Origin of the sequence: Acetobacter sp. (assembly GCF_047723915.1) — a bacterium.
Lineage (GTDB): Bacteria > Pseudomonadota > Alphaproteobacteria > Acetobacterales > Acetobacteraceae > Acetobacter.
The window spans coordinates 1-57,671 of sequence record NZ_JBDOBQ010000001.1; the positions used below are offsets into that span (position 1 = coordinate 1).

At 60.5% G+C, this 57,671-nt stretch carries 48 protein-coding genes and 1 pseudogene (1 of these 49 running past the window's edge); 27 read left to right on the forward strand and 22 right to left on the reverse strand.

Going from position 1 to position 57,671, the window contains the following annotated elements; all coding sequences use genetic code 11:
* The 4 genes and pseudogenes from ABF990_RS00005 to ABF990_RS00020 form a co-directional block, all read left to right on the forward strand.
* Positions 1-383: pseudogene (locus ABF990_RS00005) on the forward strand (hypothetical protein); the annotation flags it as partial.
* Positions 384-447: 64 nt separating this feature from the next.
* Positions 448-2,232, forward strand: coding sequence for an ABC transporter ATP-binding protein (locus ABF990_RS00010; RefSeq protein WP_415491288.1), 1,785 nt, complete (start codon positions 448-450; stop codon positions 2,230-2,232).
* Positions 2,233-2,412: 180 nt separating this feature from the next.
* Positions 2,413-3,588: an HlyD family secretion protein gene (locus ABF990_RS00015; protein WP_415491287.1), complete on the forward strand. Its 1,176-nt coding sequence runs from the start codon at positions 2,413-2,415 to the stop codon at positions 3,586-3,588.
* Complete coding sequence (locus ABF990_RS00020; protein WP_415491286.1) at positions 3,588-5,165, forward strand: DHA2 family efflux MFS transporter permease subunit; 1,578 nt, start codon at positions 3,588-3,590, stop codon at positions 5,163-5,165. The genes ABF990_RS00015 and ABF990_RS00020 overlap by 1 nt, the downstream gene beginning before the upstream one ends.
* 103 nt (positions 5,166-5,268) lie before the next feature.
* Here the strand turns inward: ABF990_RS00020 and ABF990_RS00025 are convergent, their stop codons facing one another.
* The 5 genes from ABF990_RS00025 to gpmI form a co-directional block, all read right to left on the reverse strand.
* Positions 5,269-5,763 (reverse strand): RNA pyrophosphohydrolase, encoded by a 495-nt coding sequence (locus ABF990_RS00025; RefSeq protein WP_415500109.1) that lies wholly within the window; start codon positions 5,761-5,763, stop codon positions 5,269-5,271.
* Positions 5,764-6,014: 251 nt separating this feature from the next.
* Positions 6,015-7,136 (reverse strand): divergent polysaccharide deacetylase family protein, encoded by a 1,122-nt coding sequence (locus tag ABF990_RS00030; RefSeq protein WP_415491285.1) that lies wholly within the window; start codon positions 7,134-7,136, stop codon positions 6,015-6,017.
* 36 nt (positions 7,137-7,172) lie between these two features.
* Entirely contained in the window at positions 7,173-8,660 is a 1,488-nt protein-coding gene (locus ABF990_RS00035; RefSeq protein ID WP_415491284.1) for a S41 family peptidase, read from the reverse strand.
* Between the two features lie 181 nt (positions 8,661-8,841).
* On the reverse strand, positions 8,842-10,407 hold the full coding sequence (locus ABF990_RS00040; protein ID WP_415491283.1) for a murein hydrolase activator EnvC family protein: 1,566 nt from the start codon (positions 10,405-10,407) through the stop codon (positions 8,842-8,844).
* Positions 10,408-10,479: 72 nt separating this feature from the next.
* A complete protein-coding gene (gene gpmI, locus ABF990_RS00045; protein WP_415491281.1) occupies positions 10,480-12,018 on the reverse strand; it encodes a 2,3-bisphosphoglycerate-independent phosphoglycerate mutase in 1,539 nt (512 codons plus the stop codon).
* A gap of 268 nt (positions 12,019-12,286) precedes the next feature.
* Between gpmI and ABF990_RS00050 the strand changes: the two genes are divergently transcribed.
* The gene (locus ABF990_RS00050) at positions 12,287-13,483 is read left to right on the forward strand and encodes an MFS transporter (protein WP_415491280.1); all 1,197 of its coding nucleotides are present in this window, start codon (positions 12,287-12,289) and stop codon (positions 13,481-13,483) included.
* A gap of 359 nt (positions 13,484-13,842) precedes the next feature.
* Here the strand turns inward: ABF990_RS00050 and ABF990_RS00055 are convergent, their stop codons facing one another.
* From ABF990_RS00055 to carA, 5 genes are all read right to left on the reverse strand, one after another.
* The gene (locus ABF990_RS00055; RefSeq protein WP_415491279.1) at positions 13,843-14,742 is read right to left on the reverse strand and encodes a hypothetical protein; all 900 of its coding nucleotides are present in this window, start codon (positions 14,740-14,742) and stop codon (positions 13,843-13,845) included.
* 162 nt (positions 14,743-14,904) lie between these two features.
* A complete protein-coding gene (locus tag ABF990_RS00060; protein ID WP_415491278.1) occupies positions 14,905-16,101 on the reverse strand; it encodes a threonine ammonia-lyase in 1,197 nt (398 codons plus the stop codon).
* Between the two features lies 1 nt (position 16,102).
* Positions 16,103-16,576, reverse strand: a complete 474-nt coding sequence (gene greA / locus ABF990_RS00065) for a transcription elongation factor GreA (RefSeq protein WP_415491277.1) — start codon at positions 16,574-16,576, stop codon at positions 16,103-16,105.
* 142 nt (positions 16,577-16,718) lie between these two features.
* Positions 16,719-19,973: a carbamoyl-phosphate synthase large subunit gene (gene carB, locus ABF990_RS00070; RefSeq protein WP_415500091.1), complete on the reverse strand. Its 3,255-nt coding sequence runs from the start codon at positions 19,971-19,973 to the stop codon at positions 16,719-16,721.
* A gap of 16 nt (positions 19,974-19,989) precedes the next feature.
* Positions 19,990-21,396, reverse strand: coding sequence for a glutamine-hydrolyzing carbamoyl-phosphate synthase small subunit (carA, locus tag ABF990_RS00075; RefSeq protein ID WP_415491275.1), 1,407 nt, complete (start codon positions 21,394-21,396; stop codon positions 19,990-19,992).
* Between the two features lie 214 nt (positions 21,397-21,610).
* Here carA and ABF990_RS00080 point away from each other — a divergent pair, with 214 nt between their 5' ends.
* From ABF990_RS00080 to ABF990_RS00115, 8 genes are all read left to right on the forward strand, one after another.
* Positions 21,611-22,066 (forward strand): GatB/YqeY domain-containing protein, encoded by a 456-nt coding sequence (locus ABF990_RS00080; RefSeq protein WP_415491274.1) that lies wholly within the window; start codon positions 21,611-21,613, stop codon positions 22,064-22,066.
* 163 nt (positions 22,067-22,229) lie between these two features.
* Positions 22,230-24,110, forward strand: coding sequence for a DNA primase (gene dnaG / locus ABF990_RS00085; RefSeq protein WP_415500093.1), 1,881 nt, complete (start codon positions 22,230-22,232; stop codon positions 24,108-24,110).
* A 148-nt stretch (positions 24,111-24,258) separates the two neighbouring features.
* Positions 24,259-26,235 (forward strand): RNA polymerase sigma factor RpoD, encoded by a 1,977-nt coding sequence (gene rpoD, locus ABF990_RS00090; protein ID WP_415500095.1) that lies wholly within the window; start codon positions 24,259-24,261, stop codon positions 26,233-26,235.
* Positions 26,225-26,803, forward strand: a complete 579-nt coding sequence (locus tag ABF990_RS00095; RefSeq protein WP_415500096.1) for a GNAT family N-acetyltransferase — start codon at positions 26,225-26,227, stop codon at positions 26,801-26,803. Before rpoD ends, ABF990_RS00095 begins: the two co-directional genes overlap by 11 nt.
* Positions 26,804-26,975: 172 nt before the next feature.
* Positions 26,976-27,422, forward strand: a complete 447-nt coding sequence (gene rpsF / locus ABF990_RS00100) for a 30S ribosomal protein S6 (RefSeq protein ID WP_415490921.1) — start codon at positions 26,976-26,978, stop codon at positions 27,420-27,422.
* Between the two features lie 5 nt (positions 27,423-27,427).
* Positions 27,428-27,703, forward strand: coding sequence for a 30S ribosomal protein S18 (rpsR, locus tag ABF990_RS00105; RefSeq protein ID WP_025827191.1), 276 nt, complete (start codon positions 27,428-27,430; stop codon positions 27,701-27,703).
* An 11-nt stretch (positions 27,704-27,714) separates the two neighbouring features.
* Entirely contained in the window at positions 27,715-28,308 is a 594-nt protein-coding gene (gene rplI / locus ABF990_RS00110) for a 50S ribosomal protein L9 (RefSeq protein WP_415490922.1), read from the forward strand.
* Between the two features lie 107 nt (positions 28,309-28,415).
* Positions 28,416-29,633: a class I SAM-dependent methyltransferase gene (locus ABF990_RS00115; protein ID WP_415500097.1), complete on the forward strand. Its 1,218-nt coding sequence runs from the start codon at positions 28,416-28,418 to the stop codon at positions 29,631-29,633.
* 374 nt (positions 29,634-30,007) lie between these two features.
* Here the strand turns inward: ABF990_RS00115 and ABF990_RS00120 are convergent, their stop codons facing one another.
* On the reverse strand, positions 30,008-30,817 hold the full coding sequence (locus tag ABF990_RS00120) for an FkbM family methyltransferase (protein ID WP_415506447.1): 810 nt from the start codon (positions 30,815-30,817) through the stop codon (positions 30,008-30,010).
* Positions 30,818-31,471: 654 nt separating this feature from the next.
* Here ABF990_RS00120 and ABF990_RS00125 point away from each other — a divergent pair.
* From ABF990_RS00125 to ABF990_RS00175, 11 genes are all read left to right on the forward strand, one after another.
* Positions 31,472-32,677: a DegT/DnrJ/EryC1/StrS family aminotransferase gene (locus ABF990_RS00125; RefSeq protein WP_415490925.1), complete on the forward strand. Its 1,206-nt coding sequence runs from the start codon at positions 31,472-31,474 to the stop codon at positions 32,675-32,677.
* 49 nt (positions 32,678-32,726) lie between these two features.
* On the forward strand, positions 32,727-33,938 hold the full coding sequence (locus ABF990_RS00130) for a hypothetical protein (protein WP_415490926.1): 1,212 nt from the start codon (positions 32,727-32,729) through the stop codon (positions 33,936-33,938).
* Positions 33,939-34,115: 177 nt separating this feature from the next.
* Positions 34,116-35,006 (forward strand): transketolase, encoded by an 891-nt coding sequence (locus tag ABF990_RS00135; protein WP_415490927.1) that lies wholly within the window; start codon positions 34,116-34,118, stop codon positions 35,004-35,006.
* Positions 35,007-35,016: 10 nt separating this feature from the next.
* Complete coding sequence (locus ABF990_RS00140; protein ID WP_415490967.1) at positions 35,017-35,994, forward strand: transketolase family protein; 978 nt, start codon at positions 35,017-35,019, stop codon at positions 35,992-35,994.
* A complete protein-coding gene (locus tag ABF990_RS00145) occupies positions 35,984-36,637 on the forward strand; it encodes an acyl-ACP--UDP-N- acetylglucosamine O-acyltransferase (RefSeq protein ID WP_415490928.1) in 654 nt (217 codons plus the stop codon). The genes ABF990_RS00140 and ABF990_RS00145 overlap by 11 nt, the downstream gene beginning before the upstream one ends.
* A gap of 9 nt (positions 36,638-36,646) precedes the next feature.
* The gene (locus tag ABF990_RS00150) at positions 36,647-36,886 is read left to right on the forward strand and encodes an acyl carrier protein (protein WP_415490929.1); all 240 of its coding nucleotides are present in this window, start codon (positions 36,647-36,649) and stop codon (positions 36,884-36,886) included.
* Position 36,887: 1 nt separating this feature from the next.
* Positions 36,888-38,279, forward strand: coding sequence for an AMP-binding protein (locus ABF990_RS00155; RefSeq protein ID WP_415490931.1), 1,392 nt, complete (start codon positions 36,888-36,890; stop codon positions 38,277-38,279).
* Positions 38,280-38,432: 153 nt separating this feature from the next.
* On the forward strand, positions 38,433-38,891 hold the full coding sequence (gene fabZ, locus ABF990_RS00160) for a 3-hydroxyacyl-ACP dehydratase FabZ (RefSeq protein ID WP_415490932.1): 459 nt from the start codon (positions 38,433-38,435) through the stop codon (positions 38,889-38,891).
* Entirely contained in the window at positions 38,888-40,480 is a 1,593-nt protein-coding gene (locus tag ABF990_RS00165) for a GMC family oxidoreductase (RefSeq protein WP_415500100.1), read from the forward strand. The genes fabZ and ABF990_RS00165 overlap by 4 nt, the downstream gene beginning before the upstream one ends.
* Positions 40,458-40,853, forward strand: coding sequence for a hypothetical protein (locus tag ABF990_RS00170; RefSeq protein WP_415500101.1), 396 nt, complete (start codon positions 40,458-40,460; stop codon positions 40,851-40,853). The genes ABF990_RS00165 and ABF990_RS00170 overlap by 23 nt, the downstream gene beginning before the upstream one ends.
* The gene (locus ABF990_RS00175) at positions 40,846-41,577 is read left to right on the forward strand and encodes an SDR family NAD(P)-dependent oxidoreductase (protein WP_415500102.1); all 732 of its coding nucleotides are present in this window, start codon (positions 40,846-40,848) and stop codon (positions 41,575-41,577) included. Before ABF990_RS00170 ends, ABF990_RS00175 begins: the two co-directional genes overlap by 8 nt.
* A 39-nt stretch (positions 41,578-41,616) precedes the next feature.
* Here the strand turns inward: ABF990_RS00175 and ABF990_RS00180 are convergent, their stop codons facing one another.
* The 3 genes from ABF990_RS00180 to rsmA form a co-directional block, all read right to left on the reverse strand.
* Complete coding sequence (locus ABF990_RS00180) at positions 41,617-42,855, reverse strand: acyl-CoA reductase (RefSeq protein ID WP_415500103.1); 1,239 nt, start codon at positions 42,853-42,855, stop codon at positions 41,617-41,619.
* Positions 42,836-43,876, reverse strand: coding sequence for a long-chain fatty acid--CoA ligase (locus ABF990_RS00185; protein WP_415500104.1), 1,041 nt, complete (start codon positions 43,874-43,876; stop codon positions 42,836-42,838). The genes ABF990_RS00180 and ABF990_RS00185 overlap by 20 nt, the downstream gene beginning before the upstream one ends.
* Before the next feature lie 141 nt (positions 43,877-44,017).
* On the reverse strand, positions 44,018-44,776 hold the full coding sequence (gene rsmA / locus ABF990_RS00190) for a 16S rRNA (adenine(1518)-N(6)/adenine(1519)-N(6))-dimethyltransferase RsmA (RefSeq protein WP_415490968.1): 759 nt from the start codon (positions 44,774-44,776) through the stop codon (positions 44,018-44,020).
* Between rsmA and ABF990_RS00195 the strand changes: the two genes are divergently transcribed.
* On the forward strand, positions 44,714-44,875 hold the full coding sequence (locus ABF990_RS00195) for a hypothetical protein (protein ID WP_415490938.1): 162 nt from the start codon (positions 44,714-44,716) through the stop codon (positions 44,873-44,875). The two genes, rsmA and ABF990_RS00195, sit on opposite strands and share 63 nt — an antisense overlap.
* Here the strand turns inward: ABF990_RS00195 and ABF990_RS00200 are convergent.
* From ABF990_RS00200 to ABF990_RS00220, 5 genes are all read right to left on the reverse strand, one after another.
* Positions 44,862-46,223: a peptidylprolyl isomerase gene (locus ABF990_RS00200; protein WP_415490939.1), complete on the reverse strand. Its 1,362-nt coding sequence runs from the start codon at positions 46,221-46,223 to the stop codon at positions 44,862-44,864. The genes ABF990_RS00195 and ABF990_RS00200 overlap by 14 nt on opposite strands.
* Positions 46,224-46,304: 81 nt before the next feature.
* Positions 46,305-48,632 (reverse strand): LPS-assembly protein LptD, encoded by a 2,328-nt coding sequence (locus ABF990_RS00205; RefSeq protein WP_415490969.1) that lies wholly within the window; start codon positions 48,630-48,632, stop codon positions 46,305-46,307.
* Between the two features lie 6 nt (positions 48,633-48,638).
* Positions 48,639-49,751: an LPS export ABC transporter permease LptG gene (lptG, locus tag ABF990_RS00210; RefSeq protein ID WP_415490940.1), complete on the reverse strand. Its 1,113-nt coding sequence runs from the start codon at positions 49,749-49,751 to the stop codon at positions 48,639-48,641.
* Positions 49,752-49,767: 16 nt separating this feature from the next.
* Positions 49,768-50,916: an LPS export ABC transporter permease LptF gene (gene lptF / locus ABF990_RS00215; RefSeq protein ID WP_415490941.1), complete on the reverse strand. Its 1,149-nt coding sequence runs from the start codon at positions 50,914-50,916 to the stop codon at positions 49,768-49,770.
* Between the two features lie 84 nt (positions 50,917-51,000).
* Entirely contained in the window at positions 51,001-52,665 is a 1,665-nt protein-coding gene (locus tag ABF990_RS00220; protein ID WP_415490942.1) for a porin, read from the reverse strand.
* Between the two features lie 712 nt (positions 52,666-53,377).
* Between ABF990_RS00220 and ABF990_RS00225 the strand changes: the two genes are divergently transcribed.
* The gene (locus ABF990_RS00225) at positions 53,378-55,144 is read left to right on the forward strand and encodes an ABC transporter ATP-binding protein (protein ID WP_415500110.1); all 1,767 of its coding nucleotides are present in this window, start codon (positions 53,378-53,380) and stop codon (positions 55,142-55,144) included.
* A complete protein-coding gene (locus ABF990_RS00230) occupies positions 55,144-55,833 on the forward strand; it encodes a GntR family transcriptional regulator (RefSeq protein ID WP_415490943.1) in 690 nt (229 codons plus the stop codon). Before ABF990_RS00225 ends, ABF990_RS00230 begins: the two co-directional genes overlap by 1 nt.
* A gap of 276 nt (positions 55,834-56,109) precedes the next feature.
* Here the strand turns inward: ABF990_RS00230 and minE are convergent, their stop codons facing one another.
* From minE to minC, 3 genes are all read right to left on the reverse strand, one after another.
* Positions 56,110-56,394 carry a cell division topological specificity factor MinE gene (gene minE / locus ABF990_RS00235; RefSeq protein ID WP_415490944.1) on the reverse strand — a complete coding sequence of 95 codons (285 nt, stop codon included), beginning with the start codon at positions 56,392-56,394 and terminating at the stop codon, positions 56,110-56,112.
* On the reverse strand, positions 56,391-57,206 hold the full coding sequence (gene minD, locus ABF990_RS00240; RefSeq protein WP_415490945.1) for a septum site-determining protein MinD: 816 nt from the start codon (positions 57,204-57,206) through the stop codon (positions 56,391-56,393). Before minD ends, minE begins: the two co-directional genes overlap by 4 nt.
* A gap of 142 nt (positions 57,207-57,348) precedes the next feature.
* A protein-coding gene (gene minC / locus ABF990_RS00245; RefSeq protein ID WP_415500106.1) for a septum site-determining protein MinC crosses the window boundary here: on the reverse strand, positions 57,349-57,671 show its final stretch. Its footprint extends 385 nt past the window's final position; the window shows 323 of its 708 coding nt (coding positions 386-708); its start codon lies beyond the right edge, outside the window; its stop codon occupies positions 57,349-57,351.

Sequence of the window (57,671 nt, forward strand, 5' to 3'; positions counted from 1 at the left end):
GGGGGGCTCTTCCGGGCAGTGCAGGGGGCATATTTGCGCCGGCGGATCTTTCCGCCGTGACGGATGACAGCCTGCGAGTGCTGCTGGCCGAAGCCCCTGCGGATCATGTGCAGGGCAGGCTCTGGCTGGCTGAGGCCGCCATGCCCGCGGAACCCGGCATGGCGGCGGATTTTGCAGCCCTGCACGCACGTTTTGGCCGTATCGAGGCTCCGGTCTTTCCGCTGGCCGGGCGCGATGCGCTGGCACTGGGGGCTGCGCCCGGTCCCATGGTGGGCCGCGCTCTTGAACAGGTAAAAAACTGGTGGAAAGCCACAGGGTGCAGGGCCACGGCGGAGGAATGCCGCATACGACTGGCGGGGGTCCTGCGCGGTAAGGACGACTGAGGGCGTGGAATAAACCTGCCGGGGCCTCTTACGCGCCGGGGGGGGAGGCTGTTACAAACGGGGCATGACAGTTCTGACGTCGGCCGCCGTGCCGTCCACCGTTCACAAGCTTCTGCCCGATGACACGCGCGTTCTGCTGGGGCGCCTGTGGCGCAGCCAGGTGCGGCACCATCCCGCACGTATGGCCACCGTTCTTGGCCTGACCATACTGACGGCCGCGCTCACGGCCCTGTACCCGCTGGTGATCCAGCGCGCGCTGGACATGTTCGGCGCGCATGATCCGCGCATTCTGTACCAGGTGCCGCTTTTGGTGGTGGTGATCACCGTTGCCAAGGCCGTGTCGCAATATGCCCAGACGCTGGCTGCCCAGGGGCTGGTGCTGAACGTGATTCGCGGTCTCCAGGGCGAGATGTTCGATCATCTGGTGCAGGCCGATATTACCCAGCTTGAACGGGAAGCCCCGGCCAAGATGGCGGCGCGTTTTACGACAGATGCCGTCTCCATCCGGGAAGCGATGATCCGGGCCGTGAATTCCCTGGGCGATGTGGTGACCGTGGTGGGGCTGATCGGTTCCATGGTCTATATGGACTGGGAACTCAGCCTGATCGCCGCCTTGCTGTACCCGATCGCCGCCGTGCCGATCCAGAAACTGGGGCGGCGCGTGCGCCGGGCATCGGGCGGCATGCAGGAACGTATAGGGGAGACCGCGGCTTTTCTGACCGAGAGCTTCGCCCAGGCCCGTACGGTACGTGTCTACCGGCTTGAAGAAAGCGAACGCAGCCGGGCGGATCAGTCTTTCGATCATCTGCACCAGGCCATGCTGCGCATAACACGCGGGCGGGCCCGGGTGGACCCCCTGCTGGAAGCGCTGGGTGGCACGGCGGTAGCCGCTGTTCTGGGGTTTGCGGGGTGGCGCGCGTCTGTCGGCGGGGCCACGCTGGGTGATTTTTCGGGCTTTGTCGCGGCGCTTCTGCTGGCGGCCCGTCCGTTGCGGGCACTTGGCGCACTGAACGCCGCCCTGCAGGAAGGACTGGCCGGGCTGGTCCGTATTTTCGATATTATCGACGAAAAGCCTGCCGTGACCGAACGCGCGAATGCTGTGCCGCTGCCTGCCGGGCATGGGCATCTGGTGTTCGATAATGTGGGATTTGTCTATTCTGACGGGCGCACGGGCCTTGCGGGGTTGAGTTTCGATGCCCGGCCCGGATTTACCGTGGCCCTTGTCGGTCCGTCGGGTGCCGGCAAGTCGACCGCCCTGTCGCTGGTGCCGCGCCTGCACGATGTCAGCACCGGCCGTATCTTGCTGGATGGGGAAGACCTGCGCGACCTGCAACTGGCCGCCCTGCGGGATTCCATGGCCTATGTCAGCCAGGACCCGCTGCTGTTCGACCTGTCCATTCGCGACAATATTCTTATCGGCCGCCCTGGCGCCTCGCGGGTCGAGATGGAGGCCGCGGCACGGGCCGCGGCGGCTGAAACCTTCATTCTCGGCCTGCCCGAAGGCTACGACACGCAGGTGGGCCCCGGTGGACAGCGGCTGTCGGGCGGTCAGCGCCAGCGTGTCGCGCTGGCGCGCGCGTTGCTGCGCAACCCCCGCCTGCTTCTGCTCGATGAAGCCACAAGCGCTCTGGATACCGAGAACGAGGCCGCCGTGCAGGAGGCCCTGGCTACGCTGCGGCAGGGGCGTACCACGCTCATTGTCGCACACAGGCTTTCCACCATCCGCTCGGCCGATCTTGTCGTGGTTCTGGCCGATGGCAGGGCGGCGGAATGTGGCACGCATGACGCGCTGATGGCGCGTGACGGGCTGTATGCCCGGCTGGTCCGCACGCAGGGCCTGGAACGCTGATAAACGGCAGCCGCGCCCCATGACGGCGTGGCTGAGATGTGGCTGCTGCGGGGATGATGCAACTCACGCTTGATGAGCGCGCGGGAACGTGTCACATACTGACCGAACCGGTCGGTCAGCGCTCTGCTGGCGGACCCGTATGACGACTGACGACATGTTTTGAGCAGGGCAGGGAACAGAATGGCCGACGACCATAACGAACAGTCTTCCGCGACGCCTGATCCGCAGGCAGCGCCACAGAAAAAAAACAGTGGGCGCAGGAAGGCGATTCTGACAGGCGTTATTGCCATTCTGGTCATCGGCGCAGGGGTTTACTGGTTTTTGACCCGTAACGAGGTCGAAACCGATGACGCCTTTACCGCTGGCCGCGCGGTGGGCATTGCCCCGCATGTCGACGGGTATGTGACCCAGTTGCTGGTGAACGACAACCAGTTCGTTCACAAAGGGCAGATTCTGGCCCGGATCGACCCGCGTGACTGGCAGGACACACGTGACCGGGCTGCGGCCAGCCTTGCCTCGGCGCAGGCGATGTTGCAGGCCAGCCAGATGCTGCATGCCGTGGCCAGCCTGGAATATCCGGGCAGGCTGTTACAGGCCCAGGGGCAACTGGCCGACGCCAAGGCGCGCGAATTCAAGGCCCAGACCGATTACCGCCGCCAGCATGCGGTGGAACGGGCGGCCACCTCCCAGCAGGATATCGATTACGCGCAGGCGGCACTGGATGCGGCCCGCGCGCAGGTCATGGCGGCACAGGGTGCCGTGCAGATGGCCATGCCCGTGCAACCCAATATCGAGAACACCAGTGTCCGTGTCTCGCAGGAGGAAGCGCAGGTCAAATCGGCCCAGGCCGATCTGGCGAAGGCAGACCTCAATGTGGAATGGACAGCGATCCGCGCCCCGTGTGACGGCTGGATCAGCCAGCGCAATGTCGAACAGGGCAGCTTTGTTCACACGGGACAGAACATTTTTTCCATTGTCGAGCCTGAGGTCTGGGTGACCGCCAACTACAAGGAAACCCAGATTGGCAGAATGAAGCCCGGCCAGAAGGTGGATATCTCGGTCGATGCGTATTCGTCCCTTACGCTGCATGGACATGTCGATTCCATCCAGAAAGGGACCGGGGCCACGTTCAGCACCTTCCCGCCTGAAAACGCCACGGGCAATTACGTCAAGATCGTGCAGCGCGTGCCGGTGAAAATCGTGATCGACAGCGGCCTGAACCCTGACCAGCCTCTGGCTCTCGGGCTGTCGGTCATTCCTACCGTGCATGTGGATACCCAGGGCCGTTCCGATGCCCCCCCCAAGGGTACGCCGGTCGGGGATAATGCGGCAGCTCCCGGACAGGCCGCACAGTAATGAGCGGCTCCGCCGGGCAGGCCGCCGCCGCATGGAAGCCCAAGCATAATCCGTGGACCGTGGCCCTTGTCGTGACAATGGCCGCGTTCATGGAAATTCTGGACACCACCATCGTCAACGTGTCGCTGCCGCATATCGCGGGCAGCCTGTCGAGCACCTACGAGGACGCCACCTGGACCCTGACCGCCTATCTGGTGGCCAACGGCATTGTGCTGACCATTTCGGGCTGGCTGGGCAAGGTTTTCGGCCGCAAGCTCTATTTCATGATCTGCATTGTCATGTTCACCGTGTCGTCCTTCCTGTGCGGCATGGCGACCAGTCTGGGCGAACTGGTGGTGTTCCGGCTGATGCAGGGTTTTTTCGGCGGCGGGCTTCAGCCCAACCAGCAATCCATTATTCTCGACAGTTTCCCGCCCGAAAAACGTGCCGCGGCTTTTGGGCTGACAGCCATTGCCACCGTTGTCGGGCCGGTCATCGGGCCGACACTGGGCGGCTGGATTACCGATAATTTTTCATGGCGGTGGATTTTCTTCATCAACGTGCCGTTCGGTATTCTTACGACCATGGGAGTCATGGCCGTGGTGGAAAACCCGCCTTGGGCCAACAAGCGCAAAGCCCCGGTGGATGTGATCGGCATCAGCCTGATCACGCTTGGCTTCAGTTGCCTTGAGGTTATGGTGGACCGCGGCGAGGACGCCAACTGGTTCGGCTCCAACTTCATCTGCATCATGGGTGTGCTGGCGGTGCTGGGTCTGGTTGGCGCTGTCTGGTGGCTGCTGCGCGCCGACCAGCCTGCGGTTGACCTGCGTGTTTTCAGGGACCGGAATTTCGCGGTCGGCACCGCCCTGATGGGGGCCATGGGCGCGCTGCTGTATGCCTCGGCCATTATCGTGCCGCAGTTTGCCCAGCAGGTCATGGGCTATACGGCCACATTGTCGGGGCTGCTGCTGTCTCCTGGCGGTATTGCGGTTATTATCCTCATTCCCATTGTCGGCAAGCTTATGACGGTCATGAGCGTACGCAGCCTGATTGCCGTGGGGTTCGCCCTGATGGGGATGTCACTGTTTTTCTCGGCCCAGCTTCTGCCCGCACTCGACTTCCGGCATCTGGTGATTTTCCGCATGAGCCAGACTGCGTGCCTTGCCTTCCTGTTCGTGCCGTTGTCCACCATCGCGTATTCGACCATTCCCGAACGGTTGAATGCCGATGCATCGGCCCTGTTCAGCATGGCGCGCAACGTGCTGGGGTCCCTGGCGATTTCTGGCGCGGCCGCCTTGCTGACAGAGCGCCGCCAGGCCCGCCAGGCGCATATGACCCACTGGATGACACCCTACCACCAGCCCTTCAATGCCTATACGGACCAGGTGCGCGCCGCCGCCCAGGCCCGTGGATATGCCGAAGGTGCCGCCAACCAGATCGCGCAGCACCAGTTGTTTTCAGCGTTTTCGCACCAGGTGGCGATCCTCGCCTACAACGAGGTTTTCATGATTTTGGGTATTGGTGCGTTCCTGTGCGTGCCGTTCTGCTTTCTGCTTTCGTCCATCAAGGGGGACGGCAAGGCACGCGGCGCGCATTGACGCCAGCCCCCGTCAGCGGTGGCTGTGTTACGTATGCGGCGGGCAGATATGGCCCGCCGCCACTTACAGCCCGCCATTCCGGGATCGCTGTCAGGACCTGCTGTCAGGGGCTTGCGGCAAATGCCGCAAAATCCACGATCAGGCGTTCATAAACCGGTTTTTTGAAGCCCACATTCCGTTCAGGCAGGCTGTTCAGATCTGCCCAGATCCAGGCGTCGAATTCCTGTGGCAAATGCAGGTCCAGCTTGATGTCGTCGTCCTGACCGGTAAAAGCCAGCGCAAACCATTTCTGGGTCTGGCCCCTGTACTGCCCGCCAAGGGCGTGCCCGATCAGGTGGCCGGGCAGGTCGTAGCTGATCCATTCGGGGTGCTCGGCCAGAATGCTGACCTGGCTTGTCCCGATCTCCTCCAGCACTTCGCGCAGCACCGCTTCGGTGGGGTTTTCGCCTTCGTCGATCCCGCCTTGCGGGCACTGCCACACACCTTCGGAAAGCGGGCCACCGGCGCCGGGCATATCCGCGCGGCGGCCAATGAACACCTGCCCCGCGGCGTTGAAGATCATGGCCCCGACATTGGGCCGGTAAGGCAGGTCCGGCAGCGTGGGGCAGGGCGGCTCAGACTGGCTGGATGATATGCCGCGACCCGGTGCAGGGGTTTGCTGTGTGTTGGACAAGGAACAGTACTCGCCGTGTATGGGGGTGGCCTGAAAGCTGTTTGTGTTTGAAAAAAACGCTGGGGCAGAGCGCAGGTTTACCGGCCTGACTGAGTGGGTAGAGCCCGAATGTGTGCCCGGTCAGGCCTATGGGCCGCTCCGCAACCGGTTGGGTGCTGTTTCTTTGGCAGGGCTGTTCAGGGCAGTGTGCCCTGTTGCTGCGGTTTCTGGCCGTGGCCGCTGCTCAGGTTGACATGCATGCCACCGTTTGACGCTGCTGGCAGCGTATTGCGCGCCTGTTCGGCCGTCTGCACGATCTGGCTGACCGGCACCAGCGCGATTCCAACATCCTTGAGGTGGGGTATCCACGCACGCAGGCACGCAAGGGCGACCGGCCGCAGCGGGCCGAGTACCCCGATGGCATGCCCGTTCTGCCTGGCAAGCTGTTGCAGCTTGAGAAGCTGGATATCGATATTCACGATATCCGTATCGGTGTTGATGCGGATATCAGCCTGATTGGGCGCGCTGACCGCATTGCCTGCCTGGTCGGGTAGGGGGGGCGTGCCGTCCAGATACAGCAGGCCGCGCTGGTCCAGCGTGGCCAGTACGGGCTTGAAGGCGCCAGACTGCGTAAAGCCGGTGCCATTCTGGCCGCCCATGGCCGTGGTGACCCCGACATAGCCTGCCAGCCGCGAAAGAGACCAGTTCAGGTTGTCCGCGTTCTGCTGGGGCGAAAGCAGAAGCCCCAGCGCCTTGGGCCCGGCATTGTCGACAGGGGCGGAGGCGTTCTGGTTGGCCGCACTCTGGATGGGCAGCGCAATCAGCGTTTCATGGTCATGGTCGCGGGCGGCTGTCATCAGGCTCTGGGTATCGGTCAGGTAGGGTGACACCGCGAGAGAGACCGCGCCTGGGAGCGAATTTATGGCGTCAGTCGTGACATCGTCAGACTGGTCGATGCCATCGATCAGCAGGGCCACCACCGGGGTGCCGGAGGGCACGTCCACCGTGGGCGCGGCGTAAGCCTGCCTGGCCTGCTGGCCGTGCGGGCCGCGCTTGGGCAGGGGAAAGCCGCCGGGCCCGTTGGTGCTGTCCAGCAGCGCCGTTTGGGGTGGCAGAATACCGGTATGCGCGGGCAGGGCGGAACCTTTGCCCTGCGTCTCGGCAACGTCGATATCCTGGCCTTCCACAGCCAGGCGCGGTGGCCCCATGATCTGCAGGGTCACGCCGCCGATCAGCGTTACGGCAGCACACGCCCCCCAGAAGCGGACGAACGCCCGGCCATTTGCGGGAAGCAGGCCCCACCACGCAGAGCTAAGCATAAGCGCCGTCCTTCACGTTACTGATCTCCGCCCGGTTTAATGATGGGCCGGAGCGTCGGCTTTTGCCGCGGGCTTTACCGGCGGCAGCGACGCTGACGGGTCGGGCGCAGGCAGGCCTGCCATGGAACGGACAACCCGCAGCCCCTGCTGAAGCTGGAAGTCCGTAGCGGGCTTGGCGTAGTCGAAGCTGGGCCAGTTGGCCGGAGGTTCGCCCGGAATATCCTTGGCGATCGCGGGCAGGTCTGTCCGGGGCTGGGCCTTGGTCTGGTTGCCACCCTGGTTCTTGAGAATATGGTCCAGGTCCGCTTCACGCAGGCTCAGGCCCGGATCTTCACGGATTTCCTTGACCGCGATGTCGGGCGTAATGCCCAGCGCCTGGATGGAACGGCCAGAAGGCGTGTAGTACCGCGCCGTGGTCAGGCGCACCGCACCATTGCCGGGAATGGGGATGATGGATTGCACCGACCCCTTGCCGAAGGAGCGCGTGCCCAGCAGCACCGCACGGTGATGGTCCTGCAACGCCCCGGAAACAATTTCCGACGCGGAGGCGGAGCCGCCGTTGATCAGCACCACCATGGGCAGGTTGTCGGTAATATCCGTTCCGTGGGCATCCCAGCGCTGGCTGTCCTTGGGGTGGCGCGCCCGGGTGGAGACGATTTCGCCCGAGCGGATGAAACTGGCCGAAACCTCCACCGCCTGGTCCAGCAAGCCGCCCGGGTCGTTACGCAGGTCAAGAACCAGACCGGCCAGCTTGCCGCCCGCCTGCTGCTTGAGCGCGTTATAGCCCTTGAGCAGTTCCTTTTCCGTGGTTTCGTTGAACTGCGCGATGCGCAGATAGCCGATCCGGTCGTACAGCGCGGATTTGACCACGTCGATATGGATGATCTCGCGCGTCAGCGTCACGATAATGGGTTTGGGGGTTTTCTCGCGCACCAGCGTAAGGGTGATCTTGGTGTCGGGCTTGCCGCGCATTTTCTTGACGGCTTCATCCAGCGGCATGCCATCCACCGTGTGGCCATCCACGGCGATAATGTAGTCACCCGGCTTGATCCCGGCCCGGAAGCCCGGCGTGCCGTCTATGGGCGAGACGACGCGGATATGCCCGTCCTGCTGCTGAAGCTCCAGACCAAGGCCCCCGAACTCGCCTTTCATCTGCACCATCATGTCTTCGTACTGCTTCTGGGTCATGTACGAACTGTGCGGGTCAAGCCCGCTCAGCATGCCGTTCAGCGCGTTGGTAATCAGGTCGCGGTCCGACACGGGTTCGACATAGTCCGAGCGCACAAGGTCCAGCACCGTGCCGAACAGTGTCAGCAGCCGGTATGTTTCAGCATGGTTGGTTGTGGGGGCCGCATCTGGCGTGTCGGGCGCTTTGGCCGGTGGCTGCGTGTCGGGCTGGCCCTGCACCTGTGCCCAGGCTGTGGAGGTCAGCAGGCCCGAGGGCGAAAACCGGCCCGGAGAAAAGGCCAGGGCAAGGCTGGTCATGGCTGTGGCGCCGAGCATCAGACCTGTGCGGAACTTCATGCGATCGTGTCTCCTGTCGCCGGGTGTTCAAGCCCCCTGGCGCGTGTTCGTCCTGTCTTTGTTCACGGCGCCGCCAGTGTCACCGTGGTACCTGTGCGAGCGGGCCTGCCGGCCATATGGCAAGCCTAGCTGTTCCGTAACGGATAGGAAACCGCCACCCATAGGTGTCTGCCATCCCCGCCTACAGAAACGGCGCGGGGTTGACGGTTTTCTGCCCGTGACGGAGCTGAATGAACAGCGTAGCCGAACTGCCGGAACTTCCCATCTGTCCTACTGGCGCACCCTTTGTCAAACTTTGCCCGGTCTCGACGGAAAGCACCGACAACCCTGCCAGAACAAAGCGGTAATGCTGCCCGCAGTTCAGAATGACCATCTGGCCGTAGGTGCGGAACGTGCCTGCAAAATCCACCCCGCCCGTACAGGGCGCACGCACGCCGGCACCGGCCGGGGTGCGGTAGGTGCGGCCCGTTGCAGGGCCGGATTCGGTCGGGCTGCCCCAGTCAGAAACCAGCGTGCCCGCCACAGGCTTGAGCCCGGATGACGCCATGGGGTGCTCGGGCAGGCCCGGCCCGTTATCCTGTCCTGTGGCCTGCGCGGGGGCGGGCGGAGGGGGGGGAGTGGTGTTGCCAGCCCTGGCGGCTGCGGCTGCGGCCCTGCGCCGCGCGGTTGTTTCCCGCGCGATGGCGGCTGCGCGGTCCTTTTCTTTCTGCACGGCGGTTTCCGCTTCGGCTTCCAGCGTGTCCAGCCGGGCAATGGCATCCTGCAGGCTGGACGCACGTTCCGTGGCGGCCTGAAGCTGTCGTGCGGCGGTCGAGGCTGCCGTGTCGGCCCGTTTCTGGGCCTGTCGGGCCTGCATGGCCTCGCGCTGGACGACAAGACGCTGCTGGCTCTGTGTCTGTTCCAGGGCGTGCAGACGCTCCATCTCGCCCGACAGATCATGGTCCAGCACGTCCAGCCGGGCCTGCCGGGCACGCATGAGCAGGGCCTGCTGTTCCATCTGCCGTGAAAGCCCGCGCAGGATCAGGAAACCGGTTACCGCGTCCTGCTGGGGCAGGGGGGCGGCAAGCAGCGTATCGGATGGATAGAGCGACAGCCGCTCCGCCAGCGGCAGGATAGGGGCCAGGGCGCGCGCGTCATGGCGCAGCTTGTCCAGAAGTGCGGCCTGTTCGGCCCGCGCACTGTCGATACGGTCGGAGATATCGGCAATCTGCTGTTCGGTATTCTGGAGTTGCGCCGTGGCATCGACCGTGGCGGCCGACAGGGTCATCGAACGGGCCTTGGCCTGCGTGGCGGCGGCCAGTGCGGCTTCGTTCAATGCGCGTGACGTTGCAACGGTTCTGGCCTGTTGGGCGTTTTCGCGGGCCAGGGCCTCCTGCCGGGCGCGGGTGGCGCGGAGCGCGGCCTGCGCCTGCCTGACGGATGCAGGGCCGGTTGCTCCCGCGGGGGGCGGACTGGTTGGAAGGTGCAGCGCATGGGGCGCAGGGGTGGCATGGGACCCGGTGGAGGTGTGAGCGCTGGCATGTCCCGCCTTATGGCCCGTACCATGGGCTGAGCCCGCATGGTGGGCATGCGGTGTTGCCGCATGCGCGCGGGTGTCGGTGTAGCAGCAGGCCAGCATCAGCCATGCGGTCCCGTAAGCCGCGCCGTAAGCTGCCCAGTATGCGCCCCGGCCCGTGGCCCATTGGATGACCTGGCTGCGGGGCCGATGTCTGGCCTCGTGGCGCACCCCATATGCCGTATGGCGCATGGCTGGACAGGGCCTGCGTCCGGCCGGTCCGCCAGGCGGGACCGGTGTTGAAAAAGGCCGGCGCAGGGGCATTCAGTGCGCGAGCAGGGACATGCCGGTCATTTCCGGTGGCTTGGGCAGGCCCATGATCTCCAGCAGGGTCGGCGCCAGGTCCGCAAGCTTGCCGCCGTCGCGCAGGGCAGAAACATTGGTGCCGTAGGCGATCAGCGGCACAAGGTTGAGGGTGTGGGCCGTATGCGGGCCGCCGGTCTGCGGGTCTTTCATCATCTCGCAGTTTCCGTGGTCGGCGGTTACCAGCAATGTGCCGTGCTGGCCGGCAATGGCTTGGGCGATGCGGCCCAGCCCCGTATCCACCGCCTCTACCGCCTTGATGGCGGCGGACAGGATACCGGTATGGCCAACCATGTCCGCGTTGGCGAAGTTCAGCACGATCAGGTCGTATGTGCCGCTGTCTATTGCGGCCACGGCCTTGTCTGTCAGTTCGGCGGCGGACATTTCGGGTTGCAGGTCGTAGGTCGCAACCTTGGGGGAGGGAACCAGAATGCGTTCTTCGCCCTCGAACAGCGTTTCCCGGCCGCCATTCATGAAATATGTCACGTGCGGATATTTTTCGGTTTCCGCCATGCGCAACTGTCGCAGCCCGGCTCTGGCCACGACCTCACCCAGCAGGTTGGTCAGTTCCTCCTGCGGGAACAGCGTGGTCATGCGCGCAGCCAGCGTATCGCTGTAATGGGTCATGGCCACGGCGGCGGCGAAGTGAATGGTTTTTGCCCGGGCAAAGCCGGAAAAATCGGGTTCGAGCAGGGCGTCCATAAGCTGGCGGATACGGTCGGCCCGGAAATTGAACGACAGGATGGCGTCTCCGTCCTTCATGCCCGTATAGCCATCGAGCACGGTGGGCAGGATGAATTCGTCGGACACATCGGCTTCGTAGGCGCTGGCGATGACATCCGCCGGGGTGGTGGCATGTGGCCCCTGCGCGGCTACAATGGCGTTGTAGGCTTTTTCAACCCGGTCCCAGCGTTTGTCGCGGTCCATGGCGAAGTAGCGCCCGCTCAGTGTCGCCAGCCGGACCTGCGGGGGCAGGGCGGCCTGCAGGTGTGCCACATAGTCCGCCGCCGAACGCGGGGCCGTGTCACGCCCGTCCGTGAACAGGTGAAACGCCACCGGCACACCGGCTTCCGCCACGATCCGGGCCAGTGCCACGGCGTGGTCCTGGTGCGAATGTACGCCACCGGGCGAGACAAGGCCCATCAGGTGGCAGGTGCCCCCGCTGGCCTTCAGCGCGTCAATAAACCCGGTCATGACCGGGTTGGCGGCCAGGCTGCCGTCTTCTATGGCGTTGAAGATGCGCGGCAGTTCCTGCATGACCACACGACCCGCGCCGATATTGAGGTGCCCGACCTCGGAATTGCCCATCTGGCCGGTTGGCAAACCCACATCCCTGCCGCTGGTGCGCAAGAAGTTATGCGGGTTTTCGCGCCACAGGCGCTCGAAATTGGGAATATTGGCAAGACGCACGGCGTTATCGGCCGTATCCTCCCGCCAGCCGAAGCCATCGAGAATAACCAGCATGACAGGGCGTTTGGGGCCGGGCGCGGAAACTGACATAGGAAAGACCTTTTTGTTCGGTTCTTGATTATGCGTAAATCATGCCACCAAAAAGGCCGGAAGACAAAGACGGCGTTGCAAAAGGCGGCGCATGGCCGACAGATATGGCGCAGCGCTGGTGGCGGGGTGATGAAGTTCGGATAATATATTGTAAATTAAGGATATTTCATAAGATCACAAAACCCTGTTCCGTTTTGGGGCCAGGAATGCCAGAAGGGTTTTGAAGAATCGGCACTGGTCCGCTTCGCGGTATTCGAAACAGGTCATCATGCTTTTCAAAACACTCCCGACCGGAGCCGTCATCGGGCTCTGGGCCTTGTTTGCCTGCACTTTCACGGCTTTGACCAGCGAGGTCGCACCTGTCGGTATCCTGATCGAAATGGCTCGCACCTTTCACATTCAGGAAGGGCAGGCAGGGCTGGCCGTCAGCGCTTTTGCCCTGATGGTGACACTGGGTGCCGTACCGCTGACGATCATGACCGCGCATATCGACCGCAAACGGCTGATGCTGGTTTCGTTATCGGGGTATGTGCTGTCGAACCTCGTCATGGCCATGGCGCCCAGTTTCGTGCTGCTTTGCGTCGGCCGTCTGATCGGGGGGCTGGCCCACGCGCTGCTGATGTCGATCGTGTCAGCCTATGCCGCGCGGCTGGTGCCGCCCAGCATGACCGGGCGGGCCATTTCGTTCGTGTATGGCGGGACGTCCCTGGGGGCGATTCTGGGCGTTCCGGGTACGGCGGCCGTGGGGCACGTGGCGGGCTGGCGGACCGCCATGTATATCATGACCGGTCTCGCAATCGTTCTGACCGTGTGTATCGCGTTTTTCCTGCCCCCTGTCGCATCCCCCGTGCAGAGCAAGGGGAACCTGCCCAGCGTTACATCCGCGCGGATCATGCGGACCTTTTTGGTGGTCGTGGCGGTGGATGCCGTGTTCTTTTTCGCCCATAACCTGCTCTATACTTACGTGACCCCCCTGCTGCTCGACCATGGTCTGCCAGATGGCGCGCTGAGCATAGCCCTGCTGATGACAGGCGCGCTCAGCATTCTGGGCCTGTGGGGCGCTGGCCAGATTGTCGATCGGCGACCGGCGCTTGGCATGCTGGTCAGCGGGCTGGCCATGCTGCTGGGTATGGGGCTCATGTATGGGCATATTCTGTGGGGCTGGCTGTCGGTGGCCGCTGTCGGGCTGTGGTGCATCGGCTATTCGGCCATTATTCCCTTTGTCATGTCCGGTGCCATCCGCACACGCGCCACACGGCCGGATGTGGCGGGGGCCGCGATCAACGCCGCGAGCAATGCGGGTATTCTGCTGGGCTCGGCGGTGGGGGGGCAGGTTCTCACCCATAGCGGCTTTGCGGTGTTGACACCGCTTGCCGTTGCCATTGCCCTGTTCGGTATTCTGCTGGCCCTTTTCAACCCGGCTGCGTTTCCCCGCACGCTCGCGCCGTCCGAACATGAGGACTGAGCAGGGCGTTCCAGACTTGCGCAGTCTTCGATGCCCCGGTTTTTCTGTTCTGAACGCGTGGACCTCTGGCATTCAGCCCGGCGCAGATTTTAGCCGCAAGCCAGCCGTTTCAGGTGCCACGACCAGCGTGAATGGCCAGCGCGAACAACCCGGATGAGCGGCGCGGGTGGACAGAGCCCCGAGCCGCGCCGCCAGACGAGCGTCGAGGGGAGCGCCCACCAAGCAGCGCCCTATGCAGGGCGCAAGATCGGGCGCGTTCCTGCGCGCTGTCCCGTTTTCACGACCGCACGCCAGTCTGTAAGAAAGCAGTCACGGCATTTTCGCAGCGCGGAACGGAGGCAATGCAAAGCCCGGCGGGCCTAAATTCCGGGCAATAGTTGTAGGGTGGTCTCGAGCGCGTTCTGCCCTACCATGATATCGGTATCCGATGCGGATTTCTGTTTTTGCATGTGTTGCCTGCTCTCTCGCAGGAGGGTCAGCAACTGGCTGGCCATATCCTTTGCGGTCAGCGAAAAATCCTGGTTTTCAAGTGCTGTGGTCGCTGGGTGCGCCGCTGGCTGGCCCGGCAGCGGAGCGTTTGCGGTCTGAATTCCGCTGGAACTGGCCTGCTGCCAGGACGGATCGGTCCTGTCGGCCTGTGTCGTCTCAGCACCCGATGTCACCGGGGTTGCGGCCTGTGCCGGGCTTGCCGTGTCAGTCCCCGCTGCCCCGCCGGCACTGCCTCCCGCCTGCACATATTGCGCTACTGCGGCGGCCAGTTGACGTGCCAGCAGCGCGACTTCCCCGGCCATGGCCCTGGGGGAGAGAACGCCTTTCATTTCCAGAAGTGCGACCATCTGCGCCTTGAGACTGTCAAGCCGCTGCTCGGCGAGGGCCCGCGCGGTTTCATGGCTGGACCGGATAATCTGGTCCAGCCGCGCCATGGCGACCTGGGTGGGGGACTGGTCCTGGCTGGTGGGGGCATTTGCCAGCACGCTGTCGTCCGCGCTGGTTGCGGAAGTGTGTTCAGGGGCTTTTTCGCTGGCGGGCACGGCGGCATATGTGCGGGCGTCTTGTGTGGCCGCCTGCGTTTCCGGTCCTGCGTTTAACGCAGTCGTTGCTGCTGCGGATAGCGTGACAGTATCGCGTGTGTCGGGCGTGGTGGTGCCTGCTGCAAGGGGGGGCGCGGCTGCGCTGCCACGGTGTGCGGCATGATGCCTGCCGGGCTGATCGAACAGGTAAGCCGGGTCTGAAAATGCGGTTGCCGCAACTGTAGCCATCGTCTTGTCCTTCAGTCAGACAGCGAAACAGCTACAATCCGTGACAATGTTTAATAAGATGTTAAAAAATCAGCGCGTCAGATCCACGGCGAACGGCCCTATGCCGTTGGCGCAACCGGCAACCTGCTCCTCGTGGGGGAAGGGCAGGCTGCCGGCGTGGTGTCAGGCACGGCGGACCGTGTAGGATTTTTCCAGTTCGGTTGTAATGGTCGCGGCATGTTCGGGGTCGCGGGCTTCGATCATGATTTCGAGCACGGCGGCCTGAACGGACGGTGCCGAGAAAAGCCGCTGGTGCGACACCTCGATAACATTGCCCCCTGCATCGCCAATGGTTTTGGCAATATCGGCCAGAACGCCGGGCCGGTCGGGAATTTCCATGATCAGGCGCAGGATACGCCCGTCACGCAGCATGGCGCGCATGAGCGTGTTGGCCAGAATGCGACTGTCGATATTCCCGCCCGAAATGGGCATGGCCACCTTGCGGCCCTTGAACTGCTCGGGGTAGGTCAGCACGGCGGCAAGGGCTGCGGCCCCGGCTCCTTCGCTGACCTGCTTTGCCCCTTCGGCCAGCAGGGTAATGGCGTTTTCTATGGCGCATTCGGATACGACCAGCACCTGATCCACCAGCTTGCGGATGACTTCATCCGTCTGCTGGCCGATCTGGAGTACGGCAATGCCCTCGGCAATGGTTGCGCCGCCATTGGGCTGCAGGGCCGGGCCGGGAAAGGCGCTGAGTGAATCGTAGTTTTCGACTTCCACGCCAATCAGCCTGACACCGGGCCTGAGTGCACGTGCCGCAACCGCGCAGCCGGACAGCAGGCCGCCACCCCCGATGGGCACGACCAGCATGTCCAGATCGCCCGCGTCCTCAAGCAGTTCCAGGGCGCAGGTACCCTGGCCCGCCATGATAGCGGGGTCGTCATAGGGGTGGATGAAGGTTCGGCCCTCACGCGCCTGAAGGTCCTGGGCAAAGGCCAGGGCTTCGGCAAAGCTGTCGCCTTCGAGCACGACGCGCGCACCCCAGTTGCGGGTGCGTACAACTTTGCCGCCGGGCGTGAAGCGGGGCATGACAATAACCGCGTCAATGCCCAGCAGGCTGGCATGGCGGGCCACGCCCTGTGCGTGGTTCCCGGCTGACACCGCAATAACCCCACGCGCGCGTTCCTCGGGCGAAAGCAGGGCCAGCTTGTTGGCTGCCCCACGCTCCTTGAAGGAGCCGACAGCCTGAAGGTTTTCCAGCTTCAGCGTAATATCCGCACCCGTGGCCATGGACAGGGCATGGGACGCAACGGTGGGTGTACGGATCACCTTGCCGCGGATCCGTTCGGCCGCGGCGGTGATGTCCTGCATGCAGATCATGTCAGATGAATTTTACGGACAGGATTTCGTAGGTGCGGTCGCCACCGGGGGCGGGAACGGACACGGTGTCTCCTTCCTGCTTGCCGATCAGCGATTTGGCCAGGGGCGAGGAAATGGAAATCTTGCTCTGCTTGATGTCGGCTTCATGCAGGCCGACGATCTGGTAGGTGATTTCCTTGTCCGTGTCCTCGTCCACCAGACTGACGGTCGCGCCAAACTTGACATGGCTGCCCGAAAGAGAGGCCGGGTCGATCACCTCGGCGGTGGAGATGATCTCTTCCAGTTCCTGGATACGTCCTTCAATAAAGGACTGGCGTTCACGCGCGGCATGGTATTCAGCGTTTTCTGAAAGGTCACCATGGCTGCGGGCTTCCGCAATGGCGCGGATAACCGCCGGGCGTTCTTCTGATTTCAGCTTGCGCAGCTCATCTTCGAGTTGCCGCAGGCCTTGGCCCGTCATCGGAGTTTTCTGCAAGACGTATCCCCGGAATAAAACTGTCGGCCTGGGCCGGCGTGGACGTTACACACTCTTGAAGGCCCGGCCGCCCCCCTACCGCGTAGGGGAGTGGCCGAACCGCAAACGGCAGGGGCAGGCTGGTATGGCCTGCCCCTGCTGCCTAGAACGATCCACTAAAGTATGACTGAAGCGGCGCAACTTCAAGCGGTCCTTCGCGCATTGCCGCAATAGCATGCACCGCGGCCCGGGCTCCGGCCATGGTTGTGTAGTGCGGAATGCCCAGAACCAGCGCCGAACGGCGGATGTCGAAGCTGTCGGCCACGGACTGTGCGCCCCGTGCGGTGTTGATGACCATCTGCACCTCGCCCGAGCGAATGGCATCCACGCAGTGGGGGCGGCCTTCAAGCACCTTGTTGACCACTTCCACCTCGATCCCGGACTCGCGCAGCCTGCGGGCCGTGCCACGTGTGGCCACGATCTTGAACCCCATGGAGGCCAGCAGGCGCCCGAGGGCCGCAAGCTGGGGCTTGTCGCTTTCACGCACGGACACGAAGATCGTGCCTGTCATGGGCAGCTTGACCCCCGCGCCAAGCTGCGACTTGGCAAAGGCGCGCTCGAAGGATGTGTCCAGCCCCATGACCTCACCCGTCGAGCGCATTTCCGGGCCGAGAATGGTGTCCACCTCCGCAAAGCGGTTGAAGGGGAACACGGCTTCCTTCACCGCGACATGGGGCACGACGGCGCGGTCGTCGAGGTTGAAGGTGGACAGCTTGTCGCCCGCCATGACACGCGCGCCGATCTTGGCGACCGGAACCCCCGTGGCCTTGGCCACGAACGGTACCGTGCGCGACGCACGGGGGTTGACCTCCAGCACGAACACTTCCTGGTCCTTGATGGCGTATTGCACGTTCATCAGCCCGACAATGCCAAGCTCGCGCGCCATGGCCTCGGTCTGGGCCTTCAGTTCCGTCACGATGGCGGGGGACAGCGTGTAGGGCGGCAGGGCGCAGGCGCTGTCACCCGAATGGATGCCCGCTTCCTCGATATGTTCCATCACCCCGGCCACGTAGACTTCCGTGCCGTCGGAAATGCAGTCCACATCCGCCTCGATCGCTTCGTTCAGGTAGCGGTCGAGCAGGATCGGGCCGGATGAGATCTCGTGCCCGGCATGGCGCAGCACGTCGCGCATGTAGCGCTGGAGCGACGCCCGGTCATAGACGATTTCCATCGCCCGGCCACCCAGCACGTAGGACGGGCGCACCACCACGGGGTAGCCCACCCGTTCGGCCACGGCCTCGGCTTCTTCGGGGGTGCGGGCAATGCCGTTCTCGGGCTGGCGCAGGCCCAGCTTGTGCAGCATGGCCTGGAACCGCTCGCGGTCCTCGGCGCGGTCGATCGCATCGGCCGGGGTGCCCAGCAGGGGAATGCCTGCGGCCTCAAGCGCGCGGGACAGCTTGAGCGGCGTCTGGCCACCGTACTGGACAATGCAGCCCTTGACCGTACCGCTGGACTGTTCGCGGCGGATCAGGGCGATCACGTCCTCGGCCGTCAGCGGTTCGAAGTAAAGCCGGTCGGACGTGTCGTAGTCGGTGGACACGGTTTCGGGGTTGCAGTTGACCATAATGGTCTCGTACCCCGCTTCGCGCAGGGCGTAGGCGGCATGCACGCAGCAGTAATCGAATTCGATCCCCTGGCCGATCCGGTTGGGACCGCCACCCAGAATAACGATCTTTTCGCGGTCCGTCGGGGCGGCCTCGCAGGTGGGGGGGGTGAACAGCCCTTCGTAGCTGGAATACATATACGGCGTTGCGGAGGCGAATTCACCCGCGCAGGTATCGATCCGCCGGTACGCGGGCACCACACCCGCCTGGGCGCGCAGGCTGGCGACTTCCTCGGGCTGCGTGCCGGACAGGCGGGCAAGCTGCACGTCGGAAAAACCAAGGGCCTTGAGACGGCGCAGACCCTGCGCGTCCTTGGGCAGGCCGTGGTTTTCCACCGCGCGTTCGGCGGCGATCAGGGCTTCGAGCTGGCGCAGGAACCACGGTTCGAACTTGCAGGCCTCGTTGATATCCTCGACCGAAAGACCCGCGCGCAGGGCCTGCGCGGCCATGAGAATACGCTCGGGCCGGGGCTGGGACAGGGCGGCGCGGAACGCGTCTTCCCCGCCGTCACCGGGCACTTCCACCGGGTCCAGCCCGTGCAGGCCGGTTTCCATGGAGCGCAGGCCCTTCTGCAACGCTTCGGGGAAGGAACGGCCAATGGCCATGGCCTCGCCCACCGACTTCATGGAGGTGGAGAGCAGGGCAGGGGCGCCGGGGAATTTTTCGAACGTAAAGCGCGGGATTTTCACCACCACGTAGTCGATCGTGGGTTCGAACGACGCAGGTGTGGTGCGGGTAATGTCGTTTTTCAGTTCATCCAGCGTGTAGCCGACCGCAAGCTTGGCCGCCACTTTGGCAATGGGAAAACCCGTGGCCTTGGACGCCAGTGCTGATGAGCGCGAGACCCGGGGGTTCATTTCAATCACCACCATGCGCCCGTCGGCGGGGTTGATGCCGAACTGCACGTTGGACCCGCCCGTTTCCACCCCGATGGCCCGCAGGCACGCGATGGAGGCATCGCGCATACGCTGGTATTCCTTGTCGGTCAGCGTCAGTGCGGGAGCAACGGTGATGGAATCGCCCGTATGCACGCCCATGGGGTCGATATTCTCGATGGAGCAGATGATAATGCAGTTGTCCGCCGTATCGCGCACAACTTCCATTTCGAACTCTTTCCACCCCAGCACGGATTCCTCGACCAGCACTTCGGTCGTGGGGGAGGCATCCAGCCCCGAGATCACGATCTGGTCGAATTCCTCACGGTTGTAGGCAATGCCGCCGCCAGACCCGCCCATGGTAAAGGACGGGCGGATAATGGAGGGAAAGCCGATCTGCTTGAGGGCTTCGTGGGCTTCGGCCAGCGTGTGGGCGATCAGGCTGCGCGGGCTTTCAATGCCGATGGCGTCCATCGCCTCGCGGAATTTCTGGCGGTCTTCGGCGCGGTCGATCACATCGGCCTTCGCACCGATCAGCTCCACACCGTGTTTTTCCAGAAAGCCCGAGGCATGCAGGGCCATGGCGGTGTTGAGTGCAGTCTGCCCACCCATGGTCGGCAGCACGGCGTCGGGCTTTTCCTTGAGGATGATGCGCTCCACCACTTCCGGCGTAATCGGCTCCACATAGGTGGCGTCGGCAAGGCCGGGGTCGGTCATGATGGTGGCCGGGTTGGAATTGACCAGAATAACCCGGTAGCCTTCCTCGCGCAGGGCCTTGCAGGCCTGGGCGCCGGAATAGTCGAATTCGCACGCCTGTCCAATAACAATGGGACCGGCGCCGATGATGAGGATGGAGCGGATGTCTGTCCGTTTGGGCATGATACGTGCGGTCCTGTCAGTTCTTGGCGCCGTGGGTGTCGATCAGGGTGACAAAGCGTTCGAACAGGTAAAAACTGTCGGACGGGCCGGGGCTGGCTTCGGGGTGGTACTGCACGGAAAACGCGGCGTACCGGCTGGTGGCCAGACCCTCGTTCGAGCCGTCGAACAGGCTCACATGGGTGACGCGGGCATCGGCCGGCAGGGTGTCGGCGTCCACCGCGAAACCGTGGTTCTGGCTGGTAATTTCCACCCGCCCGGTTTCAAGGTCCTTCACCGGCTGGTTCGCGCCCCGGTGGCCGCGTTCCATCTTGTAGGTTTTCGCGCCCAGTGTCAGGGCCAGCAGCTGGTGCCCCAGGCAGATGCCGAACAGGGGTATGCCCGCTTCCAGCACGGTGCGGATGGCGGGCACCGCGTAGCTGGCCGTGGCCGCCGGGTCCCCCGGCCCGTTGGAGAGGAAAACCCCTTCGGGCTTGAGCGCCAGAATCTCCTCACCCGTCGTGGTGGCGGGCACAACGGTCACGTCGCACCCGGCAGCCACCAGGCAGCGCAGGATATTGCGCTTGGCGCCGTAATCCACCGCCACCACGCGGCGGCGCCGGGCGGGGAGCGGGCGTGAGCCATGCGGCCATTCCCACACACTGTCCTGCCAGGCATAGGGGGCCGCGCAGGTTACGTCCTTGGCCAGGTCCATGCCTTCAAGCCCAGGCCAGGCGCGGGCGCTTGCCACAATGGCTTCGGGGTCGATACGGCCATCGGCGGGGAAAACGAGTGCTGCTGTCTGCGGTCCCTTGTCGCGGATGATCAGGGTCAGCGCACGGGTGTCCACCCCGGCAATGCCAGCCACGCCGCGTTCCTTCAGCCACGCATCCAGGCTTTCGGTCGCGCGCCAGTTGGCGGGGGCGGTCGGGTCTTCCTTTACCACCAGCCCGCGGGCGAAAATGCGCGCGGCTTCGTCATCTTCCACATTCGCGCCGACATTGCCGATATGCGGGAAGGTGAAGGTGATGATCTGCCCCGCGAAGGACGGGTCCGTCAGGGTTTCCTGGTAGCCGGTCATACCCGTGGAAAAGCAGATTTCGCCAATGGCCGGGCTGGGTGTGAAGGCGCCAAAGCCTTTCCCCCACAATACGCTGCCATCTGCGAGAACAAGGGCGGCGGTGGCGCCATCGGGGCGGGCGTCGGGCATGGATGTTCCTGTTTTGCTGCCTTCCGCATGGGGGAAGGGTCGGTCTGTCACGGATGGTGCGGGCTGGAGATCATCCAGCGAAAGGCCGGTCGCCTGTGCGATCGCGGGCCAGTGCCTGGCCGGAATGGCCTGGGCCTGCCGCCATTTGCGGATAGCTTCGGTGCCTACGCCGGTCAGCCTGGCTGTGGCATCCGGCCCGCCAATGCGGGCGATGATGGAATCGATTGACATGGACATGGCCTTTGGCTGTGCCTCCCCATGCGGTTCTCTAGCATTCCGGCAAGCGCTTGGGAAGAAATTTCCCACCCGCTCAGAGTCAGGGAAAGGTGCTTGGGAATTTTTTTCCCGACGGGGTGGCTGCTTTTTGTCGCTGCCGGGTGATAGGATGGATCACGACATTCTATCGGACGCTCCGTGTGGGGCGTCAGCATGAGTTGGAGCAGACAGACCAATGACCCTTCGCGAAAGCCTGACAGCCGATTTGAAGACAGCCATGAAGGCGGGTGAAAGCGCGCGCGTTGCGACCATTCGCATGATAACGGCGCGCCTGAAGGATGTGGAAATCGCCGGCCGCGCCAAAGGTCTTACGGAATTGGGGGAGGAGGAAGCCCTGTCCGCCCTGCGCGGCATGATCAAGTCCCGCACGGAATCGGCCACCCTGTACCGCGATGGCGGTCGTCCCGAACTGGCTGAAAAGGAAGAGGCCGAAATAGCCGTGATCCGTGGCTACCTGCCGCCCGATCTGGACGAGGCCGCCCTGCAGGCCGCGGTGGAAGAAGCGGTCAGTGCCGCGGGGGCGAGTTCGCTCAAGGACATGGGCAAGGTGATGGCCGCGCTCAAGGTCCGTTTCGGCGCGGCTCTGGACATGGCGCAGGCCAGTGCGGCCGTGAAAGCCCGCCTGGGCTAAGGCGCGGGCCGGGGTGGGTTACTACGGGCCGAAACCGGTCCGCAGGCTCGCCTGCCTGCTTCCCCGCCGCACTGGTGGGGAAGCGGATGGGGAACGCAGGATCGGGCGGCGGTCGTTATTCCCGCAACGTGGCGTTGCATGAGGGAGGGCAGGGTAAGGCATCATGGCGATTGATCCCGGTTTTCTGGAGGAACTGCGTGCCCGCACCCCCCTGACATCTGTCATCGGGCGTCGGGTCAAGCTTGCGCGGTCCGGCCGGAACTGGAAAGGCTGCTGCCCCTTCCACGGCGAAAAAACGCCGTCCTTTTACGTGTACGATGATCATTTTCACTGCTTCGGCTGCGGCGCGCATGGGGATGTGATCTCCTTTGTCATGCAGATCGAAGGCAAGCCTTTTCCTGAGGCGGTGCAGGAACTGGCCTCCGCCGCAGGCATGGAGGTGCCGGTCCAGACCCAGGCGGCCCGGCAGGTCATGGACCATGCCCGCACGCTGGAGGATGTGCTGACGGCTGCGCAGAAAATCTGGTCCGCGGCCCTGTGGCGCCCCGAAGGCCGCGCCGGGCTGGATTACCTGCTGGGGCGCGGCCTGACGCGGGAGACCATTACGGCGTTCGGTCTTGGCTGGGCCAGCGAGGGGCGCGGCGATCTGGTGAAGGCTCTGGCGCATGACGGGATCACACCCGAAAAAATGGCCGAAGCCGGGCTGATGCGGGTGGATGAGGGCGGAAAACCCAAGGGCGAGCTGTTCTGGGGGCGCGTGACCTTTCCCATCCGGGACCGCAGGGGGCGTCTGGTGTCGTTCGGCGGGCGTATTCTGGGTGATGGCCAGCCCAAATACCTTAACGGGCCGGAAACGCCGCTGTTTTCAAAGCGTCGCCTGCTGTTCGGGCTCGATCGCGCCCGGGCCGCCGTGCGCGCCCCCCGGCCAAGGGGGGAGGCATCGCCCGCTCTGGTTGTGGTGGAAGGGTATATGGATGTCATTGCCTTGCATCAGGCAGGTTTTACAGGTGCCGTGGCCCCGCTGGGCACGGCGCTGACCGCCGAACAGCTTGAAGTGCTTTGGCAGGTCAACGCGCTGCCCATTCTGTGTTTCGATGGTGATGGCGCGGGCCGACGGGCGGCGATCAAGGCGTCGGAAACCGCGCTGCCCATGCTCAAGGCTGGTCATTCCCTGCGCCTGTGCCTGCTGCCCGAGGGGGAGGACCCCGACAGCATGGTGCGCGGGCGGGGGGCGCCTGCGGTGGCGGAACTGTTCGCCAACGCCCAGCCGCTGGCCGATGTCCTGTTCGACCTGCTGACTGCTGGCATGTCAGCCCCCGGGCCGGAGGAACGCGCGGCCCTGCGCAGCAGGCTGACCGAGGCTGCGGCCCTGATCCCTGACCGGGCTCTGGCGGCGGAATACCGTTCGACCCTGCTTGATCGCTTTTTTGCAAAATTTCGCGGGTCGCGGGGGGGCAGGGGGGCGTCGCCGTCCGGTGGCCGGTTCGGTGGCGGGCAGCGGGGGACTTCATCTGCGTTCATGGGGGCGGATGGCGCGGGTACTGCTCCTGTCGTGGTCGATCAGGCACGCGAACGACAGCGGCTGATGTTGCGTTTGCTCCTGCGCGTTCCCTCCTTGATGCAGGAGGTGGAGGAGGCTCTGTGCCGTCTCGACCTGCCCGCCGATCTGGCCCCCCTGCGCGAAATGCTGCTCGATCTTTCGGCGGAGGGCGGGCTGCCTGCCGCACCCGGTGCCCTGCGCACACGGCTGGTGGAACAGGGTGGGGCGGAGGCCGCAAGACTGATCCATACGGTGGAGGGAACGTTACCCCGTTCGGATGAGTTTACAGAGTCGGACGACCCTGCACAGACTGTGGCCGCAAGAACACAGTGGTGGCATTTTTATGGCCTGCTGCACCGGGAGCAGTTCATGCGCGAAGTGGCGCGCGATATTGCAGGGTTTACGGAAAACGGCGGAGATTCCAGCCAGTGGCAAAGGTTGCAGGCGCGACTGGATATTATGGACCGGCTGCGGCGCGGCGGGCTGGAAGACGAGGATATCTAGGGTCTGGCGGAATGTTCCGGGGTGTGTTCCCCTTGACTTAAGGCGCAGGATATCCCACGTCCTGCCCCGCCCTGGAAAGTGAACAGTACATGATAAGCTGGTCGTTCTGCATCCTGGCCGGATGCGGGCGGGGAGGAGCAGGTCTGGCATGGCGACAAAAACGGCATCTACGAACGCGACGCAGGAACAGGATGGTGACACCAGCCTGTTGGATACGCAGTCTTCCTCAGTCAAGAAACTGATAGCGAAGGGGCGCGAACGCGGCTGTATCACGTTCGACGAACTGAATGCCGTTCTGCCCCAGGACAAGATGTCCTCCGAACAGATCGAGGACATCATGGCCCTCCTGTCGGAAATGGGCATTCAGGTCGTCGAGAGCGAAGACACGGATGACACGGAGGGCGCCAAGCCCGCCGAAGGCGAGGAAGACGCCGAGGAGGAGGAAGCCGACGCCGAGGCGGAATCCGAAGGTCCGTCCGGTAACGTCAATGCCGAGAATGTCGGCCGCACGGATGACCCGGTGCGCATGTACCTGCGCGAAATGGGGACCGTGGAACTGCTGTCTCGCGAGGGCGAAATCGCCATCGCCAAGCGGATCGAGGCTGGCCGCGACGAAATGATCGGCGGCCTGTGCGAAAGTCCGCTGACCTTCCGCGCCATTATTTCATGGCACGAAAAAATCCGCAGCAGCGAGATGCTCCTGCGCGATATCGTCGATCTCGAAGCCATGCAGGGTGGTGGCAGCCCCATGGAAGACGGCGCCGCCGAAGCCGAAGGCGAGGGGATTGCAGAATCCGAGAACGAGGAGGCCGAGGACCAGGAAGCCGAAGGCGATATGGAAGGGGAGGGCAGCGGCCTGTCCCTTTCGGCGCTGGAAGAAAAGCTGAAACCTGAGATTCTTGCCCATTTCGACGAAATCGAGCCGCTTTACGAAGAACTGCGCAAGTTGCAGGTCACCCGGATCGAGGCGCTGACATCGGGTTCGGAGGTCGACGGCTCCTTCGAGGAAGCCTATGCCGCACTGCGGGACCGTCTGGTTGGCAAGGTTGAGCAGATTCATCTGCACAACAACCGGATCGAGGAACTGGTCGCCCATCTCAAGCAGATGTTCCAGCAGCTCAACATGCTCGAAGGCCGCATGCTCCGTCTGGCGGAAAGCTGCCGCGTCTCGCGCGATGACTTCCTTATGAAATATCGCGGTCGCGAGCTTGATCCGGGCTGGATGGAAGTGGTCGCCACCCTGCCGGGCCGGTCATGGAAGAATTTTGTCGCAAGACACGCTGACATGGTGATGGAACTGCGTAACCAGGTGGCCCTTCTGGCGCAGGAAACCGGCCTGCCGATTGGCGAGTTCCGTCGCGTTTACGCAACGGTCGCCCGTGGCGAACGGGATTCGGCCCGCGCCAAGAAGGAAATGATCGAGGCCAACCTGCGGCTGGTGATTTCCATTGCCAAGAAATATACCAACCGTGGCCTTCAGTTCCTTGACCTGATTCAGGAAGGCAATATCGGCCTGATGAAGGCGGTAGACAAATTCGAGTATCGCCGCGGCTACAAGTTCTCGACCTACGCCACGTGGTGGATCAGGCAGGCCATTACCCGCTCCATCGCCGATCAGGCGCGCACCATCCGTATTCCGGTGCATATGATCGAGACCATCAACAAGCTGGTGCGCACCTCGCGCCAGATGCTGCACGAGATCGGTCGGGAACCGGCACCGGAGGAACTGGCTGAAAAGCTGGGCATGCCGCTTGAAAAAGTGCGCAAGGTTCTGAAAATCGCCAAGGAGCCGATTTCTCTCGAAACCCCGATCGGGGACGAGGAAGACAGCCATCTGGGTGACTTCATCGAGGACAAGTCGGCCGTCATCCCGCTGGATGCCGCGATCCAGACCAACCTGCGCGAAGCGACAACACGGGTTCTGGCGTCACTCACCCCGCGTGAGGAACGTGTTCTGCGTATGCGTTTTGGCATTGGCATGAACACCGACCACACGCTTGAGGAAGTGGGCCAGCAGTTCAACGTCACGCGTGAGCGTATCCGCCAGATCGAGGCCAAGGCCCTGCGCAAGCTCAAGCACCCCAGCCGCAGCCGCAAGCTGCGGTCCTTTCTGGATGATAACTGAGCCTGCGTTGCACGAAGACGTAACGCGCATGAAGGTGACAATCACCTTCATGCGCATGGATGCCCCGCCTTCAGCCCCGCGCCTGCTGCTGCCAGCCGGGTGGGCGTTGGAACACGATGTCAAACCCGACGTTGCGGCGTATCGTGCCCTGCATGATGGGGTTGGCCGGTCCTGCTGCTGGTGGATGCGTCAGGCCCAGCCTGATCGGGTTCTGGCAAGCCTGTTGGCCACAGCCCCCATAGGCATTGGCCTGCTGCGTGAAAACGGTGCGCTGCGCGGTTTTTACGAACTGGATTATGCCGACCCGCAGGCTGTCAACCTGTCCTATTTCGGGCTTTTTCCGCAGGCCATCGGGCGTGGGGTAGGGCGCGCGTTTCTGGACTGCGTGTTGCGTCGGGCGTGGCGTAACCAGCCCCGTTCCGTACGGGTGAACACCTGCACGGCCGATCATCCCCGCGCTTTGCCGCTTTATCTGGGGGCAGGGTTCACGCCGTTGCGCCAGGTGGATGAGGTCTGGGACGTGCCTGACCGGCTTGGCCTGGATATTCCGCACCGCCTGCGTGTGTGAATGCTTGCGCTGTCAGCCAAAATGTGGTTGAGACTGCCCTTTCCCTGCCGGGTTCATGGCATTGGCCCGGCTATACCTGCGTGTTTCGGTGTGCCCTTGGGGTATGACCGGGGCGACCGCAAGCCGGAAGGGTCCGGCCCGGGCGGGTTGATTGTATCCGAAGGGAGTGAACATGCCGTTGTACGAAACCGTGCTGATCGCGCGGAATGATATTTCCCAGCAGCAGGTCGATGCCATCATCGACGGTGTTGCCGCCCAGATCGAAGCCGATGGCGGCGCTGTCCGCAAGCGGGAATACTGGGGCCTGCGCAGCCTTGCCTACCGCATCAAGAAGAACCGCAAGGGCCATTACGTCCTGCTGGGTCTGGACGTGCGTTCGGAACTGCTCAAGGAAATCGAGCGCCAGCTCTCCCTGAACGAAGACGTGCTGCGCCTGCTGACGCTGCGGGTTGAAGCCATTGACGAAGCACCGTCCCCGGTCCTGTCCCGCAAGGGTGACGATCGCGGCGAACGCGGCAGCTTCCGTGGTCCCAAGCCTACCGGTGGTCGCTTTGAAAGCGGCCGTGGCGGTCGTCGTGACGAACGCAGCGCCGAACTGGCTGACAACGGAGCGGAGTGAAGCAGATGTCCGAAACAACTGAAATCAATCCCGCCGCCCGTCGTCCGGCTGTGGGTGCGCGTCGCCCGTTCTACCGTCGTCGCAAGTCCTGCCCGTTCTCTGGCCCGAATGCGCCGAAGATCGATTACAAGGATGTGCGTCTTCTCAGCCGCTTCCTGTCCGAGCGTGGCAAGATCGTGCCGAGCCGTATCACGGCGGTGTCCGCAAAGAAGCAGCGTGAGCTGGCACAGGCTATCAAGCGTGCCCGTTTCCTGGCTCTGCTTCCCTACGTCGTAAGCTGAGGGGAACAACCATGGCTGCTACAGAAGTAATCCTGCTCCAGCGTGTTGAACACCTGGGCCAGATGGGTGAAGTGGTAAAGGTCCGTCCGGGTTATGCCCGTAACTACCTGCTGCCACAGGGTAAGGCGATTCGCGCCAACGAAGCGAACCGCGCACGGTTCGACCGTGAGCGCGTGCAGCTCGAAGCCGCGAACATCAAGCGCCGCGAAGAAGCTGAGCGTCTGTCCGAACGGATGGAAGGTCTGGCCGTTGTCCTGATCCGTCAGGCCGGCGACAGCGGCAGCCTTTATGGCTCCGTCAGCCCGCGCGACGTGGCGCAGGCCGTGACCGAGGCTGGCTTCACCATTGACCGTCAGCAGGTCTCCCTGGCTCATCCGATCAAGTCCCTTGGTCTGTATGACGTCAAGGTGGCACTGCACCCCGAAGTGGTGGTGCCGGTTGTCGTCAACGTTGCCCGTTCGGAAGAAGAAGCCGAACGTCAGGCCCGTGGCGAAGCCGCGACGGCTGAAGAAGAAGCGACCCTGGCCGGGGACGAAGCCTTTGTTGAAGGCGAAATCGTTCCTGAAGACAGTGTTGAAGAACCCGCGCAGGACGCAACCGCGTAAGGCGGCTGGTTTTGTAAGGACTTGGAAAAGAGGGCAGATTTTCATCTGCCCTCTTTTTTTTTGTCATGCGCTGGGCGAGAGTGTCCGGCAGGAAGGGAGAGAGACGGATGAAACGCCTTCTTGATCGGATCTTGCATCATTTTATCGGCGCGGGGGCTCTGGCCGTGCGCTGGCCAGACGGCAGCTTCAGCCATTATCAGGGCAGTAAAGCCGGCCCCAGCGCGGGCGTGTGGCTGAAGAACCAGCAGGCGATACAGGCCCTGATCGTCAATCCCGGCCTGGGTTTTGGCGAAGCCTATATGGAGGGGAACCTCCAGCCACACGACAGCACGCTGTATGACCTGCTGCACGTACTCATGCTGAACGCCATGACGCCGGGCGGACACGTAGCCGAGCGCCTGGCGGCGGCTCTGCGCTATGTGCGGCGGGGGTGGACACAATTCAACCCGGCCACGCGGGCGCGCCAGAATGTCGCGCATCATTACGATCTGGGTAACAGTCTGTACGCCCTTTTTCTGGACAGGGACTGGCAGTATTCCTGTGCTTATTTCCGCCATGGCGATGAAACCCTGGACGAGGCGCAGGCGGCCAAGAAACGGCATATCGCTGCAAAGCTGCTCTTGGATCGTCCGGGGCTCGAGGTTCTGGATATCGGCTGTGGCTGGGGCGGTATGGCCCTGACTCTCGCGCGCGATTACGGGGCGATCGTGACGGGTATTACCCTATCCGAGGAGCAGTTGGCTTTTGCCCGTACCCGTGCGCATGATGAGGGTCTTGCGGACCGGGTGCGCTTCGAGCTTCTGGACTATCGCACGCTGCATCGCCGTTTCGACCGGATTGTGTCTGTCGGCATGTTCGAGCATGTCGGTGTCGGGCATTACCCGATATTTTTCGAAACCATCCATCGTAGCCTGCGTGACGATGGCGTGGCCCTGGTGCATTCCATCGGGCGCAGCGACGGGCCGGGTACGACCAATCCCTGGATCAATAAATACATTTTCCCCGGTGGTTATTCCCCAGCCCTGAGCGAAGTGCTGGATGCGGTGGAAGGCTCAGGCCTGTGGATGACGGATTGCGAAATCCTCAGACTACATTACGCAAAAACCATAGCGATCTGGAGCGAGCGTTTTGCGGCGCGTCGTGCGGAAGCGGTTGCCCTTTACGATGAACGTTTCGCCAGAATGTTCGAATTCTATCTGGCAGCATCCGAACTGGCGTTCCGCGTGCAAGGCCACATGAATTTTCAGCTACAGCTTTCACGCTCCCTGACCGCCGTGCCCCTGACGCGCGATTATATGGGCATGGTGGAGGGTACAGTCGGATAAAAGGGGGCATAGTAGGGTATATCGTCGTTGCACTGCGATGATGGCAGCGAGAAATGCCAGTGCCAGCTTGTCGTGACGTGACGTGTTACGATGCCTCTGATCTGTTTCTGTGTGGCGAAGACGCGTTCAGTTCTGTTGCTTTTTTGTAAAATGATGAGGCGATGCTCATGTGGTGTGGCCTGATGCGAAAGCTGTCTGGTCACACCGCAAGTGTTTGAGCAGAACTGGGTCTGAGAGTCTGTTCTATCGTATTGACACCACTCTGCGGGAGACAGACTGTCTCCCGATGGCGGGGCGGCCCAGGAGCCGGCTCCGCTTTCTTCAGTCCGCTGATAGAGGAAAACTTTCAGGTTCTGACAGGACCGCGAGAAAATTCAGAAAAACGGGATGGCGGTTGCGTACAGAACCAGTTCGGTGCTGAAAACCTGGTGTTGCCGGAAAAATATACGATAATCCGGGACGAGTTTTTTGATATACAAGGCCACTTCCCATAAATGAGCCGGATTATGGTAAACACAGATTGCCAATTTCGGTTTGTTTTTATGGATTGTTTTCATGCCTCCTGACAAGGCATCCATTTCGCCCCCTTCTATGTCCATTTTTATAAAGGTGGCATCCGGGCAAAGGTGATCAATGGTATCAATTTGAATATTAACATTCCCCTCGGCGGAAATTTTTGAAACAGTAGATGTATTATTTTCCTGATAAAAATTTACTGTTCCCTGTTTGCTGCCTAATCCGCAATTCATAGCGTGGACATTGGGGATGTCTTTTTGCTCGATAAAAAGTTTCAGTTTCTGAAAATTTATTGAATTCGGCTCAAATGCGTAATATTTCTGATAGGTTCCATTGGAAAATTTTAAGAAATCGCGAAGTGTGTCACCGGTATATGCGCCGGCATCGACAAAAATTTCGTCATTTTTTATTGTCATAAAATCTTGGAAATATTGATCGGCCTGGTATACATCTCTAATGCAACTATCATTTCCGCTTATGTGGGATTTAATATAGGAAATAAACGTTTTTTTGGATAATTCGTCCTCAAGAATTTCAAAAGCAGATGAGAGTTTTTGAGAGTTCTGTAAAAGAAATTCAAGGTTTATTTCATCAAAATAATGAGGGCTGAGGAAAAAAGAATGTGCCGAAACGATATTTTTGCAATTTAGAGCGCTGATGGCTTTCATGCCCTGTTTTGTATCTGCCATTCCCAAAACAACTGAAAAGCAGCGTATTTTTCTTTTATGTCGGTAAAATGCAAAATGCCCGGGTGCTTTTCGTATCTGTCATCGACAAATTTATCTGCAACATAAATATTTTCTTTTGCAAGAAATTTCTCAACGGTAGAGGCATACTCGCCTGCTCAGTACATGACGATAGGATTTTTTTTCTTCCTCAGTGCATCAAGAGACGCCGCTCTCTCGTTGATGAGGTCATGAAATTCTTCCAAAAACATTGAAAACTCCGAATTATGCGATTCCCGTTCCTGAATCGCTATTTTTAATCGCATAATCTTGGGCCAGTTAGGCACTGTTATACCAGCCTGTAATTCCTATGTATGGGCTCTGTGCGGGCGGTATCTTATGGCGTGGTGTATGCTCGCCGGCCCTCGGCAGGTTCGGGGGCAGGCGACACGGCGGGAGCGGGTATGTTCACCCGGGATCGTCGTGCGACACAGCGCAATCGATATTCGTTTCAAAATGGGTGGCCCTGTCGGTGTCAGGCAATCCGGCTCTGCATGGGCATTTATGAAAATTGCTCCGGGCTCAGTGTTCTCCTTGACCGTCTATTAACTCACTTCCATAGTCCGTGTACGTAAGTTGAAAAGGGCTGGAATTTTTATGCTGACACCGCCGAGTGGCTCTTTGCTCGAAACGACGCGCGAAAAGCAGCATGATCTCCCGCCCGCAAATGGTCAGGCGCTTGCGGCTCTCAGCAAGGATATTCCTGTAGCCGTTCCCCGCCTGCCGACAGTGGATCGTATAGAACCGTATATCCGCGAGATTGACGCCAATCACTGGTATACCAATCAGGGGCCATTGAGCGAACGCCTTCAGGAGCGGCTGGGTGCATTCTGGGGGGTGGGAGGCCAGAACATCGCGTTGGTTTCCAATGCGACAAGCGGCATTACCCTGGCCCTGCAGGCGCAGGCAATTCCACCCGGCCTGCGTTGCGTTATGCCGTCCTGGACGTTTGTCGCCAGTGCCGCGGCTGCCACGGCTGCCGGGCTTGTTCCTTATTTTGTCGATGTTTGTCCCAAGACCTGGATACCAGACCCGGCGGAAGTCGAGGCCCTGGCCAGGGCTGAAAATGTCGGCGCCATTCTGATCGTGGTACCTTTCGGCGCCCCCATCGATCTTGCGGTGTGGGATGGGGTGAGCCAACGTACGGGCTGCCCTGTCATTATCGATGCCGCAGCGGCGTTCGATACGTTGCGCGCCGGCGGACCCATGTCTGTCGGGCAGGCGACGGTTGTAGTCAGCCTGCATGCGACGAAAGTGTTCGGTCTGGGGGAAGGGGGCGCAGTCATCTCGCGCGATCCGGCCATGGCGGAACAGGTGCGTATTCATGCCCGCTTCGGGTTTGCGGGGTCCCGCTCTGCCCGCGTTGCGGGAATTAACGCCAAGATGTCGGAATATACCGCGGCCGTCGGCCTTGCCGGGCTTGATGTCTGGCCGGAAACGCGCGCCCGCTGGCAGGCTGTGACCGATTCATATCGGCAGTTTCTGCCATCATCGCTTAAATTGCCGCCAGCTTTTGGTCAGGGCTGGGTTTCCGCGACATTGACTGTCATCTGGCCGACAAATCCCCAAAAGCCGATAGATTTCCTTGCCTCGCAGGGGGTAGGAACGGTGTCCTGGTGGGGCGTTGGCTGCCATATGCAACCAGCCTATCAGGCCTATCCAAGGGAAAAGCTTTCCATAACCGAAGATTACGGACAGCGTTCGATTGGTCTGCCTTTCTGGCAGGATATGAGCAGCGATAAAATTGCGGATGTCTGCCGTATGCTGCAAGACATGCTGCCAGCCGATATTTGCGAAAACTAGCCCCTTGGTTCTTCTTTTCGATCTCATGCATTCAGTTCGGGGTTTATAAATGTCCGCTTCGCGCAATATCGTTTCGTTCGTTGGCCAGAATGAAAATGGTATTCTTCGTCAGATGAGTCACGACCTGATGTCTCTGCTTGAGCCGGATGGTTTCAAAGGGCATGTGATCGATCTGCATAAACCCGACTGGCAGGTGCAGTTCAATGACCTGCTGCGCGAGGGAATTTTCATGGCCTGGGGCCATGCGGGGATCGGAGCCGGGTTGCAGATTGATGGGCAACTCTTGTGGGACGCGCAAAAAATACCATTTGTGTCGGTTCTTGCGGACTCTCCTTGCTGGCGTGTTCCCAATCATTACATCCGGTCGCGTTATGTTGCGAATGCCTATGTTTTTTCAGAATGGTTAAGCATTCAGAACCGTTTCATACGTTCACCGCAATATTCGACGCAGATCAAAAGTGTGGGCGTCATACCCAACCCCCAGCGAGACTCCCTTGCGTGGCGTGACCGACCCCAGCGCATGGCTTTCGTCAAAACAGGGGGAGACCCGGAGGCACGGCGTAAAGGTTGGCAGAATTTGCCTTCACGCTGGCGGGCTGTGCTGGAAGATGCGGGACGTGTGGCGATACAGCAGCCGACGGGCGATATCACCGATATTTATGTGGCGGCTTGTGAAAGCCACAACTTGCCCACGGAGCATCGGCTCGAGATTTTTTTTACGCTCATGTTCGATCTGGATCTTTATGTGCGTGAATATCGTATGAACACCCTGGTCAAATCCCTGCTGGATCTGCCGGTGGATATTTACGGGCGTGGGTGGGACCACCTTAGTTCCCAAGCGACGCAGGCCCGTTTTCATCCGGCGTTTGATGCGGCACATCTGTCATCCGTTTATGCCGGAACGCAGTTTCTGCTGAATACAAGCCCGAATGTTGGTTCCGGGTTGCATGAACGTGTGGCTTTCGGTCTGGATTCACGCTGCGTTGTCGTGTCGGATTATAACGCCTTTTCTAGAAAAAACCTGTCCGACCTTCCCTCATTCTACGGATTTGATACGACAGATCCGACACTGAAGGACCAGATGCACGGGCTCTATTACAGCAAGACTGATTATACAGATACGACGCAGGCAGCCGTGGATTACATTGCCGAAAATTTTGGCGGGAAAAGCCACATGGTTTCCGTGTTGAAAATCGCGGAGGAACTTAAAATCGCAGAAGGGTTTTTGGGAAATATTCCCCCAAGCCTGGCTTTTGCCTGAAAATCGGGCTGATGCCGTCCGGAAGTTCCATTGCAGCAGTGAGCCGACTATAAGGCTTGTGAAAAGGAGCTTTACAGACGGACGCCACCTTATTTTTTTGGAGGGGGCAGATTTCTCTCCCGCTCCGATTTTTCCGGCTCCATGGTCGGAGCAAGCGGTTTTAGATAGTTCAATGCCATGTGTCGTTTCGGAACACTGGAGGAAGCCATTTTACAGTCAGACCTGAACTTCTCCGAAGCATGCCTTGATGTTCGCCGCAGCATTATCGAGACTGCGTTCAAATGCGGGCAGGCGGCTCATATCGGTGGCAGCCTGAGCATGGTGGAGATACTCACCGCGCTTTTCGGCGAGGTGCTGGTGCATCGCCCCAATGAGCCGACGTGGAATGGACGCGACATTTTTATTCTCAGCAAGGGACATGCAGTACTGGGTTATTTTGCGGTCCTTTGTCACTACGGGTATTTCCCGCCCGAAAAGCTTGCAACATTTCAGACAAACGGCAGCGACCTGATTGCTCACCCCGTAAAAAAGGAGCTTCTGGGTATCGAAAGCTCCAACGGCAGTCTGGGGCAGGGGCTGGCATATGGTATGGGCATGGCTTTGGGCATGCGCAGGCGCGGGCAGGACAGGCGGGTTTATGTCATGCTCGGGGACGGGGAGTGCAATGAAGGTTCGGTTTGGGAAAGTGCGGCATCAGCCGCCGAACTGGGGCTTGGGAACCTGACGGCCATCATCGATGAAAACGGCTTTCGAAACGACGGTCCGAACACGACCTATGCGGGCAAGGTCGTTCTGGCCAATGTGTGGAAGGCCTTTGGCTGGAACGTGATCGAGATTGACGGGCACGACCACGTAGCGATCCTCAATGCTTTCCGCGCAGCGCGGGATCTGGCTGATACACCCACGGCGATTGTGGCCCGTACCATCAAGGGCAAGGGCGTGGACTTCATGGAAGCCAATAACGACTGGCACCACAATCGGATCACGGCAAGTATCATGGAAAAATGTCTGAAGGCTCTGGAGGAACAGGAACCGAAATCCGACGTGCCGGGAGAAGACCGTGTCTGAAACCTTGAACGTGAATGTCAGGGCATTGGCTCGGCTGGGGCCAAGGGCTGTCTATGGGCAGGCTTTGACGGCTCTGGCGGCTGGTAACAGCAACATTATGGCAATCAGCGCCGATCTGGGCCGTTCTTCCGGGCTGGACAGGTTTTCTCGCGAATTGCCGGACCAGTTCGTGAATATCGGCATTGCCGAGCAGACCATGATTGGGTGTGCAGCCGGTCTTGCACGTATGGGGTTTGACGTTTTTGCATCGACCTTTGCTCCGTTCGCATCCATGCGGGCAAGTGAGCAGGTCCGCATGAACATGGGATACATGCGTGAACCGGTCAAACTGGTGGCGCTTGGAAGTGGTCTGTCGCTGGGATACCTGGGAAATTCGCATTTCGGGCTTGAAGATATTGCTGTCATGCGGACCGTTCCCGGCCTGGTTATTGTCGCGCCCGCAGACTGTCTGGAAATTCAGAAAACCCTTGACGCAAGTGTTGGTTACGATCAGCCAATGTATATAAGGCTGACAGGTGCTACAAATGCGCCTGTTGTTTATAACGCCGATTACACCTTCACAATCGGGCAGGCTGTCTGGCTTACGCCCCCCCGCAAGATCATGCTGGTGTCCAGCGGGACAACCGTTGCCTACTGTGTGAAAGCGGCGGAAATGCTTGCCCAGATCGGTATTGAGGTTGGTGTCCTCAATATGCACACGATCAAACCACTTGATGAAGACGCACTTCGGACCGTTGCGCGCGAAGCGCATACGGTTTTTGTGGTGGAAGAACACAAGGTTTTCGGCGGTCTGGGAAGCGCGGTCCTGGAGTTTTACAATGCTTCAAGACTGTCGGATATTGCCGTCATTCTTCATGGAATTGAAGATCGGTTTCTGGAGACAGGGGATTATGGCTTCATGCTGAAGTCCAACCGGTTGGATGCCGAAGGTATTGCGGACTTTGTAAAAGAGCGTCTGGATACAGAAACGGCCGACAATGAGCGCTGATATCTGGTACATTTACGGTGCTGGTGGTCTCGGTGTCGAGACGATGGATATGTTGCAAAATGCCATCCGGCAGGGCACGGAAAAGGCGTACCGTCTTGCCTTTCTTGTGGATGATCCCAGGCAGGCTGAACTTATGGGACTGCCTGTGGTGGCCGTTGGCAGCCATGTTAGCGGCGCCAGGGTTACGATTGCCGTAGGGGAACCGTCGGCCCGGGCCATGCTGGCTGAAAAAGTCGGCACGCTTGGGCTGGTGCTGGCGTCAGTCGTCTCGCCCCTCGCTTTTGTATCTTCCCATGCGCAACTCGGAAACGGGGTAATTATCGCCCCCTATGTGTCCGTGCAGGCGACGGCGAAGGTCGGCAATAATGTTGCCGTCAATACAGCGTCGATCCTTGGGCATGATGTCGTGGTCGAAGACAATACTGTTATTTCTTCGCAGGTTAGTCTGGGCGGTGGCGTTCATGTCGAAGCGCTCGGGTATGTGGGCATGGGCGCGCTGATCAAGGAAAAATTGCATATAGGCAGCTCTTCCATCATCGGTATGGGATCGGTCGTTCATTCCGATGTCCCCTCAGACGTTATTGTTCTTGGTAACCCTGGCCGCGTCGTCCGCAGAAATGAAGACAAGAAAGTCTTTCGATAGGAATATGAAATGAGCAATCGCGAAAAATACGATAATGTATTTATGGAAACATTCGGGATCAAAGCCGAGGACCTGAATGAAAACCTCCAGTATCAGAGTATTTCGGCGTGGGATTCCGTCGGCCATATGGCGCTGGTGGCGGCCCTGGAAGAAACATTCGATATCATGCTCGAAATGGATGATGTGGTCGATTTCGGTTCTTATGAAACCGGGATCAACACGCTCGCAAAATATGGCGTGACGTTCTGAAATGTTCTGGCAGGACTATTCAGATGGGGCGGAAGACCGGGTTTTTCTGATCGAGGGAGAAAATCACTACAGGTACAGTGATATTTTCCGTCTGGGGGATGAGTTTTTCGCACACGCCACACGGGCTGTGGCTATTATTCTATGCGACCGGACCCATCTGAGCGTTGCCGCATATTTCGGCGCTTTGCGGCACGGTGTCGTGCCACTTCTGCTGGATGGCAGTATTAAACGGCCTGTCCTGTCCAGCACGATTCAGGCCTATGCCCCACGCTATATCATAGGCGATCTGGACAGCGTGCCGGATGGTTATGCGGTGGCGAGGCAGGTCGGATCGAAAGTGTTTTTCGAACGGATCGCCCCCGTCGCTTACCCGCTGAACGACGATCTGGCATTGCTTATCCCCACATCGGGTTCCACGGGAGATCCCAAATGTGTGCGCCTGACCGGCCGTAATATTGAGTCCTGCACCCGCTCTATTGTGGAGTATCTTTCCTTCACGCCAGAGCGTGTCACTGTAAGTCTGCTTCCTTTTCATTATTCCTACGGCCTGTCGGTGCTCCATAATACGGCCTTTGTCCGGGGGGCCATGCTGCTGACAGAGCAGTCGGTTCTGGAAAAAGACCTTTGGACACGCATGGAAGAGGCGGGGGTAACCGATATTTCTGGCGTTCCCTTTACCTTTGAGACATTACGCAGAATTCGCCTAAGCGATAAAATCCTGAATAATCTCCGTTGCGTCACACAGGCGGGTGGACGTTTGACCCCTGCGTTGACACAGCATTTCTGGCAATATTTCGCGGATCATGGTGTCCGTTATTTTACCATGTACGGACAGACCGAAGCCGCGCCGCGCATTTCGTACGTCCCGCCCGAACGCGCCCTGGAAAAGCTGGGGAGTGTTGGAATTCCCATCCCTGGCGGCAAAGTGGAAATTGTCGAGGCAATTCAGGGAGGTGGCGATGGAGAACTGGTCTATGAAGGCCGCAACGTTTCCATGGGGTATGCCACATCGTGGGGCGATCTGGCGCAGGGAGACTGTTTTGGCGGTCGGCTTCATACAGGTGACCTTGCCCGGATAGATTCAGACGGTTTCATTACCATTGTCGGCCGGAAGAAGCGTTTCATAAAACTACATGGCATTTCGGTTAATCTGGACCATGTCGAAAGCACCCTGCGGAATGCCGGAGCCACCTGCATGGTTGTCGGTAAGGAAAACTGCATGGTTATCTGTGTTCAGAGCGAGAGCATGGATATTGTGCAGGCGGTCATGAAGGATAACTTCAATTTTCATCCCACGGCGGTGCGGCTGGAGATCTGCGAGAGTTTTCCCCTTACGGCGTCCCACAAGCCTGACTACACAGCCTTGAGCCAGCGTTACAAACTGACGACCTGACAGCACTTGCCCCACAAAGGGAAGGGATACTCGAATATCCCTTCCCTTTGTGGGGCGGCAGATGTCCTGCTGTGGTGGAGATAGTCGAAACGGCTGGTGTTCCTGTGTATTTTAAAATACTTGAACAGGGTCCGGACATGAAGGGAATGGGAAATGGGTTTTTCGTTGAACGCTGAAGAACTGAAAGATTTTCAGCCCAACAGGTATCCATTCCTGATGATAGACTTCGTGACCGATGTCGAACCGGGCAAATATGCCAAGGGCTACAAGCATCTTTCCAATAACGAATGGTATTTTCCGGTCCACTTTCCGGGACGCCCCAATATGCCGGGCGCGCTCCAGCTTGAAGCCATGGCGCAAATGCTTACAGTCGCCATAACAACGCAGGAAGGGCTGAAAGGGATGATTACCCACGCCCTCAAGCATACGGTGCGCTTCAGGAAGGAAGTTTTGCCCGGAGAAAGCCTGGTGATCGAAGCCTATGTGGATTCATGGCGGCGGGGGGTGTGCAATGGCCATGCCGTAGGTTACACGAATGGTACAGTTGCCTGCGAGGCCGAGATGATGATCACCATACCGGAAATATTTGAACAATATCTTCCCAAAAAATGACGCGGTTTGACTTTGTCGTCGTCGGTGCGGGCGCTGCGGGTGCGGCAGTTGCGTGGTCGCTTGTCTCCAGGGGGTACAAGGTCTTGTGCCTGGATCGTGGTCCACGCATGGACCCCGCCCGTTATCCCTCTACTGGAAATGACTGGGAATTACGCAAGAGATCCGAATTCAACCCCGTAATTTCGGAGCGCCAGAACAGGTTCGACTACCCGGTTGATGACAGCGGCTCCCCTATTGCGGTGTGTAATTTTAACGCAGTCGGTGGCTCGACCATCCTTTATTCCGGTCATTTCCCGCGCTTTCTGGAAGATGATTTTGCACCGGCAAGCCGGGAGGAGGCAGGCCCCGACTGGCCCTTCGCCTACGCAGATCTGGCGCCGTATTTTACCCTGAACGAAAAAATGATGGGCCTGTCCGGTCTGGTGGGTGATCCGTTCTACCCCCAGATCGAGGACGCGTTGCCACCTGTGCCGCTTGGAACGGCAGGGGACACATTGGCGCGGGCCTTTAATGCCAAAGGCTGGCATTGGTGGCCGAGTTTTTCAGCGATTCTGACACGCCCCAAGGACGGGCGTGGCGCGTGCCTCAATCTGGGGCCATGCAACACGGGCTGCCCGCAAGGTGCGAAGGCCAGTGCCGATAATACATACCTCAAGGAGGCTCTGCGCCTCGGGCTGGTACTGATACCCGAATTTGCAGTCTCCCGCGTTCTGGTGCGCGACGGCAAGGCTTACGGCGTGGAAGGCTTTGACGATGCGGGCGAAAAACGGGTTTTCACCGCGGAGCATGTCATTCTGACGTCGAGTGCGATTGGCACCGCACGCATCCTGCTGAACTCCCGAACCGCTGAAAGGCCGTATGGAGCAGGCAATTCGGGTGGTCTGGTGGGGCGTAACCTTATGGTGCATCCGCTGGGTTATGTAGAAGGCATATTCCCCCAGCGCTTCGATACCGATGCCGGGCCACAGGGATGTCTGTTGTACAGCCTGCAATTTTATCGTCCCTCCGGTGCCGGGCACCGTCTGGGGTATATGATGCAGGCATTGCGCGGGACTGGCCCTGTCGAAACCGCTTTGGCTGCTTTTGCAAGGCGCAAGCTGAGATTTGGCCAGCAGGTCTATGATGACTTTGACGCGCATTACGCGAAGCAACTCATTCTGGCCATTGTCTGCGAGGATATGCCGGAAGCGGAAAACCGGGTGGAGCTTGACGAAAGCCGACATGATCGTTTTGGCGATCCGGGCGTGAAAATTCATTACACCCTGCACGACAATACGAAGAAAATGATGATTCACGGCATGAGCCGGGGCCGTGAACTGATGGCCGCAGCAGGGGCTACCCGAAGCGCGGCCTACGGACCGGTGCGGAATACCGGATGGCACCTGATGGGAACAGCGCGGATGGGCAACAGCCTCCATGGCGCGGTTGTCAATTCCCAGGGGCGTGTTTACGATACCGACAATCTTTATGTGGCCGATTCCAGTGTTTTTGTGACGTCATCATGCGTCAATCCGGCCAATACCATTCAGGCCGTGGCCCTTATGTTGGCGGATCGTATAGATGACTATGTCAGATCGACCCGCGTTTGAACTGTTCTACCTCATGTTTCCGGGCGACCCGGGGCGTCAGGTCCCGGGCGCAAAAGACACGGGAGCGGCTGCCTGCCTGCAGAAGAATTTCGCGCAGCTTGATGACATGGACACCCTTCTGGGGGCGGACAGCCTCCCCGACTGGGCGCAGGATCTGAACGGGTTCCTGAAGGATCTGCGCGGGCGTGCGGCAGAACTGACCGATTTGTTTATGACGCATGCGATCATGGCATATTTTTCGGACCCTCGTGTTTCGCGGGCGTTGACCGCAAAGCCGACCCCGCTTTTCCCGCATTACACGGCTCTGCCCGATATCGATTACGATCTTCTGGCCCCTGTTCTGGAAAATTGCCAAAGGGATGTTGATGTCTGAACATAGCAACCGCGTCGCCGTGGTGACGGGCGCCAGCCGGGGCCTCGGCCTTGCCATAGTCAAAAAACTGGCTTCGGAAGGGTTCGATATTGCCGCATGTAGCCGGTCCCGATCAGACAGGCTGGAAACCGTTATGGCGGCCTATCCTGGCATCCGCTTTTTTGTGCTCCATCTTGACGATGCCGACGCCATAAAAACCTGCGCCCAGAACATTTTCAGGGAATACGCGCGGATAGATGCTCTTGTGAATGTGGCTGGTGTGGCGGCGGGCGGCTTGTTCACGATGACTAAAATTGACGATATGAAAAGTATTTTCGATATCAATTATTTTCATCAGATACTTTTCACGCAGTATATTGTGAAAAAAATGATGCGGACCAAATCCGGCTCCATCGTCAATATTGCGTCTACAACAGGATCAAGGGCCGATGCCGGTACTCTGGCGTATGGGGGCAGCAAGGCAGCGCTTATTCATGCAACCGGCGTTATGGCAACCGAACTGGGACCGTTCGGTATTCGGGTCAATGCCATTTCTCCGGCGGTGGTGGAAACCGATATGGCCACGACCATGGACGATCAGGCAAAGGCGTTGCTGGATGCGCGCTCGGCGCTGAGTGGGAAGATAAAGCCTGAGGATGTTGCCGATCTTGTATCTTTTCTGGTCTCGCAGAACGCATCGAAAATGACCGGGCAGACGCTACGCCTGGATCGCGGCCTTCATTGACTGCAGAAGGACAGCGTGAAGGAAGCGAGGACTGCGCGATCAGCAGACCGAAGGGGCAGGGGCCCGCATTTTTCGCGCTGGCTCGATAAGCTCCAGGCGGTGGGATAGAAGGGCCAGAATATCCTTTCCATCCCAGAAAGGGTCGATGCTCAAAGCGCTGCCAGCAGGCACGATACGATCAATCGTATGATGGTGATGACTCAGGGCCTGCCTGAGCGCATGCGGGTCGAGGCCAAAATAGGTCAGCGTCTGTTCCTGCGAGCGCAGGAAAGCGGGAATGCCATCGATGGATGGAAGGTCGATGTCGAGGAACGCACCAAAACGCAATTGGAGAGTCTGTGGGCGGATCTGTTCGTTCAGGCACCATATGTCGCGCGAATAGGTTTGCAGGTGAACGGCCCGCCCAAGCTGTTCGTTGGCGGACATGATGTCGAGAAATTTATCGATACGGGCTGTCGTATCCAACTGGTAATTTCGGTTTATCAACTCGTCTTCAAGCGTATTCCAGAACAGATCCTTTGCGGCACCCGCAGTTTCAACATCTCCGATCCAGAATATCATGCTCGGCGATGAACAGGCGTTCTGATCCACAAGATAGGTGTCGTTGAAGAAACTGGCCGCCAGTGTCTGCTGAATATCGCGCGACGCCGTCATGTAGGCGGACGCATTGATGGCCATGGAAGATTTGCGATCGGGGAAATAGATTTCCACACAACGTGGTGTCTTGGGGAGAGCGCGAAAGGCGCTGACGGTCGCATCCCCTCCCCATACCACCAGCCCGTCTGCCTGACCGATGAGCCTTTCAAACCCTTTGTCCCCGCGTGAGGAGCGGATCAGGCGTGTACTGTTGCCAATGGACTGAAAGCGCGGCGAGGCTGAGACCTGGTCAAAAATTTCGACAAAGAGATCATTCTGCGGAAAATGCCGACTTGGCATCCGCACGATATTGGAATTTCCGGCAAGCAGGCCAAAAACCAGCGAGAAGGCAAAATTGATAGGAATATTGGACGGCGCGATATGCACCACCGTTCCCCATCCCGAACGCTGTATGGCATCGTCATAGCGCTGCGAGAGAGCATGGAGGTTAGCTTTGCGGCAGAAATAGGCGAACGTCACCAAGTCGGGATATTGGCGTGCATCGGGGTGTTTCAGAATTGCAAGCGAGAGTGCGTGCAGGAACTCTCTTGTCGTGTCGTCGAAAAAAGCGCGGCGCGATGACAGCGCAAAGCCCTTTTGCCAGTCATGATGTTCGCAGTCGTCAATTGTAACGATAGGCATCACTACATCCCCGAATTTCCGCCTTTTTCAGCCGCCCCTTGATACTGATGATAGTGCCCTGATGACCGCATCCACACTGGGCAGCATCCTGCGTGTGTCCCACATCTTCCGTCAGCAGGGAATGTCCGGGGTAACTTTTCTGGATGGCCGAAAAGACCTGGATCAGGCCTTCCTTGCCATGCGGCAGGATATCGAGTGTGACAGGGTCCCGGATTATTGTATCCGAACCAGCGGCGGCATGAAGGTTACCGAACGGACACTCCATGAAGATGGTGCCAGTCTGTTCGACCATGCCGTAATAGTTGCGGATATCGCTGCAACCGGTCCATTCCTGAACCTCCGCCTTGAACCGTTCGTTTGAGATATTCTGCTCCGCAAGTTTCTTCCATCCTCCTCCATGAAGCAGGAAGGCATTGGAGAGCGGGAGCCTGACCTTCAGGCGTTTCAATTCCTGAACAAAATACTGCCAGATGACGAAGGTAAACCCGAACATGAAAATCCGGGTGCCACTATTGGCCTCGATAAATGCCAGGATACGGTCGATGGCCAGTTCCAACTGGTTGTCGAGCGCAAAGCTCCGTCCTTTGGAAAACAGGCTGAAACCATTGATGGCGGCCGTCCTGGCCGAAAATTTGTGACGTTCCGCAACCGTGCTTTCAGCATCGATAACCAGCATGGGCGACCGGGTTTTTGAGAACGCGTTACCAAATACGTCCACCAGCTTTTGTGACTGAAGCCTGGCTGTTTCGCGGTCCAGATAGATTCTGGACACATCGCCGGTTGTGCCGGACGATGTCATGATCTTGAAAACATCCTGATCGCTGATGCTTTTGAGCTGGAACGCCTTGAAAGCACGCACAGGCAGAAAAGGTACTTCGGCCAGAGACGTGGCGTCTTTCTCTGCAAAAACGGAGTGGACATAGGATCTGTATAGCGTGCAATTGAGCGAGTGAAACGCAGTCAAGTCATTGATCTGTTTCAGGAAGTCCGGACTTTTCTCACGGCTTGAGTTTTCGCTCATTTTTCGCTGTCTCGGGGGCTATCGTCTGCAAGATGTTGCGTTGCGGTCCAGGCAGGATACGGAATTCCCGGCTTGTGTCGTGGCCTTGGGTCTCCGCCAAACATGGCAGGTGTCGCGTTGTCTCCTGCCGTAATACAGGGTCTACACTGTTTGGCCTGCGCCCTGACCCAGATGCGCGCGCGCCAGTCGGTCGAATTCCGCGACACTGAGTGTTTCCGCCCTGCGGGTGCCGTCGATTCCGGCCTTTTCCAGTAGCCTGTCGCCTTGCAGGCCTTTCAGTGCGCCGCGCAGCATTTTGCGGCGTTGGCCGAAGGCCGCGGCTGTGACCTGTTCCATTGCTTTGAACAGGGCCGGGCCGGGTTGTTCGGCATGGGGCCTGATACTCGCTACCGCCGACCAGACTGCCGGTGGAGGTGAAAACGCGCCCGGCGGCAGTTTCATGACAATGTCGCAGTCGGCACACCACTGGCTGATGACTGCCAGGCGTCCGTAATGCGTGGTATCCGGTCTGGCGCAGATGCGTTCGGCGACTTCAAGCTGGAACATCAGGGTCATGCGCTGCCAGGCGCTGGCCTGGCGCAGCCACCCGATCAGCAGCGGGGTTGCCACATTATAGGGCAGGTTTGCGACAATCTGGCGGGGCGCAGGGCAGAGCGTCGTCAGGTCTGTCTTCAGGGCGTCGGCTTCCGTCACACGCAGTCGCTGCGGGAAGACGGTTGCCAGTTCCTCAATGACCGCCACGGCGCGGGTATCCAGTTCCACGGCGTGCACGCTTGCGGCTTTGGCGGCCAGGAGTGATCGTGTCAGCCCGCCCGGGCCGGGGCCGACCTCGACCACATGCTGGCCCTCAAGGTTGCCTGCCAGAGCTGCGATATGCCCGGTAATGCCGGGATCGAGCAGGAAGTGCTGACCGAGGGCTTTGCGCGCATCAAGCCCGTGGCGACGAATGACCTCTGCCAGGCTTTCCAGTTCGGGTGGCAGCGCCCTAGACTCCCTTGAGCTTGATACGCAGGTCGATCATGGCGCGGCGGTGCAGGTCGCTGTCGAGCTGCCGGGCTGTCTGTTCGACACGCTCGTTCATAAGCTGATCCGCAATTTCGCTGGGTGAACGATTGGCGAAGTTCTTTTCTTTTTTTGTGCAGACCATCAGCAGGACAATACCGTCGCGCGAGATCATGGGCCTGGACGCCTTGCCAATGGGCAGGTTGGTCAGCACGGACTGCATCTGCGCGTTCAGGCGTTCCAGGGCCAGTTCGCCCGGATCGCTCGGGCGCTTTTCACCGGCCTCCTTGTTCAGGGCTTCCATCTCGTCGCAGCTATGGGCTGTCTGTTCGATATGCACTGCCCGGTTGAGCGCGGCCTGCTGCTGCGGTGTTACGTGTTCCGGGTCCAGCAGGGTGTCAAACGGCAGGAAAAGCTGGCGAATGGTAATGACATGCCCCATTTCCGTGCCGATCACGCGTTTTGCGTTCGATGTCACGATCAGGAAGCCGCCGGGCACCGTAATCGGGTTGGACACGGCCCCCACACCCGTTGGCATTTGCCGCACGATACTGACCACAGAGGGGTCAAGCTCGTCTTCCTGCACCCAGCCCATGGAACCGCCGTCAAGCGCTGTCTGGCTCTGGGAAAACTGCGCGGCGACAATCGCGAACGGAGCGCCCTTGCGCAGTTCCTGAATGATGGTGTTGGTAAAAGCCAGTTCTTCTTCTGCGTGGCGGGGGTCGTCGACCTTTACAAAAATTTCGCTGATTTCGTATTCCGTGCGACCGGCTTCGCGCTTGAGTGCTGCCTGCCGCTGGGCAATGTCCTGCGGCGAAATGCGCGAACGCGCCCCCAGTTCCTGGCGCAGAACCTGGATCCAGCCGATCTGCACGCGCAACTGGTCGATCAATGTGGTCAGGGACACGCCATCCTGCGCCAGATGGGTGCGCAAGGTGCCCTCGGGCATGCCGTTGCGGCGTTCGATATTGGCGATGGCTTCGGCAATCTGGTCCGGCGGCACATTGATATGCCGGCTCAGGATTTCCTGTGTGCGCAGGCGTTCGTCGATCATCTGGCGGATAATCTGCGGGCGCAGCCTTGCCATGAGGTCAGGCGTGAGAGGCAGGCCGGTTGAGAGCGCAAACAGGCGCCCGCGGTTGTCCACGTCACGCTTTGTCAGCGGAATACTGTTCACCACCGCCAGGATCATGTCATCCGGCTCGGGCTGCGTCTGGGCGTTTGCCTGGCCGTGGGGGGCAGGGGTGCTGGCGCGGGCCAGGGCTGCGCGGGATGTGTTCAGGGTAACCGGAACAGCCAGCGCGGTCAGGGTGCAGCAGGCCAGTGTAAAGGAGCGCAGACGCATACGGAACGGTCTTTCAGCTTTCTGCCAGATCAGGAACGATTACCCCTGATAACGGAGACGGCGTTTTTTTTGAAGCGGTTCTTACTTGAGCCCGAACGAACCCAGCGTTTTCAGGCTGACGGTCACCAGATAGGTGGAGTTACGCTGTTCACCGCCGATAGAGGTGTACTGCTTGAAATACATGAAATCGATGCCGAAGCAGTCATTGCTGAAGCCCGCATCCCCACCCAGCGTCACGAATTCCTTGCGCGAGAGACTGCGCCGCGTGAAGCCCGACAGATGCCAGCCCAGCCAGTCGGCCGAGAAACCCCCGCTCAGTTCGTTGACACGGTCGTAATACAGCGAAGGCGGCGAACCTGTCCGGTAATTGGTTGCGTAGTAATAATAGGGGGTCACCGGTTCCAGCACATAGCCGCCGCGAATGTGGAAGTGCGGAACCCCGGCGCTGAACAGCGCGTCCGCAAAATCGAACTGCCGTGTGTAGGGGTTAAGCCGCATCCGGGCCGTAAAATCGAAATACTGGTTGGGTGCGACGCGCCCGCCCGCCACGATATCGGAGGCGTGGTGGTCCAGCCCGGAATAGGGCAGGCGATCGTGTTCGATGTGTTCCTGGAAGCTTTCGCCTGCCAGCAGGTCGATTTCGTGACCGTCCCACGTCCAGTTTCCGTGAACGCCCACATTGCCGCGCAGGCCGCCATCCAGCCTGTCGGTGCCCTGGTAGCGGTTGAGCGAAAACAGCGTGGAATCCGTGAATTCATAGGCAAGGCTGTCTTCGTTGGGGATCAGGTCATCCGTACCCGCCCCGGTATTGGGCGCGTAAATCCCCTGCACGATGGGTTCGACCAGTTGGGTGCCCCGACCGTTTGCAAAGGTCCGAACGAACGGCCAGTTGGTTTTGAGGGCTATGGTGGGCAGCACCTGCCCACTGACAACCGTGCGCGTGCTCGAATAGTAATTGGGCTGCTGGTACAGTTTCTTGGCGCGATAGACCATGGAATCCAGCCGCATGGTCAACAGGAACTGTTCTCCCGCCTTGCTGACGAACGCACGGTCCCAGTTCACGGCAAGCTGGCCACGGACATCGGACGTGCCGTTGGACCGGTAGATGTTGAAATCCGTGGTGTCGAAGCTGATGCGTCCGCCCCAGGCATCGGGCTGGCCGACAAAGCTGTATGTATAACGCGGCAGGGCGAATGGCAGGTCCGAGTTGTGGATGACGCCCTGGTTCAGCCCCTGGTAGAACTGTGTATCCAGCCGCGTATAGGCCCCCGTGCCAAAGCCTTCGATATAGGCGTTGGAGTTGAGCGTATCGCTGCCATAGCCCTGGATACGGTAGTCGCGCATGTAGTTCGCGGATGTCGCAAGCCGGACGTTCGCCCCGGTTCGCCAGTGCTCATCAAGCGCGAACTGCCCGCTTGCGAACAGGTAGCCCTGAAAGCCATGGCTGTTGCTGCTGACATTTTCACCAAAGCCGTTGGTGTAGTGTGACCCGTTGTTGGTGTCGTCCGCAACGCCGGCCTGCACATTCAGCGTGCCGAAATTGAAGCGGTTACGATACAGGCCGCTGATCTGCGGCCCGGTCCGGGTCGAGAACAGCCCCTGCGCCGTCAGGTCCGACTGGTCATCGATCACCCAGTAATAGGGGATGGTGACATAGGACCCCAGGTAGCGGTCATGGGGCGTAATGCCGGGCATGAGAAAGCCGCTATGCCGCTTGGCCGACGGGTCGGTCATGGAGAAAAAGGGCAGGTAAAGGATGGGAATGCCCAGAATGTCCAGATAGGCGTCGCGGAAGTCGATTTTCTTGTGTTCGAGGTCCTGTGTCGCGTCAAAGGCCCTGAACTGCCAGAAAGGCGCGCGCGTCTTGTCTTTTTCGCAGATTTCGCAGGCGGTGTAGACGGTGCGGCTCAGGTCGTTCACCTTGCCGTCCGTCCGTCTGAGGCCGTTTGCCGCCAGCTTGGCGTTTTCCGCCAGGGTGGCGTTGACGTGCATCATGATGCCGTCTTTCATGCCGCCACTCAGTTCGGCGTAATGGGCGTAAAGGACCGAACCATCCGACTGGACGGACGCCACATTGCCCCTGGCGGCCACCACGCCCGTATCGCGGTCATAGACGATCTTGTCGGCCCGCATGACGTGTTCGCCCTGCCAGACCTGCACGTTGCCGGTCCAGGTTATGGTGTGCTCGACATCGTTGTAGTCGACCTTGTCGGCCTGGAACGTGGCGGGTTCGTCGGGGGCGGTATGGCCGCTGCCCGTGCTGATATGCATGGGACGGGGCTGGAACTGTGCATGGGCCTGATGTGTGGGGGCCGCCAGAAAACACGCGGCAACGCCGCCGAGTGCGGTGGCTGCACTCAGTGCCGTGCGGCGGCGCGGCCATGAGCCACGTAAAGGCCGGAGCACCACAGTCAATCAGCCATCCTCCAGATGCAGCAGCAACGCGATCGCCAGACATAATCCGGCAAGGGTAGGGGCCCATGCAGCCAGTATCGGCGGGAGCGCTCCCGACTTGCCGAACTGCTCTGCCACCTTTGATACGGTGAAAAGCAGAAAACCGGCCGCAACGCCAGACCCGATCATTTTAGCAACACCACCATGGCGGGACGGGCGCATGGAAAACCCGGCTGCAACCAGCGCCATGGTGCCAGCCAGGATGGGCAAAGCGAGAAGGGACTGAAAGTGCAGCCTGTGCCGGATGGACGAAAATCCCGAGCGTTCCAGCAGGGAGATGAAACTGGGCAACGCCCAGACAGACAGCGTGTCGGGGGAGGCAAAGCTTTCCTCCACGCGGTCCACAGTCAGGTCGGTTGGCAGCAGCATGTGCCCTACGGGGGACTGAACTTCATCCGGGCGGACGGTGAATGCGCCGTCCAGTGCCCACGCCCCTTTGGCCAGGTAGCCGCTGGGGGCGTCGATTCGCGATATCAGCGTATCCTGCTGGCTCAGGCGCAGGACCGTCACGCCCTGGATCTGCAGCACCCCGTCCTTGAGCTGCACGCCCTGCGCGTGCAGGATGGCAATGCCGTGGGCGTCGTTTTGCGTGTCGGACTGGCGCAGCCATAACGAACCGCTGGAAAAGTTCAGCGGCCCGCCCCCCGTGCGCAGGTATTGCTGATCGAGCTGCTCCGCCTGACGGTACATCATCGATGACAGCGGTGACACCAGCATGGTGCCGATCGCGCCCGTAATAAACGCACAGATCACCGGGGCAGTCAGGAATTGCCAGGCGGATACACCCGACGCCCTGGCAACGATCAGTTCCGACGAGCGCGTCAGACGCCAGAAGCAGACAATACCCCCCAGCAGAATGGCGAAGGGCAGGATCTCCATGGAAAAATAGGGAATATGCAGGGCCGCGATTTTTGTCACCACATTGGTGGAGACATCAGGCTTTGTCGCAACCCGGCGCAGCAGGTCGATAAAATCGAACAGGCAGACAATACCAGTCAGCGAGGCAAGCATCGACAATACCGACAGCACGAACTGGCGGGCAATATAACGGGAGAGGGTAACGGCCAGAATCATGCGCCAGACCCCTTCCTCATACTTGTCGTGGCCTTGCCCTGGCCGCCAGAATCTCGGGCACGAACAGAACGGCCGAGCAGACAAGCCCGGGCAGCAGGGCGAGCACAGGTATCAGGGGAATAAGGGCAATATTACGGCCAGCCAGGTTTTGCAGCAGCAGGCTGACCGCAAGCAGCGCCACCACGGAAAGAACGGCCGCCAGCGGGCGCTTGATGTTGCCATGGCGCGAAAAAGCGCCACGCAGCACGGCGAACAGTCCTACCATGGCAAAGGAAAAACACGTCAGCGGTGATGTCAGGCGCCGCCATCCTTCAACCTTTACCTTGCCGATGTCCTTGGCCGCCATGTCCTTGGGGTTGGGGTAGAGCAGTTCGCCAAGCGACATTTCGCCCACATCGCGCGAACCGTTTTGCGCCTGCCGGGAGGATGTCAGGTCTATGGTGTCCTGCTTGAAGGCAAGAACATTCAGCCGCCCGGTCTTGCGGTCCATGCTCTGGCGCGTGCCGTCATAGAGAATGACCCTGGGTGCGTCGTTCACGATCACGATCGTGCCGTGGTTGGCCAGAATTGTGGCCCGGTTGTCGGGTTGGCGGTCATCTTCCACCATGATCCCCTGCAGCAGGCCATTCTGGGCCCGCGCGCGGATATACACGACCATGGTGTCCGAAACCTTGGTGAACACGCCCTCCTGCAACAGGAAAGCGGCCATCTTGTTCCGTATCTCGTATTCATACTGCTTGAAGGCATGGTACGAGACCGGGACAATCCACAAATTGAGAACAAAGGCCGCCACGGTGGCCAGCAGCGCGCAGGCAATCCCGGGACGGGCCAGTGTCATGGGGGAAAGCCCCACAGCCTGCATGACGGTCAGTTCACGGTCCCCCGCCAGCCGCTGGTAGACGAACAGGCTGACGACAAAAGTGGTAATGGGCAGGATAACCGCCACAAAAGAGGGAATGAGCAGGCTTGTCAGTTCCAGGAACACCCGGAACGACAGCCCACGGTCCACGACAAGGGAGACAAACCGCAGGGACTGCATCAGCCAGATCAGCGCCGCCAGCCCGCCCGTGGTGGCCAGCAGCGCGATCAGCAACTGGTGAAATATATAACGGTCCAGCGTGCGGACGCATCGTTTCAGCCAGGTCGTGGGCAAATGAACAGTCATATCGCTGTTATCTACCTTACACCTGCACGAAACAAGGGTCTCTCTTGCCGGGGGCGATCATCTGCCCGGAGTGCGGGCGGATGATCAGAAAAGAAGGATCACCCCGCATGACGCGGTATTGTCGCTCTGGGTGTTCGGGCCATGGGCCGCGGACGACGTGTTGGCGTATTCGCCCACCAGGTTCAGCCAGTCGGTCAGCTGGTAATAGGCCGCCCCGATAACGGACTGGTTGCGCCTGACCAGCATGGTACTGGCCTCGCCCGGGGCCTGGTAGAGATTGCTGACCCCGTAGCTGCCCACCAGCTTCAGGCGCTTGGTGGCATGGTAGGCGGCCTGGACGTAATACCCTTCGGACGCGCGCTTGCGGCCATTGGCGGCAACCCCGTCAAAGAACAGGGCCGTGGTGCCCAGCCCGCTGCCACGATAGTAGTAGGCAACGCCCTCGAACGGTCCGTAGGTCAGCTTTGCGCCGATATCGCCCGCTTCCACCATGGCTCCGCGGCGAACGGCGCTGCTGATTTCAGACCCCTGCAACGCCTGCTGGTGCTGGATCAGGAAGCTGGCCCAGATACGGGCCTGAAGCTTGCCCAGTGTCGCGTCATACGTGACCTTGCCCTGCACCATGGGGGAGGAATGCTGTGTGGATGTCGCGGAATAGTGGCTGACCACGCTGTTGGTCGCGTCGGCATAGTTGAACTCGTCCAGCGGCTGGAAAATGCCTACAGCCCCCTGAACCCCGGCGATTTTGGGCGAGGTATAGGAAATCTGGGGAATCCAGTCGGCATAGACATACCCTACGCCAATACGGCCGAGCGAGGTGTTGCCCGGTGCCGAGTTGCTGCCCGTGGCACCGACGCTGAGCAGTGTCGCGTCGTTCAGGATCGCGTCACCCCCGAAGAACGCCAGGTCGCGGCCGACCTTGAACGTGCCGATATCGGAGTTGCCGAACGTCACGTAAACCTGTCGGAAATCGATACCCGCCGTGCCAAGGCCCACGGGGCTGCCGCCGGTATTGGCGTTGAACGCACCGTTCTTGGCGTTGTTGATACCCGGATACATGCCCATGACGGCCGAAATATCCATGCCCTGCTGGCGGGTGGTCATCTTGAGAATGAAACCGGCTGGCAGAAGGCCGTTGCGCACGGCCGAGGAATCGAACCCGCTGGACCCGCTCGATACGCCACCCGCCACCGGCCTGCCGCCAGCGGGGCTGTTATAGGTGTAAAAGCCGTTGATAAAGCCCGAGAGGTTGATGTTGATCGGCCCGGCCTTGAAGGTGATGCCCTTGCCCGCAACGTATTTGTCCACACGCACGATATCGCTCGTGTTCAGCGCGGCCAGTGCGGCCTGCGCCTGCTGGGCGCTGACCTGCGCGCGGGATGCGGCATTTTCCGCCCGGTTGGTGGCATCGAACTCGGGGCTGCCCGGATCGAACGTAATGCCCGGCTCGTAACCGGTGCCTACGCCGTGCCCTGTGGTTGCACTGGCATACTGCCCGCCACGGGCGCCCGACGCGCCATGCGTCGGCCGGGCCGCATGGCGGGGGCTTGCGCTCTCGGCCGCCGGGGCGTGGTGCTGGTGCTTGGCCAGCAGGGTGGAGTATTCGTGGTCTGTCAGGCTGCCTTTGGCGCGCAGCACGTCCAGCAGGTCGCTGTAGTCGTCGGCCCGCGCGGCGGGGGAGGCCATCGGCAGTCCGCTTACGGATGCTGTAATGACGGTGGCAAGCAGCGCCGCTTTTTTCGATGCCATTGAATCCGATGCTCCCGACGGGTTGAAATTGCTCTTTGAAAGACAAGGTGTTGCGTCGTCAATGGACTGCTTTGACCGCCCCGATGCGCGCGGGCCCATGCATCCGTTAGTCATAACAAGACGTTATCTTGCGCCTGAGCGAAAATGCAGGGACGTGCGGGGCGTAAAACGCAGCCGCTGGAAAGAAGACGGTTCGAGCGCGGATTTGAAATAATATTTTAAATTCAAAGAATTATTATAGTATTTTTAATTCGTTACGCGGGATGGCGGTGGGCAGGTCAGCCTTGACGGGCGGTGCCCGACTGGTTTTTGCGCGAGCGCTATGCAACAGCTTGCGCGGCGGCGCGCTATGCCATACAGGCCCGTTGAAAAGACATATATCACAATATGTTTATTGTGATGTGGTAAAATCGACTTGCGAGAGCGACTCACGCGCTGTGTTTTCAGGTGGCGCGGCACTGGGTGACCGGAGTCACTGACTGGCACGGCGCACCATGTGCCAGCCCTGTGCTGAACAGCTGGGACGGGTCGCCCGTAACGATATGCCTGGCGTGGCATGGCAGTTGAAGGATGGGGTAGGCGGGTGGCAGGAAACGGAACGGAAGACCCGGGCAGCGCGGCCCCGTTACCCACACGCGTGGAGAATGGCCCGGCAGGCCGGCAGGCCCCCCAGGCCACGCCAGATGACCCCGCGCCGCCAGCCGCCGTTACGGTGCCGGATGCCGAACTGCCCCGTTACGCGGGGCGCCCTGTCCTGTTCCTGTTGCGCTACATGCGGCACCGCCTGCTGGGGCATGTCATGGTCTTTGGCGCGGTGTGCATGGCAATCGGCAGTATTGTCCTGTCGTCTTATGGTATCCGGCATCTTGTCGACCTGCTGACGGCGCGTTCACCGGCCATGCATGACACCGCGATATGGGAGGCCGTGGGCGGGCTGATCGGGCTGATAGCGCTCGACAACGTAAGCTGGCGGATCGCGGGCTGGTTCGCGGCCCGGACCTTTGTGGCGGTTACGGGCGATATCCGTCAGGATCTGTTCCGGTTCCTGACGGGGCATTCTCCTGCCTATTTTGCCGAACGCATGCCAACCTCGCTGGCAACCCGGATTGCCACGGCAGGCAGCGTCAGCTTCACCATGGAGAACATGCTCGCCTGGAACGTGCTGCCACCTGCGCTGAACGTGCTGTTTTCGGTCGGCCTCATGCTTTCTGTCAGCACGGTGATGGGCGGGGTGACGGTCGGTATCGCAGCCATATTGTGTTTCGTGCTGTTCCGCCTTGCCGTGCGTGGACGCCGCCTGCACGGACATTATGCCGCTGCCGCCGCCGGGCTGGAGGGTGAGACGCTGGATGTCATGGGCAATATCGGGCTCGTGCGGGCCTTTGGCATGCGCAACCGCGAACGTGCGCGCTTCAACGCCCTGACGCAGAAGGAAATGCAGGAGCGCCTGAAATCCCTGCGTTATATGGAAAAACTGCGGATGATCCACGCCGCCCTGACAGCGGTGATGACGGCGGGGCTGCTGATCTGGGCGGTTCTGCTCTGGCAATGGCAGCAGGCTACGGTGGGGCAGGTGGTCATGATCATCACGCTGGGGTTTGCGGTCCTGCATGGCACGCGTGACCTCGCCCTGTCCCTGGTGGAGACCATCCAGCATAACGCCCGCCTGTCGGAGGTCCTGTCGTCCCTGCTGGTGCCCTATGACATGCCCGATGCGGATAATGCCGTAACGCTCAGGGGGCCGGTGCTGGGTGACATCCGGTTTAACGATGTCAGCTTTTCCTACCCGGGCAGTGCCGCCGTGCTCTCGCATTTCGACCTGCATATCGCGGCGGGTACGCGTGTCGGGCTTGTCGGGCGTTCGGGGTCGGGCAAGAGCACGGTGCTGGCCCTGCTCCAGCGCATGCGCTTCGTGCAGTCCGGCAGCATCCTGCTTGACGGGCAGGATATCCGCGACCTGTCTGATGATGCGTTGCGCACCTGCCTGTCCGTCGTGCCGCAGGATGTCTCCCTGCTGCACCGCACCGTGATGGAAAACATCCGCTACGGCCGCCCCGAGGCCAGCGATGACGAGGTGCATGCCGCGGCAGCCGCCGCCGGGTGCAGCGCGTTTATCGAGGCCCTGTCCGAAGGGTTCGATACGCTGGTGGGCGACCGGGGCGTCAAGCTTTCTGGCGGGCAAAGGCAGCGTATCGCCATTGCCCGCGCCTTCCTGCGCAATGCGCCGGTCCTGATCCTGGATGAAGCGACAAGTGCGCTGGACACCGAGAGCGAGGAACACGTCCAGCGCGCACTGGACCGGCTTATGGTGGGCCGCACGGTCATTGCGGTGGCACACCGGCTTTCCACATTGCGGAATTTCGACAGGATCCTCGTCATGCAGGATGGCAGGATTGTAGAAGACGGTCCGCCGGCTCTTCTTGAGCGTCGCAACGGGCTTTACAGTCAATTTCTGAACAGACAGATGGCGCATACATAATGACATTCACCACGATTGCGGACATTCAGGAGCAGGCAAGGCCGGAAGGACGCGGTGCGTTGGCGGCCTATGCCTACCAGCAGATCAGGGACCATCTGATATACTGCCATTACCAGGGCGGAGAGAGGCTGGTATTGCGCCCCGTGGCCGCTACCCTGGGGCTGAGCCCGACCCCCGTGCGGGAAGCCCTGCTAAGGCTTGTGTCCGAACAGGCCCTGGAACTCGATGAGCGCAACACCGCCTGCGTGCCGCTGACCACGCGCGAGACGTTTCTTGAAATCCATGGTGTGCGCGGTGATCTTGAAGAGCGCGTCACGCGCGAACTCGTCACCCATATCACCCCCGAACAGGTCGAAATCCTGGCGGACAGGCACAAGGCGTTCATTGCGGCGTTCGATGCGGGCGACCCGCATGCGGCAGCCGTGGCGAATGTGGTTTTTCACAGCACGGCGGCCAGTTTTTCAAAACGTCCCCTGACCGTGGGGCTGATCCGTGGCTTATGGGTGCGTATGGGGCCCGTGTACGCGGCAACCAGCAGCCTGCCCACAGTCAGCCCGGCCGACCCCAACCACCCGCATCTCAAGATGCTCGAAGCATTCCTGAACCGGGATGAAGAGGCGGCAGTCGCGGCGCTCAGGCAGGATTTCGTGCAGGCGCGCGAATGGCTGGAACCTCTGCTCCGGCGCTGAACCGGAATGGGGTGTGCTCTGCCAGTCGGTGCTTTGTATGGGGGTACGGGATCAGCGACGGGGTGGAAAAGCAGGAGGGTTGCGCCACTTTTCCACCCCGTTTGTGTCTCGCCATTGCATGGCGTGGTCCGGTCGCGCTGTGTCCTGTGCGTAAGCGGGCCGGCCGGTCTGTCCACGTGCCGGAAGATGCTTATGCCGTGCACCGCATAAGGCGGACCGGCATGCCGGACGGGTGTTGCCGGGCCTTGGGTGCGCGGTGTCAGGCGTTGCGACGTGTCAGGCGTTGTTACCGGGTTTGGGTTTGCGATCCGTAAGGCCCGGCACTTCCACGTCGATTTCCAGCACCGAACATTGAGCGCCCCGGTCCATCTTGATCTGAACCTTGTCCTGATCGACCGACACATGGCGTTTGATCACTTCCATGATCTCGCGGTGCAGTTTGGCCAGCAGGTCGTCCTGCCCTTCGCCGCCCATGCGTTCATGGGCAAGCAGGATCTGTAGCCGGTCACGCGCCACTGGGGCGGTGGAGCGTTTTTTAAGGAAGCTGGCAAGAAAGCTCATGCAACTCTCCGTTTGAACAGCCAGTCGAGCAGGCCTTTGCGTTCGACGGGAACAGTCACTTTCACGTCCTCGCCCATCAGGCGGCGCGCGGCTTCGGCATAGGCGCGTGCGGCCGCGCTTTCGGGCTCCGCAATGGTGACGGGCGCCCCCAGGTTGGACGCCTTGAGCACGTCCTGGCTCTCGGGCACGATCCCCAGCAGCGGGATGGAAAGAATTTCCAGCACGTCGTCGGTGGCCAGCATGTCGCCCCGGGCGGCGCGCTGCGGGTCGTAACGGGTGAGCAGGAGGAACTTCTCCATTTTCTCACCTTTTTTGGCTTTTTCGGTGGTGCTGTCGAGCATGCCGATAATGCGGTCGCTGTCGCGCACGGACGATACTTCGGGGTTGGTGACGATCACCGCCATGTCGGCATGGTGCATGGCCATCTGCGCACCGCGTTCGATACCGGCGGGGCTGTCACAGATCACCCAGTCGAACTTGGTGCTGAGTTCGGCTATGACCTTGGCGACACCTTCGGCCGTCAGCGCATCCTTGTCGCGGGTCTGGGACGCCGGCAGGAGAGAGAGGTTCTCGATCCGCTTGTCCTTGATCAGGGCCTGCGCCAGGTTCGCATCGCCCTGGATGACGTTGATCAGGTCGAACACCACGCGGCGCTCAGCACCCATGATCAGGTCGAGATTACGAAGCCCTACGTCAAAATCCACCAGAACCACGCTCTGGCCCGCTTTGGCCAGAGCGGCTCCCAGGGCTGCGGTGGTCGTGGTCTTGCCGACGCCCCCTTTACCTGACGTGACGACCAGAACCTTTGCCATCAGTCTTCCTTTTCTTTTTGTCTGAGCCTGTAATGTCTTGGCCGATTACAGTATCCGGCGTGATCACGACATTACGCGCTGTACTGCAAAATGTAACTTCGAATCTTCGGCCTGTCCGTATGTTTTCGTGGTCCGCCAGATTTTATGGCAGGGTTTTGAAAACAAGCGTCTCGCCCGACAGAAAAACCTGGGCGGGTTTTTCGGCGCAGGCGGGGTCCATTTCCTCGGCCGTGGCGTAAAATCCGTCAATGGCGACCAGTTCGGCCGCCAGTTTCTGGGTATAGATCCGTGCGTGGGCATGCCCGCCAATGCCCGCGATGACCCGGCCCCGCAACGCGCCATAGATATGCACGGACCCGCCGGCCGAAACCTCGGCCCCCGATCCGACAGACCCCATGATCACGACATCGCCTTCCGGCCAGACGATATGCTGGCCCGACCGCACGCTTTCTTCCACGACCAGGG

What these genes read in the sequence shown, in the direction of transcription:
- ABF990_RS00010 (WP_415491288.1), top strand. Translation starts at nt 448, where the DNA reads ATGACAGTTCTGACGTCGGCCGCCGTGCCGTCCACCGTTCACAAGCTT.
- ABF990_RS00015 (WP_415491287.1), top strand. Translation starts at nt 2,413, where the DNA reads ATGGCCGACGACCATAACGAACAGTCTTCCGCGACGCCTGATCCGCAG.
- ABF990_RS00020 (WP_415491286.1), top strand. Translation starts at nt 3,588, where the DNA reads ATGAGCGGCTCCGCCGGGCAGGCCGCCGCCGCATGGAAGCCCAAGCAT.
- ABF990_RS00030 (WP_415491285.1), bottom strand. Translation starts at nt 7,136, where the DNA reads ATGCTTAGCTCTGCGTGGTGGGGCCTGCTTCCCGCAAATGGCCGGGCG.
- ABF990_RS00035 (WP_415491284.1), bottom strand. Translation starts at nt 8,660, where the DNA reads ATGAAGTTCCGCACAGGTCTGATGCTCGGCGCCACAGCCATGACCAGC.
- ABF990_RS00040 (WP_415491283.1), bottom strand. Translation starts at nt 10,407, where the DNA reads ATGCGCCATACGGCATATGGGGTGCGCCACGAGGCCAGACATCGGCCC.
- gpmI (WP_415491281.1), bottom strand. Translation starts at nt 12,018, where the DNA reads ATGTCAGTTTCCGCGCCCGGCCCCAAACGCCCTGTCATGCTGGTTATT.
- ABF990_RS00050 (WP_415491280.1), top strand. Translation starts at nt 12,287, where the DNA reads ATGCTTTTCAAAACACTCCCGACCGGAGCCGTCATCGGGCTCTGGGCC.
- ABF990_RS00055 (WP_415491279.1), bottom strand. Translation starts at nt 14,742, where the DNA reads ATGGCTACAGTTGCGGCAACCGCATTTTCAGACCCGGCTTACCTGTTC.
- ABF990_RS00060 (WP_415491278.1), bottom strand. Translation starts at nt 16,101, where the DNA reads ATGATCTGCATGCAGGACATCACCGCCGCGGCCGAACGGATCCGCGGC.
- carB (WP_415500091.1), bottom strand. Translation starts at nt 19,973, where the DNA reads ATGCCCAAACGGACAGACATCCGCTCCATCCTCATCATCGGCGCCGGT.
- carA (WP_415491275.1), bottom strand. Translation starts at nt 21,396, where the DNA reads ATGTCCATGTCAATCGATTCCATCATCGCCCGCATTGGCGGGCCGGAT.
- ABF990_RS00080 (WP_415491274.1), top strand. Translation starts at nt 21,611, where the DNA reads ATGACCCTTCGCGAAAGCCTGACAGCCGATTTGAAGACAGCCATGAAG.
- dnaG (WP_415500093.1), top strand. Translation starts at nt 22,230, where the DNA reads ATGGCGATTGATCCCGGTTTTCTGGAGGAACTGCGTGCCCGCACCCCC.
- rpoD (WP_415500095.1), top strand. Translation starts at nt 24,259, where the DNA reads ATGGCGACAAAAACGGCATCTACGAACGCGACGCAGGAACAGGATGGT.
- ABF990_RS00095 (WP_415500096.1), top strand. Translation starts at nt 26,225, where the DNA reads ATGATAACTGAGCCTGCGTTGCACGAAGACGTAACGCGCATGAAGGTG.
- rpsF (WP_415490921.1), top strand. Translation starts at nt 26,976, where the DNA reads ATGCCGTTGTACGAAACCGTGCTGATCGCGCGGAATGATATTTCCCAG.
- rpsR (WP_025827191.1), top strand. Translation starts at nt 27,428, where the DNA reads ATGTCCGAAACAACTGAAATCAATCCCGCCGCCCGTCGTCCGGCTGTG.
- rplI (WP_415490922.1), top strand. Translation starts at nt 27,715, where the DNA reads ATGGCTGCTACAGAAGTAATCCTGCTCCAGCGTGTTGAACACCTGGGC.
- ABF990_RS00115 (WP_415500097.1), top strand. Translation starts at nt 28,416, where the DNA reads ATGAAACGCCTTCTTGATCGGATCTTGCATCATTTTATCGGCGCGGGG.
- ABF990_RS00120 (WP_415506447.1), bottom strand. Translation starts at nt 30,817, where the DNA reads ATGAAAGCCATCAGCGCTCTAAATTGCAAAAATATCGTTTCGGCACAT.
- ABF990_RS00125 (WP_415490925.1), top strand. Translation starts at nt 31,472, where the DNA reads ATGCTGACACCGCCGAGTGGCTCTTTGCTCGAAACGACGCGCGAAAAG.
- ABF990_RS00130 (WP_415490926.1), top strand. Translation starts at nt 32,727, where the DNA reads ATGTCCGCTTCGCGCAATATCGTTTCGTTCGTTGGCCAGAATGAAAAT.
- ABF990_RS00135 (WP_415490927.1), top strand. Translation starts at nt 34,116, where the DNA reads ATGTGTCGTTTCGGAACACTGGAGGAAGCCATTTTACAGTCAGACCTG.
- ABF990_RS00145 (WP_415490928.1), top strand. Translation starts at nt 35,984, where the DNA reads ATGAGCGCTGATATCTGGTACATTTACGGTGCTGGTGGTCTCGGTGTC.
- ABF990_RS00150 (WP_415490929.1), top strand. Translation starts at nt 36,647, where the DNA reads ATGAGCAATCGCGAAAAATACGATAATGTATTTATGGAAACATTCGGG.
- ABF990_RS00155 (WP_415490931.1), top strand. Translation starts at nt 36,888, where the DNA reads ATGTTCTGGCAGGACTATTCAGATGGGGCGGAAGACCGGGTTTTTCTG.
- fabZ (WP_415490932.1), top strand. Translation starts at nt 38,433, where the DNA reads ATGGGTTTTTCGTTGAACGCTGAAGAACTGAAAGATTTTCAGCCCAAC.
- ABF990_RS00165 (WP_415500100.1), top strand. Translation starts at nt 38,888, where the DNA reads ATGACGCGGTTTGACTTTGTCGTCGTCGGTGCGGGCGCTGCGGGTGCG.
- ABF990_RS00170 (WP_415500101.1), top strand. Translation starts at nt 40,458, where the DNA reads ATGTCAGATCGACCCGCGTTTGAACTGTTCTACCTCATGTTTCCGGGC.
- ABF990_RS00175 (WP_415500102.1), top strand. Translation starts at nt 40,846, where the DNA reads ATGTCTGAACATAGCAACCGCGTCGCCGTGGTGACGGGCGCCAGCCGG.
- ABF990_RS00180 (WP_415500103.1), bottom strand. Translation starts at nt 42,855, where the DNA reads ATGCCTATCGTTACAATTGACGACTGCGAACATCATGACTGGCAAAAG.
- ABF990_RS00185 (WP_415500104.1), bottom strand. Translation starts at nt 43,876, where the DNA reads ATGAGCGAAAACTCAAGCCGTGAGAAAAGTCCGGACTTCCTGAAACAG.
- ABF990_RS00195 (WP_415490938.1), top strand. Translation starts at nt 44,714, where the DNA reads ATGCTGGCCCTCAAGGTTGCCTGCCAGAGCTGCGATATGCCCGGTAAT.
- ABF990_RS00200 (WP_415490939.1), bottom strand. Translation starts at nt 46,223, where the DNA reads ATGCGTCTGCGCTCCTTTACACTGGCCTGCTGCACCCTGACCGCGCTG.
- lptG (WP_415490940.1), bottom strand. Translation starts at nt 49,751, where the DNA reads ATGATTCTGGCCGTTACCCTCTCCCGTTATATTGCCCGCCAGTTCGTG.
- lptF (WP_415490941.1), bottom strand. Translation starts at nt 50,916, where the DNA reads ATGACTGTTCATTTGCCCACGACCTGGCTGAAACGATGCGTCCGCACG.
- ABF990_RS00220 (WP_415490942.1), bottom strand. Translation starts at nt 52,665, where the DNA reads ATGGCATCGAAAAAAGCGGCGCTGCTTGCCACCGTCATTACAGCATCC.
- ABF990_RS00230 (WP_415490943.1), top strand. Translation starts at nt 55,144, where the DNA reads ATGACATTCACCACGATTGCGGACATTCAGGAGCAGGCAAGGCCGGAA.
- minE (WP_415490944.1), bottom strand. Translation starts at nt 56,394, where the DNA reads ATGAGCTTTCTTGCCAGCTTCCTTAAAAAACGCTCCACCGCCCCAGTG.
- minD (WP_415490945.1), bottom strand. Translation starts at nt 57,206, where the DNA reads ATGGCAAAGGTTCTGGTCGTCACGTCAGGTAAAGGGGGCGTCGGCAAG.